54 protein-coding genes and 1 tRNA gene (2 of these 55 only partly in view) are annotated in these 57,671 nt (G+C 43.7%); 27 read left to right on the top strand and 28 right to left on the bottom strand.

Features of this window, described 5'->3' with window-relative positions; genetic code table 11:
* Positions 1-2,202 carry the 3' portion of a S41 family peptidase gene (locus tag GVN16_RS01535; RefSeq protein ID WP_229243997.1) on the top strand. Its footprint begins 906 nt before the window's first position, so the window shows 2,202 of its 3,108 coding nt (coding positions 907-3,108); the start codon falls outside the window, past its left edge; the stop codon is at positions 2,200-2,202.
* A 56-nt stretch (positions 2,203-2,258) separates the two neighbouring features.
* Here the strand turns inward: GVN16_RS01535 and GVN16_RS01530 are convergent, their stop codons facing one another.
* Both GVN16_RS01530 and GVN16_RS01525 read right to left on the bottom strand, forming a co-directional pair.
* Entirely contained in the window at positions 2,259-3,188 is a 930-nt protein-coding gene (locus GVN16_RS01530) for an AraC family transcriptional regulator (RefSeq protein WP_166562535.1), read from the bottom strand.
* A gap of 56 nt (positions 3,189-3,244) precedes the next feature.
* A complete protein-coding gene (locus tag GVN16_RS01525) occupies positions 3,245-4,255 on the bottom strand; it encodes an aldo/keto reductase (RefSeq protein WP_166562066.1) in 1,011 nt (336 codons plus the stop codon).
* Positions 4,256-4,514: 259 nt separating this feature from the next.
* On the opposite strand from GVN16_RS01525, the gene GVN16_RS01520 reads away from it, so the two are divergent.
* From GVN16_RS01520 to GVN16_RS01485, 8 genes are all read left to right on the top strand, one after another.
* Entirely contained in the window at positions 4,515-5,054 is a 540-nt protein-coding gene (locus tag GVN16_RS01520; protein ID WP_166562065.1) for an RNA polymerase sigma-70 factor, read from the top strand.
* A 68-nt stretch (positions 5,055-5,122) separates the two neighbouring features.
* Positions 5,123-5,800: a hypothetical protein gene (locus GVN16_RS01515; protein ID WP_166562064.1), complete on the top strand. Its 678-nt coding sequence runs from the start codon at positions 5,123-5,125 to the stop codon at positions 5,798-5,800.
* 13 nt (positions 5,801-5,813) lie between these two features.
* Positions 5,814-7,007, top strand: coding sequence for a hypothetical protein (locus GVN16_RS01510; protein WP_166562063.1), 1,194 nt, complete (start codon positions 5,814-5,816; stop codon positions 7,005-7,007).
* A gap of 120 nt (positions 7,008-7,127) precedes the next feature.
* Positions 7,128-9,515 (top strand): TonB-dependent receptor, encoded by a 2,388-nt coding sequence (locus GVN16_RS01505; RefSeq protein WP_229243995.1) that lies wholly within the window; start codon positions 7,128-7,130, stop codon positions 9,513-9,515.
* Between the two features lie 46 nt (positions 9,516-9,561).
* A complete protein-coding gene (locus GVN16_RS01500) occupies positions 9,562-10,758 on the top strand; it encodes a DUF4374 domain-containing protein (protein WP_166562062.1) in 1,197 nt (398 codons plus the stop codon).
* 54 nt (positions 10,759-10,812) lie between these two features.
* On the top strand, positions 10,813-11,958 hold the full coding sequence (locus tag GVN16_RS01495) for a PepSY domain-containing protein (protein WP_166562061.1): 1,146 nt from the start codon (positions 10,813-10,815) through the stop codon (positions 11,956-11,958).
* A 175-nt stretch (positions 11,959-12,133) separates the two neighbouring features.
* Positions 12,134-12,424, top strand: coding sequence for a hypothetical protein (locus GVN16_RS01490; protein ID WP_166562060.1), 291 nt, complete (start codon positions 12,134-12,136; stop codon positions 12,422-12,424).
* A gap of 69 nt (positions 12,425-12,493) precedes the next feature.
* The gene (locus GVN16_RS01485; RefSeq protein WP_166562059.1) at positions 12,494-13,357 is read left to right on the top strand and encodes a sugar phosphate isomerase/epimerase; all 864 of its coding nucleotides are present in this window, start codon (positions 12,494-12,496) and stop codon (positions 13,355-13,357) included.
* A 12-nt stretch (positions 13,358-13,369) separates the two neighbouring features.
* Here GVN16_RS01485 and GVN16_RS01480 read toward each other — a convergent pair whose 3' ends face one another.
* Entirely contained in the window at positions 13,370-14,329 is a 960-nt protein-coding gene (locus tag GVN16_RS01480) for an AraC family transcriptional regulator (protein ID WP_166562058.1), read from the bottom strand.
* A gap of 82 nt (positions 14,330-14,411) precedes the next feature.
* Here GVN16_RS01480 and GVN16_RS01475 point away from each other — a divergent pair, with 82 nt between their 5' ends.
* Positions 14,412-14,798 carry a hypothetical protein gene (locus GVN16_RS01475; protein ID WP_166562057.1) on the top strand — a complete coding sequence of 129 codons (387 nt, stop codon included), beginning with the start codon at positions 14,412-14,414 and terminating at the stop codon, positions 14,796-14,798.
* Positions 14,799-14,837: 39 nt separating this feature from the next.
* On the opposite strand, the gene GVN16_RS01470 is transcribed toward GVN16_RS01475, so the two are convergent.
* The 10 genes from GVN16_RS01470 to GVN16_RS01425 all read right to left on the bottom strand — a co-directional run bounded on the left by GVN16_RS01470 (position 14,838) and on the right by GVN16_RS01425 (position 29,055).
* Positions 14,838-15,893, bottom strand: coding sequence for a hypothetical protein (locus tag GVN16_RS01470; protein WP_166562056.1), 1,056 nt, complete (start codon positions 15,891-15,893; stop codon positions 14,838-14,840).
* An 84-nt stretch (positions 15,894-15,977) separates the two neighbouring features.
* Positions 15,978-17,123, bottom strand: a complete 1,146-nt coding sequence (locus GVN16_RS01465; RefSeq protein WP_166562055.1) for a helix-turn-helix domain-containing protein — start codon at positions 17,121-17,123, stop codon at positions 15,978-15,980.
* A gap of 50 nt (positions 17,124-17,173) precedes the next feature.
* Entirely contained in the window at positions 17,174-18,160 is a 987-nt protein-coding gene (locus GVN16_RS01460) for a hypothetical protein (RefSeq protein ID WP_166562054.1), read from the bottom strand.
* A gap of 140 nt (positions 18,161-18,300) precedes the next feature.
* Complete coding sequence (locus GVN16_RS01455) at positions 18,301-19,491, bottom strand: DUF4932 domain-containing protein (protein WP_166562053.1); 1,191 nt, start codon at positions 19,489-19,491, stop codon at positions 18,301-18,303.
* A 46-nt stretch (positions 19,492-19,537) separates the two neighbouring features.
* Positions 19,538-20,308 carry an AraC family transcriptional regulator gene (locus GVN16_RS01450; RefSeq protein WP_166562052.1) on the bottom strand — a complete coding sequence of 257 codons (771 nt, stop codon included), beginning with the start codon at positions 20,306-20,308 and terminating at the stop codon, positions 19,538-19,540.
* A gap of 602 nt (positions 20,309-20,910) precedes the next feature.
* Entirely contained in the window at positions 20,911-21,975 is a 1,065-nt protein-coding gene (locus GVN16_RS01445; RefSeq protein ID WP_166562051.1) for a hypothetical protein, read from the bottom strand.
* 90 nt (positions 21,976-22,065) lie between these two features.
* Positions 22,066-23,544: a PQQ-binding-like beta-propeller repeat protein gene (locus tag GVN16_RS01440; RefSeq protein ID WP_166562050.1), complete on the bottom strand. Its 1,479-nt coding sequence runs from the start codon at positions 23,542-23,544 to the stop codon at positions 22,066-22,068.
* 12 nt (positions 23,545-23,556) lie between these two features.
* A complete protein-coding gene (locus GVN16_RS01435) occupies positions 23,557-25,587 on the bottom strand; it encodes a hypothetical protein (RefSeq protein WP_166562049.1) in 2,031 nt (676 codons plus the stop codon).
* Between the two features lie 27 nt (positions 25,588-25,614).
* On the bottom strand, positions 25,615-26,907 hold the full coding sequence (locus GVN16_RS01430; RefSeq protein ID WP_166562048.1) for a hypothetical protein: 1,293 nt from the start codon (positions 26,905-26,907) through the stop codon (positions 25,615-25,617).
* Positions 26,908-26,943: 36 nt separating this feature from the next.
* Entirely contained in the window at positions 26,944-29,055 is a 2,112-nt protein-coding gene (locus GVN16_RS01425) for a hypothetical protein (protein ID WP_166562047.1), read from the bottom strand.
* Between the two features lie 189 nt (positions 29,056-29,244).
* Between GVN16_RS01425 and GVN16_RS01420 the strand changes: the two genes are divergently transcribed.
* The 14 genes from GVN16_RS01420 to GVN16_RS01355 all read left to right on the top strand — a co-directional run bounded on the left by GVN16_RS01420 (position 29,245) and on the right by GVN16_RS01355 (position 40,585).
* On the top strand, positions 29,245-31,278 hold the full coding sequence (locus GVN16_RS01420; protein ID WP_166562046.1) for a sensor histidine kinase: 2,034 nt from the start codon (positions 29,245-29,247) through the stop codon (positions 31,276-31,278).
* The gene (locus tag GVN16_RS01415; RefSeq protein WP_166562045.1) at positions 31,278-31,898 is read left to right on the top strand and encodes a response regulator transcription factor; all 621 of its coding nucleotides are present in this window, start codon (positions 31,278-31,280) and stop codon (positions 31,896-31,898) included. The genes GVN16_RS01420 and GVN16_RS01415 overlap by 1 nt, the downstream gene beginning before the upstream one ends.
* Positions 31,899-32,036: 138 nt before the next feature.
* Complete coding sequence (locus GVN16_RS01410) at positions 32,037-32,624, top strand: hypothetical protein (protein WP_166562044.1); 588 nt, start codon at positions 32,037-32,039, stop codon at positions 32,622-32,624.
* Between the two features lie 221 nt (positions 32,625-32,845).
* Positions 32,846-33,844: a hypothetical protein gene (locus GVN16_RS01405; protein WP_166562043.1), complete on the top strand. Its 999-nt coding sequence runs from the start codon at positions 32,846-32,848 to the stop codon at positions 33,842-33,844.
* Between the two features lie 464 nt (positions 33,845-34,308).
* Complete coding sequence (locus GVN16_RS01400; protein WP_166562042.1) at positions 34,309-34,932, top strand: Crp/Fnr family transcriptional regulator; 624 nt, start codon at positions 34,309-34,311, stop codon at positions 34,930-34,932.
* Between the two features lie 62 nt (positions 34,933-34,994).
* A complete protein-coding gene (locus GVN16_RS01395) occupies positions 34,995-35,792 on the top strand; it encodes a sulfite exporter TauE/SafE family protein (RefSeq protein ID WP_166562041.1) in 798 nt (265 codons plus the stop codon).
* 14 nt (positions 35,793-35,806) lie between these two features.
* Complete coding sequence (locus tag GVN16_RS01390) at positions 35,807-36,241, top strand: OsmC family protein (protein WP_166562040.1); 435 nt, start codon at positions 35,807-35,809, stop codon at positions 36,239-36,241.
* 84 nt (positions 36,242-36,325) lie between these two features.
* Positions 36,326-37,744, top strand: coding sequence for a rhodanese-like domain-containing protein (locus tag GVN16_RS01385; protein ID WP_166562039.1), 1,419 nt, complete (start codon positions 36,326-36,328; stop codon positions 37,742-37,744).
* Between the two features lie 13 nt (positions 37,745-37,757).
* Positions 37,758-38,084 carry a rhodanese-like domain-containing protein gene (locus GVN16_RS01380; RefSeq protein ID WP_166562038.1) on the top strand — a complete coding sequence of 109 codons (327 nt, stop codon included), beginning with the start codon at positions 37,758-37,760 and terminating at the stop codon, positions 38,082-38,084.
* A 69-nt stretch (positions 38,085-38,153) separates the two neighbouring features.
* Positions 38,154-38,363, top strand: a complete 210-nt coding sequence (locus GVN16_RS01375; protein ID WP_166562037.1) for a DUF2892 domain-containing protein — start codon at positions 38,154-38,156, stop codon at positions 38,361-38,363.
* Complete coding sequence (locus tag GVN16_RS01370) at positions 38,360-38,593, top strand: hypothetical protein (RefSeq protein WP_166562036.1); 234 nt, start codon at positions 38,360-38,362, stop codon at positions 38,591-38,593. Before GVN16_RS01375 ends, GVN16_RS01370 begins: the two co-directional genes overlap by 4 nt.
* 196 nt (positions 38,594-38,789) lie before the next feature.
* Positions 38,790-39,353: a YeeE/YedE family protein gene (locus GVN16_RS01365; RefSeq protein WP_166562035.1), complete on the top strand. Its 564-nt coding sequence runs from the start codon at positions 38,790-38,792 to the stop codon at positions 39,351-39,353.
* 58 nt (positions 39,354-39,411) lie between these two features.
* Complete coding sequence (locus GVN16_RS01360) at positions 39,412-39,858, top strand: DUF6691 family protein (RefSeq protein ID WP_229244028.1); 447 nt, start codon at positions 39,412-39,414, stop codon at positions 39,856-39,858.
* A 1-nt stretch (position 39,859) separates the two neighbouring features.
* The gene (locus GVN16_RS01355; RefSeq protein ID WP_166562033.1) at positions 39,860-40,585 is read left to right on the top strand and encodes a DUF2490 domain-containing protein; all 726 of its coding nucleotides are present in this window, start codon (positions 39,860-39,862) and stop codon (positions 40,583-40,585) included.
* A gap of 317 nt (positions 40,586-40,902) precedes the next feature.
* On the opposite strand, the gene GVN16_RS26055 is transcribed toward GVN16_RS01355, so the two are convergent.
* The 3 genes from GVN16_RS26055 to GVN16_RS01340 all read right to left on the bottom strand — a co-directional run bounded on the left by GVN16_RS26055 (position 40,903) and on the right by GVN16_RS01340 (position 43,300).
* Positions 40,903-41,142, bottom strand: coding sequence for a hypothetical protein (locus GVN16_RS26055; protein ID WP_310587402.1), 240 nt, complete (start codon positions 41,140-41,142; stop codon positions 40,903-40,905).
* Positions 41,143-41,882: 740 nt separating this feature from the next.
* Positions 41,883-41,966: transfer RNA gene (locus GVN16_RS01345), tRNA-Leu, on the bottom strand.
* Positions 41,967-42,061: 95 nt separating this feature from the next.
* Positions 42,062-43,300 (bottom strand): ABC transporter permease, encoded by a 1,239-nt coding sequence (locus GVN16_RS01340; protein WP_166562032.1) that lies wholly within the window; start codon positions 43,298-43,300, stop codon positions 42,062-42,064.
* A gap of 134 nt (positions 43,301-43,434) precedes the next feature.
* Here GVN16_RS01340 and GVN16_RS01335 point away from each other — a divergent pair, with 134 nt between their 5' ends.
* The gene (locus tag GVN16_RS01335) at positions 43,435-44,697 is read left to right on the top strand and encodes an asparagine synthetase B (RefSeq protein ID WP_166562031.1); all 1,263 of its coding nucleotides are present in this window, start codon (positions 43,435-43,437) and stop codon (positions 44,695-44,697) included.
* Here GVN16_RS01335 and GVN16_RS01330 read toward each other — a convergent pair whose 3' ends face one another.
* The 6 genes from GVN16_RS01330 to GVN16_RS01305 form a co-directional block, all read right to left on the bottom strand.
* Positions 44,698-46,119, bottom strand: coding sequence for a chloride channel protein (locus GVN16_RS01330; protein ID WP_166562030.1), 1,422 nt, complete (start codon positions 46,117-46,119; stop codon positions 44,698-44,700).
* A gap of 2 nt (positions 46,120-46,121) precedes the next feature.
* Positions 46,122-46,403 carry a SelT/SelW/SelH family protein gene (locus GVN16_RS01325; RefSeq protein WP_166562029.1) on the bottom strand — a complete coding sequence of 94 codons (282 nt, stop codon included), beginning with the start codon at positions 46,401-46,403 and terminating at the stop codon, positions 46,122-46,124.
* Between the two features lie 4 nt (positions 46,404-46,407).
* Entirely contained in the window at positions 46,408-47,079 is a 672-nt protein-coding gene (locus GVN16_RS01320) for a hypothetical protein (RefSeq protein WP_166562028.1), read from the bottom strand.
* 80 nt (positions 47,080-47,159) lie between these two features.
* A complete protein-coding gene (locus tag GVN16_RS01315; RefSeq protein ID WP_166562027.1) occupies positions 47,160-50,153 on the bottom strand; it encodes a PVC-type heme-binding CxxCH protein in 2,994 nt (997 codons plus the stop codon).
* A 231-nt stretch (positions 50,154-50,384) separates the two neighbouring features.
* A complete protein-coding gene (gene thiL / locus GVN16_RS01310) occupies positions 50,385-51,410 on the bottom strand; it encodes a thiamine-phosphate kinase (RefSeq protein ID WP_166562026.1) in 1,026 nt (341 codons plus the stop codon).
* A gap of 91 nt (positions 51,411-51,501) precedes the next feature.
* Positions 51,502-51,948 carry a hypothetical protein gene (locus tag GVN16_RS01305; RefSeq protein ID WP_166562025.1) on the bottom strand — a complete coding sequence of 149 codons (447 nt, stop codon included), beginning with the start codon at positions 51,946-51,948 and terminating at the stop codon, positions 51,502-51,504.
* A 157-nt stretch (positions 51,949-52,105) separates the two neighbouring features.
* Between GVN16_RS01305 and GVN16_RS01300 the strand changes: the two genes are divergently transcribed.
* Entirely contained in the window at positions 52,106-52,333 is a 228-nt protein-coding gene (locus tag GVN16_RS01300; RefSeq protein ID WP_166562024.1) for a cytochrome b5 domain-containing protein, read from the top strand.
* Positions 52,334-52,358: 25 nt separating this feature from the next.
* A complete protein-coding gene (locus GVN16_RS01295; RefSeq protein ID WP_166562023.1) occupies positions 52,359-52,580 on the top strand; it encodes a hypothetical protein in 222 nt (73 codons plus the stop codon).
* Here the strand turns inward: GVN16_RS01295 and GVN16_RS01290 are convergent.
* From GVN16_RS01290 to dacB, 6 genes are all read right to left on the bottom strand, one after another.
* Positions 52,560-53,405 (bottom strand): hypothetical protein, encoded by an 846-nt coding sequence (locus GVN16_RS01290; protein WP_166562022.1) that lies wholly within the window; start codon positions 53,403-53,405, stop codon positions 52,560-52,562. The two genes, GVN16_RS01295 and GVN16_RS01290, sit on opposite strands and share 21 nt — an antisense overlap.
* Positions 53,406-53,413: 8 nt before the next feature.
* Positions 53,414-53,926, bottom strand: coding sequence for a DUF4136 domain-containing protein (locus GVN16_RS01285; protein ID WP_166562021.1), 513 nt, complete (start codon positions 53,924-53,926; stop codon positions 53,414-53,416).
* A 132-nt stretch (positions 53,927-54,058) separates the two neighbouring features.
* Positions 54,059-54,853, bottom strand: coding sequence for an alpha/beta hydrolase (locus GVN16_RS01280; RefSeq protein ID WP_310587401.1), 795 nt, complete (start codon positions 54,851-54,853; stop codon positions 54,059-54,061).
* 185 nt (positions 54,854-55,038) lie between these two features.
* Entirely contained in the window at positions 55,039-55,833 is a 795-nt protein-coding gene (locus GVN16_RS01275; protein ID WP_166562020.1) for an alpha/beta fold hydrolase, read from the bottom strand.
* Positions 55,834-55,847: 14 nt separating this feature from the next.
* On the bottom strand, positions 55,848-57,122 hold the full coding sequence (locus GVN16_RS01270) for an aminotransferase class I/II-fold pyridoxal phosphate-dependent enzyme (RefSeq protein WP_166562019.1): 1,275 nt from the start codon (positions 57,120-57,122) through the stop codon (positions 55,848-55,850).
* A gap of 122 nt (positions 57,123-57,244) precedes the next feature.
* Positions 57,245-57,671 carry the end of a D-alanyl-D-alanine carboxypeptidase/D-alanyl-D-alanine-endopeptidase gene (dacB, locus tag GVN16_RS01265; RefSeq protein WP_166562018.1) on the bottom strand. The gene runs 995 nt beyond the window's last position, so 427 of the gene's 1,422 nt are visible here — the last part of the coding sequence; its start codon lies beyond the right edge, outside the window — the gene reads right to left on this strand; it ends in the stop codon at positions 57,245-57,247.

Genomic DNA, 57,671 nt, shown 5'->3' with positions numbered 1-57,671 from the left:
CTTAATGCTGAGAAAAAGTTTAATATTAAAGGTAATATTACAAAATTTGATGTTTCGCCGGACGGAAAAAAAATGGCATTTACTTCAAGAGGAGAGCTGTTTGTCAGTAATGCAGACGGAACTTCCATAACCCGGATAAACAAGGGGAAATTCGAAAGAGCTTCAGAGGTCAGATGGCTGAACGACAACCATACCCTGCTCTTTAATCAGACTGCCGGAGGGTTTCTTAACTGGTACACAATAGGTGCCGACGGCAAATCTCCCCTGAAAAGTGTGACGGATGATCAGAGAAACAACCGTTCCCTGTCTTTCAATAAGTCTATGACCATGGGAGTTTATCTGAGCGGAAGAGATGAGGTCAGGCTGATGGATTTGAAAACCATGCAAAGCAAGGTGCTGGTAAAAGATGAGATCTGGGCCATCTGGGCAGATAAAACGGATCCCTTTTTCTCTCCTGATGACCGCTACGTGTGTTATACCGCTCACCGGAATTTTGAGGAAGATATTTTTGTGTGCGAAATTTCGGGTGGGAAAACGATGAACCTGACCAAAACGGGGGTTACGGAAACCGGGCCTGTATGGAGCCCTGACGGGAAATATATTTATTTTACCGCTTCAAGACTGAACCCCGCTTTTCCGTATGGTATGCAGAATCCGGGTATTTACCGCCTGCCTTTACAAAATTTCAGCAGACCTTTCAGGTCAGAAAAAAACATCGCAAAAAAGGATAATCCTGGTATTGCGGTCAGCATTGATACGGTCAATATCATGGAGAGAGTGGAGCAGGTGGGTAACTTGTTCAGCTCAAAATACCTGTCAAATGTATTTCAGAAAGGAGATAAAACCAGCCTCTATTTTATCAGTGACCAGGATCAGGGTAAATGGGCAGTCTGGAGAACGACACTCCGGCCGTTTGAAGAAGAAAAAACAGAAAAAGTAAGCGGGTTTAAAGAGAGCAGGGGAGTGAGTTTGAGCATGGCCGGAAACGACAAAGGAATGTTTGCTTTGGTAAACGGCCAGATATATCGTCTGAATGAGGATGAAAACAAAGCGGAGCTGATAGAGCTGAACTTCGATTTCCCGGGAACACTGCAGGACGACTTTAACCAGGTGTTTTACAATGCCTGGGCTAAAATCGATGAGAATTTTTATGATGAACAATTCAACGGGGTAGATTGGAAAAAAATGAGGGATAAGTACGCCAGCTTCCTCCCTTTCCTAAACAAACGGTCTGATTTCAGGACACTGATGCATGATATGCTGGGTGAACTGAATTCTTCACACCAGCGGTTTAACTCTTTCGGTGAAGAAGATTTTTTGCCGGAGGCTGTCCGCACGATGGAAACGGGCATCGTATTCCATAAAGAAAAACCGTATGTAGTGAGTCATGTGCTGAAAGGCTCGGCTGCAGATAAAACAGGCGTCTCTGTGATGGAAGGCGACGAACTGGTAAAGGTGGACAGCTTCCGGGTTGAAGGAAACATGAGTCGTGACTTTTACTTTACCCGGACTTCTCTTGCGGATGAAACTGAGCTTACATTTAGGCGGAACGATAATCTTTTTTCGGTAAAGATTCATCCTCAGAATGGCATTTCTCCCAGCCTTTATGCTCAATGGATAGCCGGAAACCAGAAACGGGTAACTGAAAAAAGCAAAGGGAAGATAGCTTATGTGTTTATGGAAAACGTGGAACGGGCTGCTTTCAACCAATTTATCATAGAAATAAGCCGCGAACTGGAAGGAAAAGAAGGCCTTATCCTGGACCTGAGGTATAATGATGGCGGACAGATGCATGATGAACTGTTGAAATTTCTAAGTCAGAAATCCTACGCTTCCTGGAAATACCGCGGGGGCAAAATGACAAAACAGGGGAATTTTACCCCATCTGACAAGCCGATAATTTTGCTGATTAATGAGCAGACGCTGAGCGACGGTGAGATGACTGCCACTGGTTTTAAGGGATTGAAACTGGGAAAGGTAATCGGCAATGAAAGTTATCACTGGGAAATATACACCCGTCCTTTTACGCTGGTCGACGGTTCTTCGGTCAGAGTACCCTCGTTCGGCTGTTATTCACTGGAAGGGGAAGACCTGGACCGTCATGGTGTTAAACCGGATATCAAAGTGATCAATACATTTGTAGATAACATCAACGGAAATGACAGACAGCTTGACAGGGCCCTGAAAGAGCTATTGAAATAAAATCCGGGAAGTTATTACGGCCCCTCAAATGATTTATAAGGTAATACCGGGGGTTTTCACACAGGTCTGATTTTCAGGAAAGAATGCCTGAACTCCAGCGGGGAGCTCCTGGTCTTGTTTTTAAATAATTTGCTGAATGACTGCGGGTATTCAAATCCCAGCCGGTAGGCAATCTCACTGACACTCAAAGAGGTAGTAGTCAGCACTTCTTTGGCTTTCTCAATGAGCTTATCGTGTATATGCTGCTGGGTGCTTTGTCCGGTGAGGGCACGAAGCATGTCACTGAGGTAGTTGGGCGACACATTCAGTTTTTCTGCGATGTACTGAACACTCGGCAAGCCAGATTCCTGCACCTTTTCGCTGTTGAAGTAATCGGATAATAATTCTTCAAGATGAATCAGGAGATCACTGCCGGCATTTTTACGGGTAATAAACTGGCGGTTATAAAACCTGTTGCAATAGGTGAGGATGAGCTCAATGTGTGAAATGATAACATCCTGGCTGAAAGCATCGATCGACGACTCGTATTCCTGCTGAATGTTCTTCATAAGTCCTGCTACCTGGAGTTCTTCCTTTTCTGAAAGGTGCAGGGCTTCATTGGCGGCGTAAGAGAAAAAACCATATTCCTTTATCGTTTTACTTACCGTGTAGTTCCGTAGGAAGTCCGGATGAACGATCAGCCACCAGCCGGAAAGCTTCAGGTCGGGACTGGTTTCCGCCGAGAATACCTGCCCCGGTGACAAAAAAGTCATGATGCCTTCATCAAAATCGTAGAAATTCTGCCCGTATTTCAGCTTACCTTCAAAGCCTTTTTTGATGCTTACCGAATAGAAATTGTACATCATACTTTTGATACTTTCATCTGTGAAACAGGTGATCTGTTCAAAATCAATGACACTGACCATCGGGTGCAACGGTTTAGGTAACTGCAGGATACGGTGTAATTCTGAAATGGAATTGATCAGGTACGGAGCTTCTTTTTTCATCATGATAACATTAAGTGAACAACAGATAAAATGTACCTGCTGTTCACTTACGGGGTTTAATTGTCTACGGCCTGCATGCCGCTGGTATCGTAGCGGTCGCCGGTGATGGTGCCTAATGGAATAATGGCTTCTAGTTTGGCCAGCTCTTCTGCCGTCAGGCTGACAGAGGCTGCCGCAATATTCTGCTCAATGTATTTCACCCTCTTTGTGCCTGGAATCGGAACGGCACCTTTGGCGATGGTCCAGGCAATGGCCAGCTGAGAAGCGGTTATTTGTTTTTCCTGTGCTATTTTCCTGATTTCATTCACCAGCTCCAGGTTTTTATAAAACATTTCTCCCTGGAAACGCGGGATCCCCCTTCTGAAGTCATTGGCCGCAAAATCATCAGGACTTTTGATCTCTTCCGAAAGAAACCCCCTGCCTAAAGGAGAATAGGCGATAAAGCCGATCTCGAGTTCTTTAAGCGTTTTAGTGATTCCGGCTTCTTCCACACTTCTTTCAAAGAGCGAGTATTCGGTCTGAACGGCAGTTAACGGATGGATGGCATGAGCCTTCCGGATAGTAGCTGACGAAACTTCAGAAAGCCCGATGTAGCCTACTTTTCCTTCTTTGACCAGTTCTGACATGGCACCCACCGTTTCTTCTACAGGAGTGTCCGGGTCCAGGCGATGCAGATAGTATAAATCAATATAATCCGTACCCAGGTTTTTTAGGGAGCGTTCGACAGCCTTTTTTACATAGGCTTTTTTACCGTTAAATTTCCAGGTAAGCTGCTCATTCTCATCTATTTCAAAGCCGAATTTAGTGGCAATAACGTATTTTTCGCGATTGCCTTTGATGGCTTTGGCTATCAGTCTTTCATTGGCCAGCGGGCCGTATAAATCTGCTGTGTCCAGGAAATTGCCGCCCAGTTCGAGGGAACGGTGGATGGTCGCGATGGATTCGGCCTCATCTGCTTTCCCGTAAATATCTGCTCCGGCGATTTGCGACATGCCCATACAACCCAGCCCGATGGGAGGTATAATAAGCCCCTGGTTTCCTAATCTGATTTGTTTGATGGTTTCCATTGATTATTAAAGTGAATTGTTAATTGATGATACAAAAGTACAAGAGTGGTTTTAGGGAAAAGTGTTCAAATCTCTTGTTGTTGTAGCCAAAACCCGGTAAACAGGCTAAGTCTTTCTTCGGAGCTCTTAAGGGCCTGGGCCGGTGACCAGGGAAGGGCGGCATTCCCAAAATCGTGGAATTGATTTGAATATTATTTGGAATTAGTTTAAATAAGATGCTATCTTTGTGAAACTATCAGTGCAGATAGAAACTCAGTAAATGCCGGAAAACGCTCCAAATAATATCATTTTCAGGATCGACCAGAATTCTTTTAAACAGATTTATCTGCTTTACTGGGAAAAGGTATTTTCTATCTGCTATCATCATATCGGCGAAACCGAACCCGCCAAAGGTATGGTACAGGACATCTTCAAATCATTATGGGAGCGTAAAGATGAGCTTGAAATCAGGGTGTCGATAGAACATTACCTCGTCAGGTCCGCCAAATTCAAGGTGTTTGAGTACATCAGGAACACCCGTTCCAGGGAAAAACACTGCGAGATCATGTCTGCAGGCTACTGCAGCTCCGAAAACTGTACGGAAAACGAAATCATGTTTAACAGCCTGAAGGACCAGGTGGAACTGCTGGTGGATACTTTACCCTGCCAGTGCAAAAGGGTCTTTAAAATGAGCCGCGAACAGGGGCTGTCGAATAAAGAAATCGCTTCAAGCCTGCTCATTTCTGAAAGGGCCGTTGAATACCATATCACCCGTGCACTCAGCACATTACGGACGAGCCTCTCAGCGTATATTTCGTAGTTTTTATGACAGACTTGCGGTAAATGCTTATTTATGCTACTTTTACTAAAAAGGAACTCCCCGCTTAAATGAGAATAAGCAAAGAACTGATTGAAAAGTACCACGACGGCCTGTGTTCGCCCAGTGAAAAGGAAGCGGTAGAAAACTGGCTGAACAGCGATGCTGTGGACGAAGCATTTGAATTGCCTTCTGAGATCAGTAAAGAACAATTCAGTGATGATATCTGGAATGAAATAGCCGTCATTCTCCCTGAAGAAAAGCAGGAGCAGGTTTCTGTTTTCAGTCCGGCCCGCAGATCGGTGTGGCGGCAGGCAGCCGCTGTTTTGCTGGTAGGTGCCGCCGGAATGACCTTCTTTTTTCTTAAAAACAAAGGTGTTAATTCAAGCAATATCATTGTCGTGAAAAATACTTCTGAAACCGTCAACAAAGACCTCGAGGCTTCTGAATATACCATTTCTGTAGGACCCAACAGTAATGTGGAGATCAATAATAAAAATGGCGTCATTGATTTTTGCGGGGCGGTGATGATCAACCCGAAAAAAGACCTGACACTGACCATCCAGGGCACCTGCGAAGTCAATAAACTGAGCAATGAAAAACATTATCTCAAAAAAGGATTGACCTATATTGCTTTGAATTATAAAAGCAGCTCCAATCCCGGTGAAGTGCTCATACTGGACGACGGCTCCCTGATGGGCCTGCCGCCGCTTATGAAACGCCAGCTCATGCACCAGTTTAATATTTGACCCTTAATGCTTAATGACTGAGTTTAAAAAGTTTGTTCTCCTGGCGTTGCCTTTTTTTCTGGCTGTTGCCGGTTGTTCCTCCCCGAATGAAAATTCCCCGAAAAAATATAGCATTTATGCCATGATGAAAGATGGCAGTGAGTACATCATACAGACAGATTCGCTGGACGCCAAAGCCATTGAGCCTGCAGACGGTGCGAAAATAGCCATCAAAGACGTCTGGTCTGACCTGATCGTGAAAGACGGGTTCTATTACCGGCTGGATTGGAAGACAGAAACTTTTTTTAAGTACAGGCTTGAAGGGGATCACCTGATAGAACTGGATACGGTTAAGCTGCCCGGGTTTTCTTTTCTCGAAACCTATCATTGGGTGGCAAAAGACAGCCTGCTGCTGATTACCTACAATAAGCACGTCAAAAAGACATTGTATGCCAAATTAAGCGTTCCTGATTTTGTCCTTAAAACTGGAGAGATGAATATTCCTACTCCGGCAGGTATATTCAACTGGATGTCTATCGGATTTGCACAGCTGAGAAAAGACAAACTTTTTGTGGGATACACCTATCATACGACCAGCACAAACGGCTTTACGACCAGCGATACAGCCCACGTGTCTGTGTTGAAATATCCGGAAATGATCTGCCTGCAGGTATTTAAAGATACGAAATCTACTTATCCGGGTGGGATCAATACCGAAGAGCCGTTTACATTTACTGATGAAAAAGGAGATTTTTACTACATAGCCTGTCCGGGTATCGCCCTGGGAAACCACCCGGATAAACCTACGGGTATCTACAGGATCAAAAGCAATGAAGAGCACCCTGATTCTTCCTTTTTTATCAATATCTCTGCTTCTGCCATTCAGAATCATGCTTACGGAATCTGGTATATAGGTAATGGCAAAGCCATCGTCAGAAGTGAAAGAAAAGGGCTGTTTACGGGCATGAAAGACCATTATAAAGTAGCCCACTTTGATTTTTATGTGGTAGAACTCGCCACCGGAAAGGCAGAAAGACTGGCCCTGCCGCTCGACAAGGGTACTGCAAGACAGTGTATAATCTACAAAGACGGTATCGCTTATATCACCATTAATTCGGACACAGCAGGCAGTTATGTCTGGACCTACAATCCCGAAACCAAAACCCTTAAAAGAGGCATGAAATTCGAAGGTGAAATCGACTACATCCTGAGGATTGACGAGCTTTGAATAAAGTAATTCAGAAATTTAAAAATATTTCCTTTCCCACCTTCGGTAATCTCCGCTTTAAGCTACTATAACATTGATATGCCCGTTTCAGGACAGACCTGACAACCGGCAAAACCATTAATGTTACTTAAAAATATGCGATTGGAGAGATACCTGATGACAGGTTTGCTGGCAGTGTTTCACTTATGGTCAGCTGAATTATACGCTCAGAATACAGCCACCATTTCCGGATACGCAAAAAGCGGGAATAACTCAGGATTACCAGGTGTTTCTGTTGCGATAAAGGGCACTACCACCGGGACATTCACTGATGAATCGGGATTTTTTGCCTTGAAAAACCTAAAGCCGGGGAATTATACCATTGAAGCCAGTTTTATCGGTTATGAGAAAGCGAGTTCAGCCGTCACTGTAAAGGCAGGTCAGAACCTTACCCTGAATTTCAACCTGAAAGAATCACAAACCGATCTCAGCGAAGTAAGGGTTTACGGTAAAACCGAAAGCCAGAAAGCAAGAGAACAGGCTTTTACCGTTAACGCCATCGAAACCAAACAATATGCCAACACAACCGCCGACCTTAACCTGGTGCTGAACAAAACAGCCGGGGTGAGGGTGCGTGAAGAAGGGGGCATGGGTTCTGATTTTAATTTCTCCATCAACGGACTTTCAGGCAAGGCGGTCAAGTTTTTTATTGACGGTGTGCCGATGGAAATCATGGGCAGCACGATGTCGCTCAACAATATTCCTGTTAACCTGGCCGAGAGGATGGAGGTTTATAAAGGTGTCGTTCCGGTAGACCTGGGATCGGATGCTCTGGGCGGTGCGGTCAATATCATTACGAACCAGGGTGTCAGCAATTACCTGGATGCCAGCTACAGCTACGGTTCATTCAATACCCACAGGACTGCCCTGACCGGGCAGATAACGTCTAAGAAGGGCCTGATCGTTAAAGGAAGTCTGTTCTACAATTATTCCGACAACAACTACCTCATGAAAGGTATGGAAATCTGGGATGAAACAGAATACAAATACGTGAACCGTGATTTCAGAAGGTTTCATGACCGGTATATGTCGGTGATGGGGCAGCTGGAAGCTGGGGTGGTCAATAAAAAATGGGCGGACGTTCTGTTCGCCGGGGTTTCTTATTCGGCCAATGACCAGCATATACAGACCGGAACAAGACAAGACGTGGTCTATGGCGGCGTTACCAAAAACGGAAACGCCTTCAACACCACGCTGAGATATAAAAAAGACGATCTGTTTACCAAAGGGCTGAATGTCAATCTTTTTGCTTCACGATCGGTAGACAGTTACATCGTCACCGATACCACGGGTTATAAGTATTACTGGGACGGGTCGAGGGTCAGAACCAGCCTCGGTGAAATCAATGCGGCGAAGTCCGTTACCAACATCAACCGGCCGAGGACATTCTCCAGGATGAACCTCAGTTACGGGCTTTCCAAAAATCATTCTATCAACCTTAACTATACATTTGATCACCTCAGAAACGAAAACTACGACGAGCTGATCACCGACCATGCGGACATTCCGGGGATATTATCCAAACATATTGTGGGTCTGGCTTACCAGCATAACCTCCTGGAAGACCGTCTGACTTATACTTTATTCGGTAAATATTACGGCATCGGCGTGCAGCAGTCAAGGTACGTGTCTGCTACAGGGGAATATTCACAGGCCAATGATTTCCAGAGTAACTACGGCTACGGAGTGGCTTCGAGATACAAACTGAAAGGCGACCTGGGCGTGAAAGTCTCTTATGAAAAAGCCTATCGTCTGCAGGAAGTAGGCGAGATGTTCGGTAACGGTTACACCGTGGTGGCTAACCTCGAACTGAAGCCTGAATCAAGTCAGAATTTTAACCTGGGAGCTTATTATGGGTTCAGGGTAAACAAGCATAAAGTATTTTTAGAAGTGTCGTGGTTCTACAGGCAGGCGAACGACTTCATTTACTCTGTGGTGTACCGTTCCAACTCGAGCGTCAGCAGGTTCGAAAACACTTCCAAAGTGAAAATTGACGGATTGGAAGGGGATATCAAATATACCTACGGCGACCTGGTCAACTTCAATTTAAACGTCAGCTACCAGAATGCCATCAACAATACCAAATATTCGGTGGGCTCATCAGGAAACAATATAGAAGCTACTTACCTGAACAAAATTCCCAACCAGCCCTGGCTGTTCGGAAACGCCGACCTGATGATCGGGAAGAACGACCTCATCGGCAAGAACTCAAGGCTGCAGTTTAACCTGGGCTCACAATACGTTCACTGGTTTTACCTGACCTGGGAAGCCTTCGGCAATAAAGCCGGAAAGAGCATTATCCCGGACCAGTTTGTACACAACGCCTCCGTTTCCAATTCCTGGAAAAACGGCATGTACAACATTTCTGTGGAATGCAAAAACTTCACAGACAACCTGGCCTATGACAATTTCAGATTACAGAAACCCGGCAGGTCGTACGCGGTCAAGCTCAGGTATTTTATCAGGTAAACCTCATTCAGCATTTTAATTCAAATTTTATTATAACCAATACGTCATGTTTAAGCAATTTAAATTCTCTCTGCTGATCACGTTTTCAGCACTTCTTGTCGGGTTCACTTCCTGCGAAAAAGGAAGCGATTCTCCTGATCCCGTAGATGAAACACAGGAAAAATACCTGGTCTGGCTGCAGATCGGCAGCTGGCCGAATACGACCCAGTATATCCTGGGTACCAACTCTCTGACGGAAGGCTCTGTCAACCTGACAGGTCATGGTGCTGAAGTGACCGGAAGATCGGATTATGGTATCATTACCAAAGGTGGCTTTTACTACTATCATAACGCCACCACAGGAAGGTTCTCTAAATTCAAATATGAAAAAGAGCTTTACACAGCAGTAGCCGAAGTTCCTTTTACCCACCTGGCGTCTGTTGACGGTTTTACCTGGATCAACGACAAAACTTTGTTCCTGGTAGGTACAGACGGTGATCAGAAGAAAGTGCATTACTCGGTAGTGGATACCGAAACCCTGAAAATCACTAACGGTGTGTTTGAAATGCCGGCCATTCCGACAGGTTATAATTATGTAAGCCTTGGGAACATCGAGTACACTAACGGTAAAGTGTTCATGCAATTCGGTTACACCGGCGACTGGCCTGCACCATGGCAGAATAAAACCAACATCGGTGTGATTGACTATGCTACCCTGAAATATGAAAAAACACTGACCGACAGCCGTTCTGCGGGTCCCGGAACCAACAAAATCTGGTTGTCAAGTTCATTTGTGGATGAGAAAGGAGATGCTTATTTCGCTACCAACGTGGAGTGGAGTAACCTGACCAGCACCCCGGCGGCTATTTACCGCATCAAGGCCGGAACAACCGTTCTTGATCCAACTTATTACGCAGACAAAGCTTCTATCGGACATGATGCCGTAGGACTGTGGCACATCGGAAACGGCCAGGCCATCCTGAAATACATCGACCGCTCAGTGACTTCAACGCACATCTACGGGTTTGCGGTCTTCAATCTTGAAACAGGTAAAATCACGAAAAAACTGACGGAGATTCCTTTTGACAACGACGCTTACATGCAAAATGTCATCGTGGAAAACGGCAAAGTATATTTTATTACCAATGCAGAAACCGGCAAAGACTATGTATATGAATACAACATGTCGACCGGAGCTGTTAAAACAGGTCTTGAGCTGATCGGGGGATATGACTATATCCTCAGACTGGACAAAATGAGATAATATTTTTAATTAACCCGTCCCGGCTCCCGGGACGGGTTAACACTACCCGGAATAATGCTAAAAAAGATACTTGCCTGGCTACACCTCTGGCTTGGCCTCGCTTCAGGAATTGTAATCGTTATCGTCAGTTTTACAGGGTGCATCCTTGTCTTTGAGAGTGAGATCAAAGACCTGACTTTACCTTACCTGTTTGCAGAAAATCCTGAAAACAAACCTGAACTGCCGCCGTCGGTACTGTACAAAGAGGTTGAGAAGGCGATGCCTGGCAAGGAAATACACAGCGTCTGGTATCATGGCAAAGGCCGCACTGCTCATTTCAGCCTTAATTCGGATTCGGCGGTTTACGTTAATCCGTATACCGGCAAGATAGTGGCCATGATAGACCACGAAGACTTTTTCCATTTTATCCTGGAGGGACACACCAGTCTCTGGCTCGAAAACGAAATCGGATCCGGTATTGTCGAATATTCAACCTTAATCTTTTTAATTCTGCTCATCAGTGGCATCGTCCTCTGGTGGCCGAAGAAATGGAACAAATCCAATACCGATAAAAGCTTTAAAATCAAGTGGAAGGCCAAATTCAAGCGGGTCAATTATGACCTGCACAATGTGCTGGGATTCTATTCGCTGTTCATTGCCCTGATCATCACCTTTACGGGGCTGATCATGGGTTTCAGCTGGTTTTCCAAAGGCGTTTTCTGGCTCACCTCGGGAGGCGGGACCATGCCTGAGTACGTCAGACCTTACTCTGATACCACCCATGTAACAAAGCTGGCCAGCATCGAAAACGTAGACAAAGCCTGGAAGACAGGCGTGGAGAAAATCGGGGTCTATAATAAAGAAGCCATCATCGTATCTTTCCCTGACCATTATTCAGAACCTATTTCTTTGTGTACCGACATGGCCAACGGCTCATGGAGGTATGTTTACCTTGATCAGCATACTTTAAAGCAATTGCCCTCTTCCGAAATTCAGATTGATGAACTGGGCGTAGGCAAATGGCTCAGAAGGACCAATTATGCCCTGCACGTCGGGGCCATTGGTAATATACCGACCAAGATATTGTATTTTTTGGCCAGTCTGATTGCTACCAGTCTTCCCATAACCGGTTTTTATATCTGGTGGGGAAAAAGCAAAAAGAAGAAAAAAGAAGCAAAATCAAAGCGGAAGGCTCAGGGACTCAGGGTTTCAGCAGGGTAAACTTCAACATACATATAGCCATAAAAACAGAAAGTCAGGGCTTTGCCCTGATTTTTTTGTTTGATGGGGTTTTTCATCTAAACTGTGTTGAAATTTGGAATTTTGCTTTAATTTCACCGGATCATTTATTGGTAGGATAAAACACCTGGGTGATTGATCTTAAAACTGTTTTATTATGAAAATAGAAGATTCAAAACGGATTTATCTCCTGATTTTTATAGCCGTCGCTGCCAATGGCTTAACACTATTATCGAAGCAGTTTGTAAGTCATAACGGACAACAGTTGGCTGACTGGGTTATTCCAATATTTGTCTGGCCCGGCCTCTGGATATTGTCTATGATAGTCTCAATGGTTAATTTTATGAAGATCAATAATTTTAAAAGTTGGAGTCAGAGAATTATGGTTTGCGTTATCGTATTTTTTTGTACTCCTTTTCCTTTGATTTTTATAGCTGAATATTTTTAAGTATAGATTAGGGGGAATAGAGTTGGAGCTTGAATACCGGATTAGGAAACAAAAAGTGCAGATAATAATATGACTAAACATGCAGGTTCCCGGAAGTGCGTCATTTGGGTAATGTCTTTTTTTATTACTTCAATTTCTGTTTTTGGTCAATCGGATAACAGACAGAAAATAACTTCTTCCTGGAAACCAGGCGTATCCTTATACACTTTCCATACCTTTTCTTTTCCCGATCAGTTGGCCAAAGCTGACAGTGCAGGGCTGAAATACATCGAAGGATACACTTTTGCCAAAGCAGGGCCGGAGTTGAAAGACTCCCTGATCATGAACCTGTCACCTTCCGGAATCGACAAGCTTGCCCGGCTCATCAGAGAAAGAGGTTTGATCATGGAATCTGTTTATCTTGTAGGTGGCCATTCGGTCGAAAAATGGGAAAAAGAATTCCGGATCGCCAAAAGGTTTAATGTTAAGTACGTAACCGCCGAGCCACAAATGCATTTATTAAACAGCATAGACAGCCTGGCAGGGGTTTACGGCATCAAAGTGGCTCTGCACAATCACTGGAAAGACAACAGCCAGTACTGGCACCCTGATGCTGTGTTGTCTGCATTAAAGGGCCATCCGAATTTCAGGGCTTGTCCTGACCTGGGGCACTGGCCCAAAAGCGGCATCAATCCCGTGGATGGCATCAAGGCATTAAAAGGCCATATCATAGCCATACACCTCAAAGACATTGCTGCTTACAATGACCCTCAACTGAAGGACGTACCTGTGGGCAAAGGTGTAGTCAATTTTCCCGAAGTTTTTAAAGAACTGAAAAAACAGCAATTCAAAGGCCACATCATCATCGAACGTGACGCGGAGGACAAACCCAGCAACCTTATTTCTGTGATAGAGACTGTTAGGTATTGTAAAGAACAAGCTGGTCTAAGGTGATTTAAGGCCGCATTAACCTGCCTTCAGAATCCTGCTCCTCACTATAGCAGGTGGGTCACCATACCACTTGTTGAAACTGTGAAAGAACGCCGCAGGCTCTGAATAACCCAGTAAATAGCTGATGTCTGTAACCGAATACTGCTTGTTTCTCAGCAGAAGCGAAGAGATGTCTTTTTTCAGATCATCCGCCACCTGCCTGAAGGTCGTTTGTTCTTTGGCCAGGGTTCTCTGGAACGTTCTGGGGGTCAGGTTAAAGTTATCAGCAATGTCCTCCAGACGGGGCAGGGCAGGAGTGGCCATGTTTAAAGCGGCTATTTTCACCTTGTTTACAAAATCCTCAGTCCTCTTTAATTCTTCTATCATTTTAAGATATTGCGGAATCAGGTAGTCGAGATGCTTGTCGCTTTGATTTTTGACAGCTCCTTTTAACGCAACATCAGGAAAACTGATGCTGTATGTTTCATCCAGGTAAAACATTTCGGGATAACCTGCATGGTGACAGGGGGAAGATATCCGGATCTCCATACTTTTCTGGCTCATCATCATCAATTCTTTTGAGATGATCGTCAGTACGCTCTCCAGGATCATGCGGTTGAGTTCTTTTTGATCATTATCAATTTTCAGGCTGATGATATGTTTGTCTCCGACAGTCTCATCTGACATGTGAATAATCGGAATGGTAGCATCAATAAAACTCTTCAGATAATGGATGCCTTCCTCCATCGTGCTTGCCTGCATCGATATCTGGTAAATAAGTCCCAAAGCACTCAGATTCAGAAACCGGCCGACTCTTATGCCCAGTAAGTCGTCTTTAAGCGTATTATGAATACTGTCCAGTATTTCATAGAAAAGCTCCCGGCCTATCATCGGAGTGGCTGATGATTCAAATTCTCTGATTAAGCCATTGTCTCTGATATTCCTCAGTCGGCCATAGTCTATGAAGGATTGCAGATGTAAAGCCAGTATATCCATTTTGACAAGGTGCTTTAAATTGTCGCAATTTATCAATACTGAGGAGATAAACCCAGGTAATTTTGATAAAAAAATAACAAAAATGAAAACACTTAAAAACGTCCTTTTAGTCAATGCTCTAAGCTCAGGAGCCACCGGGATTTTGTTGATCGCCATTCCAGGCATGATCACCCATATTTTTAATGTCAACCAGAGATGGCCTTTTATAGCCACAGGTATTTTCCTTTTCGCCTTTGCTTTGCTGGTGTTTTATGCTTCTTATCAACAAGTACAGGCTGCCTCATTGGTAAAAACCATTATCTTTCTTGATATTTCATGGGTAGTTATGAGTATGGTCATTGTCGTGTCACAGTCTTTCGGGCTGTCTATGACCGGTTACCTGCTCATTACAGCCGTGGCCGGGTGGGTAGCTCTGATGGCCTATCTGCAGCATACGAATCTTAAAAAAAGCTTTATTGAAGCTGTATAATGGGAGGGACTGTCTTAAAAAATGGACAGTCCCTTACTTTTATTTTTGTCTGACCAGCTTCATTTCCAATTCCTGGCCTCTCATTTTTCCCCGCAAAATCAACCCGGTTTTCTCTTCGGACAATCTGCCTGAAAATGAATCTGTCGTATTTTCCGGATGCCTCCATTTAACCGTCAGCGAATCGTTTTGATATATATAAGTGCCGATATACCTGTAGCGGTAATCGTTGAACTCAAAGACAAAATCATTCTCCAGGTCCATATACACGGTCGTCAGAACACTGTCCTTTGGTGAGACCGCTTTCCGGTGCTGACCATTGACCTGCAAATCCTCCACCTGGTATTTTCCGGTCAGCTGCGGGTGTTTGTCCGGATAATCATAAGTAGACAGGAAAAGTGCAGGCAAAACAAAAACAGAAAGCTTAACGCCGGTTTTCAGACGCCAGGAGGCATGGAAAGAACTGAGGCCCTGCATGGGGGCCAGGAATATTGTTTTTAATCCTGTATACTCCTGTAAAAGCAGGTAAACCAGCCCCGTAAACAGTACCAAGGCGTGGATAAGTACGCCCCGGGGCATTTCATAAAAATAATCCATGCAAATGATATTGACCATGATCGGTACGGTCATAATAATAGCCAGGAGGCGGGTTTTCCGGACCAGCAGTAGCGTGCCGCATACAATTTGTAGAGTGGCAATAGTCACCGTAAATGGATACGACCACTTAAAGAATGCCCACAATAAGGTTTCTCCACCCAGGCTGTTCAGAGGATTGTCCATCATGCCCAGCGGCACGATCATCTGCAGATGCAGGATTTTCTGCCACCCGAACATAGATAAATCCAGGGCCAGGGCGTAAATGAGGATCCTCTGAAGAAGGCCTTTGGTGTTGTCGCCCAGGTTTTTCTTTTCTTTCCGGTGCATAGCCAATGCCAGGATCAACCCGGCCAGAACGAAAGCCCAGGCCAGGGCCCAGATGGCAGGCATGGGTATCCATTCGCTCAGATGTTTCCGGCCGATTCTCAGAAAAGCCATGCCTGACACAAGGCCGCTGACCAGTCCGGCTGCGATTTTGCTGCTTAATGATGTTTTCTCCATAATGATGTTTATCAGTGTTTTTTTACACACAATATTCGGAGAATGGACCAGTACAATCGTCCGGATGGATACAAGCGGACCTGTTTATGGTTTTTTAGTGCTTTTTATAAACTCTGAGGGCGTCTGCCCGGTGTGTTTTTTAAAGGCATCATTGAAAGTGGTTTTCGAAGAGAAACCCGCTTCATAGGCTATACCCAATACACTCAGGTGCTGATGAGCAGGCGAAAGCATTAGTCTTTTGGCTTCTTCAACCCTGTGGCTGTTGATAAGACTGAAGAAGTTCATTCCATAGCCTTCGTTGATCACATAGGAAAGGTCGTTGACCGGGATGTTCATATATCTGGCCAGCTGAGGTAAGTCAATGCCTTCTTCGGTATAGACTTTCTCTCCGGTTAAAAGCCGGTCGAGGGCCGCTTTTAGTGGCGTCACTTCTTCCTTACCCAGCCGTGGTTTATTCGGGATAGCCGGTTGCGGAGTTTCCAGGACTTCCCGGATGGCCTCTTTGTCCGTTTCGGCCAGTGAAAAGACTTCCTTTTGTGTCAGCAGAAAATAAGTCAGCAGGAAGATAATGGACAGGTATCCGTAAACGGCATAATGACTGAGTAAATTCGACTTGAAGAATATCTGGTTAAACCACAACAGCATCATTGCCGTGATGATCCAAAGCAGGCCGTTGAGCCATTTCAGGTTGATTTTCCGGGTGTCGGAAGTGAACAGCAGGATTTGCCCGCGGTGGTTTTTCAGAAGCAGGAAAGAGGCAATCCAGTACATGAAAAACTGCAGGGGGATAATATAAGTCATGACATGCCCGAGGGGCCGGGAAAGTGTTTCCGGAATAAACCGTCTGCCGGCCAGGGAATCAAAAGACTCAAAACCGGTAAAAAACGATGGCAACGAAAAAATAAAAAACAGGATGGCTGGTAAAATATGCCATACTACAAGACCCCGCTTCATTTTCTGAGGATGCGTGAAATGCCAGACGCTCAGGTACAAAGCAGGAGCTAAAGTAAAACGTGTGATTTCAGACAAGGGAAGGAGCATGGTGTTTTTCGGTATTTCTTCTTCATGCCAGATAAAATACCCCGTCAATGCAAATCCGGTTGAGACCAGGAAGAGACTGAACCACCTGTTGGCCCTGCGGTTGGCATGGTCAGCATTTATAAATATGACAAAGGCCAATAGAAAAGCACTGCCCGCAGCAAATAAATAAATGAAAAGATAGGGGATCATAGGGCATACTTTTGTGTCTCAAAGATAGTCAGTACTTTGAAATAAGCCCTTCATTTTCCCAGCATGTTTTTTAATGCGGTAAAGTTCACTGCTTTTTGTATACCGGAGATATTTTCCTCAAATACCGGGTCTCCATGGGTGAATTTGTATACTACCGTGAAAAACTGCGGTGAAGATTTAGGGAGTTTTGTATTATAGTAAGCAAGGTTAGGTTTAATCGCAATGAAAGATCCTTTCGTGTTTTCTTCAACAAAGCCCGTAAACCGTTCTTCATCATTCCACATACAAATGGCGGGCTGATTCAACTCTGTTTCTGATCTGGTCAGGTAATCGTTGATATTTTTAAAGTATTTGTCATTGTACAGTTTATTGCCTGAATCGTCTTTCACCGCCTTTTCCAGCCGTTTCTTTTGCAGCAGTAAATATTCCTTACGGCTTACATAGTAAAAGGGAAGGGCATCATCATAGGTGATCAGCCAGCTGTATGCCCTCGTTTCCCGGGCTGAGCCCCCGTCGCTGATCAGCTCTTCGCCCATATACCAGGCACCCTCTTTCTTTTGCGGTCTTTGTTTCAATTTCAGATATCCTCTGAAATCATCTTCGGGAATGGTCGCCGCATAGATATTACCGGATGAAAAAATCACATTCGCTGCGATATTGACATTGGTAGAGGACGAAACCTCAACATAATGTTTTGATTTATCAGCACTGTTTTTGTCGCATAAGTACCGGAGTATGTACATAGCAAAATGATAGGGATCTGCCATCCAGGTTTGACCGGCTTCGGGATATTTGCCGTAGACTTCGCTGGTTGAAACCTGGCAGCCTGCAGGTTGATAGTTTGTACTGACCATCTTCCGGATGGAGCTTATGACCAGCTTTTCCTTTGCCAGGTCGGGGGCACTTACATTCCTGACAGAACCCTGCGGGCCGGCTTTCCAGGTGCCAGGCTGCTTCTTCAGCACTTCCTGGATGCAGTCCTGTGAAAAAGCGTTTAATGAAATGAATAAGGCTGCCGGCAGCATCAGATTTTTCATTTGACAATTTGTTTAGTACCCGTTAAATATTTCTTTAACCGCTATCCTCAGAGATTGAGGATTAAGTTAAGGAGAATTTTCAATTTCACCAGCACTGGCCTGAAAACTAATGAATATAAGGATCCTTCAGATAAAAAACATCACAAGCCCCCGCCGTATTTTACTGCCTGCTCATCAATGATCTGTGGTGATAGTGAATGTAAGAACTTCATCAGCTCCGGAACATAACTTTCAAAATCGGGGTGTTTTTTCCTGTTGAGCTCATACTCCCTGATTTTTGTTTCCAGCAAAGGAATCAGCACACATTTGTATTCCTTAATATGCAGTTTTCTCAGACGTTCTGCTTCCTTGTGATCTTTCATGGATACCGCAATGCGGATTTCTCCTAACCTGACGAGGTGCTCCACCACTGATACATACCAGTCATTAATATAGTGCGGTTGCAGTAATTTCGCCAGCTCAGGGGTATATAAAATAGAATCGCCGTTGATCTGGTCTGCGTATTTATCCACGAGCGGATTAACAAACGAATGTCTGATTTCATGGAAAGACAGGAAGCTTGTCACGGCAGGATTATCAAATCCGAACTGCGGGTAGTCAGCAAGGCTGTTTTGAAGGGGCAGCATTTTACTGGAGCTGATGACCATAGAAGGGATTTTGCCTTTTGAAGAAGCTATCCGGGGGCCGAATCCCCGGTAGTTGTCGTCTCCCGGCGTAATGGGCATGGCAGGGGAGATAAACAGCCGGTACTGAGGAAATGACTTGCCGTACCACTTTTCCATATAAGGGAATGCCCGGGCATGGATATCTTTAGACACCTCTTTCAGGGCCCCATCGTAGAAGGCCTTATGTTTTTTCATAAACCCCGCCACATCGGCCCGGATATAAAAACTCCTTAAACTATCGGTGAGCTCTGCAAGTAATCTACCTGATTTCGGATCAGGGGGCGTCGTTTTTTTAAGAACATAACGGGCACCCACCGCAGGAAAATCTTTCTGATTTAACAAATGGTCCATAATCGGGCCGTTATCATGGAAAGTATCCCTCAGTTGCCTGAGTATCTCAGCAATCCTGACGATGAGCGGATCATCCTGATACCGGCTGAAATGCTTAAACCCGAAATGGACCATGGGCTGGTGAGAATAATCTGTCCCTTTGATGTCGAAAACATAGTGCCCGATTCTCTCTACAGCGAGTTTTTCTGCAAAAAAGTAAGTCTCAACATTGACGCTGGTCCCCGCCGTCACTTTTGAAGAGAGTCTGACTTCATACTGGGCTTTGACGTAACAGGTAATAAAAATCAGGATAACCGTAATAGCTGTTCTTTTCATCTTTTGAGTATTTTTTTTCTCAAAGGTATGCTCAGCGATAATGACATTATTGTATAATATTGCTATTTTTGATCATCATCAGGTTTATTCCAAAGAATCTTTTAAATGCCGTATTGAGATGAGTTACGTCATAGAACCCGGTCAATAATGCTACTTCTTTACTTTCTTCACCCCTTAATAGCAGCCTTTTGGCTTGCTCCAGCCGTTTAATCAGAACGTATGCCTGAGGCGTAATACCTTTCGCTTTTTTGAATACCCTGATGAAATGGAATTTACTCATGCAAAATTCCCTGCATAACCAATCCAGACTGAAAGGTGTGAATGGTATCCTGGAAGCAAGTTCATCCAGAAGTTCGAATGAGGGTACTTTATCGTCTTCTTTTTTTAATGCATATTGAGTCAGTTTACGGAAAACCAATTCAAAATCTGTTTTGTCCGTTTGCTTTCCATTAAATAGCTCACTTATCGCAAAAAAGAGATTTGTATCGTTAATGTTCCCGGGCAAACCTTCAATTTTTTTGTTCTGATTAAAATAAGTCAACACGTCGGGGCTTACATAGCAAGTTTGATAACTGTAACCACTGTTGTCCAGAGAGCTGTTTTTGTGGACTTCATTAGCCTGTGTGATGCTTATTGATCCGGCGACGGCGTAAGAGGATTTCTCTGGGGTTAAAAATAACTCTGTGCCATTGGTTATCAGTGAGATACAATACGAGTCGTGAAAATGAAAGGGAAAATAGGAGGTTTCATTTTCTGATGAAAATAGTTCTGTGTTATCGAGGAAGTCATATTTTTTATATTGAAAAGAAGGCTTCATAGATTTATTTGCTATCGTTTAGAGGTGACTCGGATCTATCTTTCGCATTTAACTTTATTCTCTTTTTAAGTTTGAATGCAGTCAGGTTAAAAAGAAGCAATGTTTTTCTATTTAACTGGAAAATGAATTTAAAACTATTCTCAGATGCCTGATACCTCTTTGAGGTTGTCTTGAAAGAATAAAATAACGAAAAACTTGTAGAGAAATGGCTTTAATGCAGTATCGTTTGACTGAAACAGAGAGTGTTAGCAGAAATGAACCTGGAATGTCTGTGCGAAGGGGCTGCAAGACTTTTTATTTTGATGTTTGTAAAGCATTTGAGCCGGGCCTCCTTCCCATCAGCCGGAAACCAAGGTAATTTAATCCGGTCCATCCTGAAATCCTCTCAAAAAAACCAGGATAGAATCTTCGGAAGTGATTACACCATTCATCCATTTGACCCCGGTTGTTCAGGAATGTTGGTCGCTCGCTCAATTATTCCGGTCTCTCACTCAACTATGTTGGTCGCTGCTTCAATCTTACCGGTCGCTCGCTCCACATACTTACTATCGACAGCCCCCAACCCATCCTGTCAATCCTGAAATCCTGTCAAATACTTGTGTTCAAAACCCGGGTGCGTTATCGATAACTGATTCTCCCGTTGATCTCCATATGTATGAAAAACCATTTTGATTACTATAAGTACCGTCTCTTTCGGTATTTTTTTTCGGGTTAAGAATCAGAGCATAATCATTACTTCCGGAGTAATATTTTATTTCAAAAGTATAACCCGTTTTTTCTAACTTATAATCGGATGCTTTTAACCTGTTGCCCCAAAGTTTGGTGTTATTATCTTTTTTGCTCCACCATTCGCCTCTGCCTTGTTTGGGAATAATGGTAAGTTGATTACCCTGAACTACATAAGTGCCGCTTTCATAAGCAAACAGTATTTCTTTCAGATATACCGACCAGTTTTTTAAGCGGAAAACGTAGGTCCCGTCGTCTTTAAACAAATATTCACGTCTGAAATAGCCGGCAGTATATTGCGGAAACCCGTTGGAATAGCCACTTGTTTCCAGATGATTATCGCTCCACAAACCCACTACTGTGCCTTTGCCAGGACTGCCTTTAGGCTTTGTTGTATTAACTGCCTCATTTTCCGAAGCCTTTACCAATTCCAGTGAATTAAGAAATGCCATCAACTCGTTTTGATATTGCTTTGTATTGGTCATCACCAGTACACTCACTGTTTGTCCGCCGCCGGTGGCGGTAAGGAGGGTCGTGACACCTTGACTGCCCCCTTCCGTATAGTTGGCAGTGCCGGAGACCACATCCCAGTTGTTTTCTTTTACGGGTGGTTCTATCACCGGTTCACCATTTACCTGTACGTTGACTTTTACCAGTCTATTCCAGTCATTATGGAAGTTTTCATTGACAGATGCTGCAGAAGCCATAGCTTTTGTGATAACAGCAATGGCATACCCGCCGCTTTTTTTATCGTTAACCGATAACTGAACACCACCGTCGTTTTGCTGTTGTTGCCAGCCTTTGGGTGCTGTAAATGAAACAACCCCGAAGGTCTGTTTTTGCAGGGTTGCGGACTGGTTAACTGCTTTTTTTACAGTATGTGCATTGGAGAAGCCTATCAAAGCACCCATAAGAATGATTGATAAAAATACTTTTTTCATGGTGTTTTCATTTTGTCGGATAAACTTAGTGGATGGAAATCTCCTGACATATCAATAGAAAGTACGATTTTCAGGTTGCGGCTAAATGACTTATTTCAATTTGTAGGCACCTTTTAAAGTGACCCCATAAATGGAACCATCACGGTCAATGGTCCATACAGGCAGGCCTCCGGCCGGAGATTCAATGTTCCAGGGCGTATTGGCAGCATATTGAAAAAGTCTTTCCGGAAGACCCGTTGTCCACAACAGCGTTCCTGTTTCGCCGTCAAAGCCTTGTAACTTTGTGTCTTTCCATTGGTTGTTTTCATCCACAATCCTTTCGCCAACATAAAACGCACCCCCTGAGGAACATAATAAACCTGCATTGACCGGAATTTTTCTTCTCCATACAAGCTTCCCGTCTTTTGTACTATACCCGTGGATTTCTTTTTCTTTTCCGGCCTGGACCTCAGCTACGACAACGGTTCCGGCACCTGCCCTGTTGATAAAATATTGTTTTGATGGCAGCTTTGCAGTCCACAATATTTTGCCTGTATTTTTATCGAATGCCCTTAAACCTTCTCCGTAAGGACGACTGCCCGGGCCTGTGGGGCCATCGAGCCCCTGCACTTTGATGATCACTTTGTGGTCTGTGATCATAGGAATACCGTCATCCGATTTGTACTCTTTTGTTCCGCTCCTTTCTGTTGCCGGCTGATCAGTATGCCGCCAGAGTGTTTTACCGCTTGCTAAATCAATGGCATGCAGGTGCCGGGTAGGAGGGTCGGTTTGTTCTTTACTTCTGGCAGATAAAAACAAAATTCCGTCTTCGCTGGCCCCCGCACTGAAAGTTGGCTTGTAATGAGGATCTAACTTGTCCGGCATAGCCAGTCTGAAAGCCGTATTTTCCCAGAGCACTTGATTAAGATCGCTGTTTAAACCACTTAAAACACTGTAACCGTTTTTAGCTGACTGTGTAACTGCAGTAAAAACATTGCCATAGCTTCTGATGGGTGCAAGAGGCTTTATCATTTTTAATGACCTGGTTATTCTGCCCGTTTTCAAACTGATGACGTAATAATCAATTGGCCCGCCATCTTCCCGCGGATAAACCATGAGAACCTCTTCAGCAGGCAATTCAAAAAACTGTATGGTTCCCATAGAACCACGCCTGTTTCCTGTCTGGCAGATGTTGCTGATATTCCAGACGATTTTGCCTGTTTTTTTATCGATGATGGAGAGTCCTGCATTCGTGTCATTATTGCAACTTCCGGTAAGTACATATTTTTCTGTCACGAAAGGCGTCCAGACACTCCACCAGCCGGGATTAATTTCCCATTGAATTTTTGGTGCGGATAAAACAGGCGGTGCTGCAAATTCACGGCTGTTACAGGTAGTACCAAATGGCCTCGTCATGACGGATGCATCATTACATGGTGCATAGATCGTAACTTTTTTCAACCTTGTCATCGCCGCTTCCCTCGCCTGCGGTGAATCGTCGGGCACCTGTGCACAGACTGTCATCACGCAAAACAAAAACAGGATGGCAAGGCTATGAATGGTGTGCTTTTTAATAGGGGTGTTTTTCATGGCTATATTGTTTTATTTTCCAAATCCGCTGATACCGCCGCTCATGCTGCCGCTGATGAGGCTCATCTTCCCTGAAGCAGCTACATTCATGGCAGATGCTTCGGCATTAACATAAACATCTTCAATACCGCTGCTGGTAAACTCCACGCCCATGCCGGCTTTGGCACCTGCCTGCACGGGCCCCGCACCCACGCTTCTTTCCATCACTGCTTCCAGGTTTCCGTTTACCAACCGGTCTCTGCCTGAGTTATCAGATCTATAATTAAGGTTTCCGCTCAACGGTCCCCCGTTAAATTTCACGGTCATTTTACTGCAATGTGTTTCAATGCTGTTGCCGCCACCAAAATTTAAAGAAGTATGGTATTTGCAATTCATGTCTTCAAAATCGGCGAGCTTTGTTTTCTTTCCTTTATCCGGAGCCGGTGCCCTGCAAATATTGTTGGGGGTAATATAGGCACTTTCAAGAAACCTGCTGTTGCTCAATGCCGCCAGCCATTCTTTTTTTGCGTTGATCTGTGTTGCTGCAAATTCATTGTCATCCTGACTCAGTTGTTTCCAGTACAACTCTTCTTCTAATTTCAAACGTAACAGATGCAGATAATCTGTATAGGCCTGCTGCAGAGCTTCGTTATAATTTTTATACAACCACAAGGCATAGGCCCTGTTCACGTTGCAAATGTCCGCTCCCAGGTCTTCTCCTTTTTTTCCTAATTCAGATTCTTCACCAGCTCTGATGCTTAATTGTTTTTCAATGTTCTTACGTGCATTTTCTTTTTCTGCCTGGTACTTTTTAATCAGGTCATCTGTTTTTTTCTTTGCAATTTTCAGCAGGTAAGCCTGGCCTCCGTCCTTTTTCATATCGTCAAGGTAGCGTTGGGCTGTTTTCTCATACAACTTTCCCTGAGCAGCATTATTTGCGGAGAGCCCTGCCACCCCGTTTTTTGAAATGGTATTATAGGTTTGCTGTGCCTGTTGCATTTTACCATTCATGAGAGGCTGCAGTTGCCGGTTTAATTGCTCCGTTTTGGTCAAAATCTCTTTCTGAAAATTATCCCAGACGTATTTCAGCTGAACCTCTTCTTCATAATTTTTCGGATAATCAGGGCGAATAAATTCACGCAGACCCAATGGATTGGGGTCGGGATGAAAAGGTTTTCTCATATCTTTTCCGGTAACTGAATACCCCAGCTTTCGCAGCGTATTTATTTTGTTTAAGGAAAAACTATACGCCAGTGAATTTTTCATGTGTTCTATTGCTTTGGGCGTATTGCCCTTGCTTTGCTGTATCAGGCATTGGGTTTGGTTGGCCTGCGGGTGCCAGGCAAATGCTTTGATGGTTTGCTGGAGGTAGGTATCGGCTTTGCCGGTTTCTCCCAGGTAAAACCACGCCTGGCCAAGATTGTTGAGAATGGTGGTGTTGCCCGGAAATTTTTTACTGAGGAAGTCAAGCAGGGGAATGGCCATATGGGGTGCACCGGCCATGCTCAGCATGGCCGCAAGGTTGCTGAGGTTATCTGTATTCTTTGCATCGTCGGCTGCGGCCCTGCCTGATATGTAGACAGCAGGTTCCGGTTCGCCGTTTATCCAAAGCCCGGTAGCATTGTTGGCTATAGAAAGATGATCAAAGCCTGCAGATTTTAATCCTTTATAAAGATACTCACCGGCGGTTTTTCCTTCATTACTTAAGTGCCCTGCAATGTATTTGTTTACGTCCGTTAAGTAAGCGGCAAGATTGGCATCGGTAATGGTTATTTTTGGAATAGCCGCAATCAAGCCTGCATTTTTTGAGGGGACACCCAGGCCACCGCTCACAGCCGATTTCACATCTGCATCTGTTGTTCCTGCTGACATTGACGGAACTTTAGGCGTCATGCCCATTTGCTCCATCATCTTTTTTTGTTCAGGGGTCAGTTTATCTAACTCCTGCTGCAATTGTTTTTGTCTTGCTTCTACTTCTGCTTTTGTTTTTGGATTACCTGTTTGTGCGGATACACTGTTATGGATCTGCAAACTGATAAAAACGATTGATAAGATATATTTCATAAACCATCAGTTATTTGTTTCAAAAAATTACTGGATCATTTTCTTCAGCCCATCCATGTCAAAATTTTTCAGGAAATTGTTGAAGAGCCTTTCAGAAAACCCATTGTCCTTACCTGTTTCATAGCGGAATTGTATCTCCATAAAGACGGGTTTGGTGGTCTGGCCGGTTGGTGCAGTAAAATAAGCAGGGTTTAGAACATACAAGGCAGACAGGTATTCGTCTTCAGCCTCATAAAATTTCCCCAGGCTTTCCAGTCGTTTATTGGCATCGTAGGTCCGGTTATTATTATCCACCACTGCCGGCTTCTGCAGCCATTCCGGCTTTTGGGTAGCCAGTATATCTTTCAGTTTTGCTTTTTTGGCTTCATAGATTTTTGGATAAGCATCCTTATCCTGCTCCAGCAAAGCCATTTTCTTTTTAGCAGAGTCAGTAGTCCCGTTCGCATAGTCCTTCACCATTTTGGCATGGCTATACAGGAAATTGGCTTTTTCTATTTCAAGATATTCCAGCATGTCTTCCAGGTATTGTTTCCTGCTGACGGGAACCAATAATGGCACACCCGGTTTGGTGATGAGGTAACGCCTGTCAACCCATGTATAGGAACCGGGGCCACGCTTGTCATATTTACTTCCGTTCATCCAGTTTTCCACATAGCCGTCCCCATTGATGATCTTTAAGAAATCTGCATGTTTGTTTTTATAGTCATTGGAACGGTTGGCGAGCATATCCGATTCTGAGATGTATTGCGATACTTTACTGGGACTGTTTTTCCTGTCATTTTCAAAACCGGGCCCTTCTTTGGCTTCTAACGGTATTTCATAACGGATCTGTCCGTTAATGCTGAATTCGCCTGTGCCGCCCGCTTTTGTTCCCCTGAAAATGTAGGGGTTGACATCTACCCGAACCACCGTTCTGTATTCATCCACGATTTTAGGCACATGCTCGGTCACATGGCAGACGTAAGCGTACACCCCCAGTTGGTAATCGTAATTGGCGTAAACATATTTACCATAGTTACTATTTCCTCGTCTTGAAAAACTTACCCTGGCAGCACACCCGGTGAGTTTAAAATCTTTACGGCTTGCTTCCTCCAGTTTTTCAATGGCAATGAGCCTTTTCATCATGGCACCTTGTTCTTCGGCAGTACCTTTTAAATTGTTTACTCCGTATTTCGGATTGGTATGGTCGGTATAAATTCCGTCCACTGCGTCAGCCGTTCCGTTACAGGGCACCTGTGGTGCCGTTATTTTTCCTTTGGTTTGTGCCGTTAAGTTTTGAAAGCACAACAGCATAGCTAAACCTGCAATACATGTCTTCATTTTATTAATGGTTACTTCAAAAAATGGATGATGATTTTATTTTCTAAATATACCGGTGCCCTGTACCGAACCTGCACCGCTGTTAAGGCTGATGCTTCCTTCCACGCCGGCACTTCCGCTGGCCGGGCCTATACCTGCACCGGCTTCCACACCACCTTTTATCACGACATCGGATATCCCGTTCCTGTCTATTTCAATATCTGCTCCCACGCCGGCACTCACATTGGCTTCCAACGGGCCGACTTTACCGCCGACGCTTGCTTTCGGGCCGATGCTCACCGTACAATTTCTGAATGAATCGCCAAAGCCTGCATGATCCAGGTCCTGGTTTAAGGTTAAGCTCAACGCCGCGGCGTTGACAGTTGTTTTCAATCCGCTGCAATCTAAATGTATATTGAAGCCTGCATTTACAATGCCCAATTGTGCACCGAAATCACTGTTGATGTTACAGTTAGGGTCTTTAAATGCCGTCAGTCTCCCTGTTTTTATTTTTCCGTTGCCCGTGCACCCATAATTTACTCCCAGTACTTCGGCTTTAAAAGACAGGTCGCTCAGCCATTGTTTTTTCAAACCGGCTACGATCCCCGGGAGCAATTCAGGATAGGTGGTGTAAAGCGAGGAATACGCCATTTCATTCAGATACTGCTTTTGTGCCGTTAAATATTCGTGATATAAATCCTCGTATTTTGCGTTATAGGCAGCCAGGTAGGTATCTACCGCCTTTACCGACTCACTGCAAAGCACATCGTTGTTTTCTGTTCCGCCCTGCCCCACATTTTTCCATCGTTCGTTGATCTTCTTCATGGCAGCGTCATATTCTTTTCTGTAGGCAGCACCATCACCTTTCATAAAAGCAGTCATTTTTTGCAGTACCTCATTTTTTTTCCGTTGGAGGTTTTGCATTATCATATTTTCCCTGGCATTCATTTTCTCCGAAAACATGGGTGCACCTGTTATTTGCAAAGCACTGCCCGGACTCACAGAGCCGGGGTTGGCCAATGCTTTGTCCCTGGCACTCATAAACTGTTTTTGCTGATCTTCCAGCCGCTTCATCATTTCCTTATTCGATTCCTCCGTTAGTTTTTGCAATGGTTTCATGGCCTGGTTTACTTCAGCTAAGAATTGTTTTCGCTGCTCTTCATAAACTTTCATGGCGGCATACGATTTTGGGAATTCCATCGGCGAAAAATTACCGAGATTAAGCAGATCATCGCTTTTATTGGCCGGAGGGAAATCGTTGTAGTCGCCGGAACCGATTTTATAGCCCAATTGTCCCAGTTTATCTCTTCTTGCAGCCGTTGCACCTTGTTTGAATGCCGTTTTGGCATGGCTTGTTGCAGCAGCTTTATTTCCTTTATTTTCTTCAATGAGGCACAGGGTTTCGTTGGCTTGTGCATGACCGGCAGCTACCATCAAAGTACTGTCCAGATATTTTTTTGATTTATCCATATCTCCCAGTGCAAACCATGCCTGCCCGAGGTTGTTGAGGATGGTACTGTTCTTTTTAAACCGGGTGCTCAGGTTCTTTAAAATTGGAATGGCCAGCTCCGGAGCACCCATCATGGTGAGCATCGCTGCATAGTTGTTCAGGTTATCGGTATTATTGACGTCATCTTTACACACCTGTGCCATCAGACCCAGGGCAATTTGTACACGTCCCTGCATCCATAGCACGGTAGCCGCCTTACCCATTTCATCTGCATCATTTCCTTTCTGTTTTAAAGCTTTGTAGATTTCATTGGCTTTGTTTTTTGCCGCGGGTAACACGGCCGAGAAAGTGCTGCTGCTGGTTGTGCCGATAAATGTACCCATGTTAGCTGTGGAAGGTGTGGATGCAATAGCGGAAATGGCTTTGGTATTTTTGGCCGGGACAATTCCGTTGGATACAAGCCCGGGTTTTGCAGTAGCACCGTTGCTGTTGAGCTGGCTGTTGGCATTGTTTATTTTTTGATTTGCCCCCATACTGTTCATCAGACTGTCATATTGTCTTCTGGCTTCCGGGCTCATTTTAGATAGCCGTTCGTTCAGCCCTTTCATGGCTTCGGCGTACTTCTTTTTATCCGCTTCCATTTGTTCTTTGGAAGGTCTTTGAGCATGCACGGCAACTGTCAGAGAGAAGAATAAGACCAGCGATACTACTTTTTTCATGTGAATAAAATTTTAATTGTTAAAAAATGCCGGGCGACGCTTCGCCGGGCGACGTTTCGCCGGGCGGCCGCTTCCAACGGCAATAGTTGATAGCTAACTGCTAATTACTGAAAGCGAATGGCTAACGCTATTTCATTCTATGTTGTAAATGTAGCAGGGGGGACCTATGCAAGTCAATCATGTAAAAAGATGATTTTTGAAAAACCGGGCAAGAAATCATTAAAAAAGACGATAGGAAATATCCTTCCGGCAGCCGTAATTTGCGATAACAGAAAAGAAATAATTTACAGTATGCGAAAAGTGATATTGATTTTATTTTCAGTCTTTACTTCCTTCTTTTGCCAGGCACAGGTAGAAAAGAAAAGGGACAGCCTTTTGACCCTGGCAGCAGGGGCGAAGGATGATTCCACCCGCATTGCACTATTATTGAAAGTGAGTGGCATTTATTCTACGGGAAACTTCGACAGCTCTTTTCTCTACATGAATAAGGCTAAAAAACTGGCGGAAGAAAAAGGCATAACCGGTTGTGATCAGTATATCAATACAGCCTTTATGCAATACTATTATTATAACAACGATTACAAAAGTTCGATAGACTATGCATTAAAGAACCTGGCTATTGCCGAAAAATCCGGTGATGAGAAGTTACTCGCCAAAACCTATAACAATCTGGCAGCTGTTTACAATCATTTCGGAAACAATAAATCCGCGATAGACTATTCTTTAAAATGCCTGGCACTGTCGGAAAAAACAAAAGACAGTACGAGTTTTCCTGTCCGCAATCTTACGGCGTCTAACACTTACTACAACCTGAAACAGTACGATAAAGCCATATATTACTCCAAAAGAGCCATTGAATTCGGGAAGCAGTTCGACAATTCATTTGCTGTCATGATGGGGCTCAATAATATGGCCGCTTCCTATTCAGATCAGCACAAAACGGATACGGCCATTAGCATATATCTGCAACAACTGGCCCTTGCCCAAAAAGAAGAAGACCTTGTCCTCACCTGTTATGCACTGATTAACCTCTGTCAGAATTATTTTTCTGTCAATGACCCGGCCGCCGTTGAAAAATATGCAGTGATGCTGAATAAAGCAGCGGTGGATTTACCTGACAAAGCAACCCTCGCCGAAATTCGGAATGTAAACGCATTACGCTATATACTGAGAAACGAATATACGCTCGCGAAAGCGGAATTAGACGGTGGTATTGCCCTGGCAAAAGTAGAAAATACCGATGCATTGGGAAATCTGTACCAGACGTATTCAAAATTATATTTTATACAAAACAAGATAAAGCAAGCGGAGGACTATGCCTACAAATATGACTCGCTGCAAAGTGTTGCCAATATAAAAGAGCTGAATTTTTATATAGAAGATTTAGAAGCCAAATATGAAACCGAGAAAAAAGAAAGCCAGATAAAGCTGCAGCAGACAGAATTGAAGCAGAAAAGTAACTTTATTTATTTCCTGGGGGCAGGTGTATTTTCTCTGGTTGTGATTTCTTTACTTACCTACAGGAACTACCGTCATCGCCAGAAGCTGCAGCAGGCCAAGATTGATGAACTGGAAACTGAAAAAAAACTCACCGCCACCGAAGCCGTTCTGAAAGGTGAGGAAAAGGAACGTACAAGGCTTGCCAAAGATCTCCACGATGGTCTCGGTGGTATGCTCAGCGGCATAAAATTTTCCCTGAACAATATGAAAGAGAACTTAATCATGACGCCTGATAACGCTCAGGCCTTTGAACGCAGCATTGATATGCTGGACAGTTCCATCAGAGAAATGCGTCGTGTGGCTCATAACATGATGCCGGAAATGTTGGTGAAATACGGACTGGATACTGCTTTGAAGGAATTTTGCCATGAAATTGATCGCAGTGGTGCCATACATGCAAGCTATCAGTCTGTAGGCATGAAAGACATGCCTGTTGACCAGACCATCAGCGTCACTGTTTATCGCATTGTCCAGGAGCTGGTAAATAATGCCGTGAAACATGCACAGGCTAAAAATGTACTGGTACAACTGCATCAGTCTGAATCAATACTGGCCGTTACAGTGGAAGACGATGGAACAGGTTTTGATGAAAACACGTTAAAAAACTCCGGCGGTATGGGCTGGCACAACATCCGGAACCGGGTAGAGTTTCTGAAAGGTAAGCTGGATCTGCAATCCGGCCCAGGCAAGGGCTCTTCAGTCATGATAGAAATGAATATTTAATGAAAACAGGCATTTTCATAGTGGACGATCATTATATGATCATTGAAGGTATCCGTTCATTATTACAAAATGAAACAGATATCGAATGGCTTGGTCATGCCACCAACGCCTCATCCTGCCTGGGTTTTCTGAAACTTCAGCAGCCGGATGTCATACTGATGGACGTTAACCTGCCGGATAAAAGCGGCACAGAGTTGTGCAAAGAAGTAAAGCGGTTGTATCCGGAGGTTTTGGTATTGGGACTCAGCACATTTAACCAGCAGGCCATTATCCAGAATATGGTAAACAACGGGGCCTCCGGATACCTGTTGAAAAATGCCACCAAAAAGGAATTAATGGAAGCTATAACCCTGGTACAGAAAGGCAAGACCTACTTCAGTGCAGAAGCTGCTCAGTCATTAAAAGAACCTCAGGAACAGCAGCCACTTATTACCCGCAGAGAGAAAGAAGTGCTGCAATTGATCGCCGAAGGCTTAACCAATGCTGAAGTATCGGAAAAACTCTTTATCAGCATCCCCACGGTAAACACGCACCGCAAAAGCCTGCTGGAAAAATTTGAGGTGAAGAACACAGCCACGCTTATCGGTAAGGCAATAAAGCTCGGCCTCGTACAAACGTAGGTAAAGGTATAATAATGCAAAGCTTTCCAACGTCTCCGACGTACCGGAAGGCGTCACGCGGTCTCCCGACCGCCATCAACTTATCCTGTTCATCCTGAAATCCTGTCTGAAACATTCCTGATTTGCCTCGCTGCAACTATGATTTACCTCGTTGCAAGTATGATTTGTGTGGTTGCAAGTATGATTTGTGTCGCTGCAACTATGATTTGCCTCGTTGCAAGTATGATTTGTCTCGTTGCAAGTATGATTTGCCTCGTTGCAAGTATGATTTGCCTCGTTGCAAGTATGATTTGTCTGGCTGCAAGTATGATTTGTGTCGTTGCAAGTATGATTTGTGTGTTGGCAAGTATGATTTGCTTGTTGGCAAGTATGATTTGTCCGTTGGCAAGTATGATTCGTGTCGTTGCAAGTATGATTCGTCTGTTGGCAAGTATGATTTGTGTGTTGGCAAGTATGATTTGCCTGTTGGCAAGTACGATTTGTCTGTTGGCAAGTATGATTTGTGCGTTGGCAAGTATGATTTGCGTGTTGGCAAGTATGATTCGTCTGTTGGCAAGTATGATTCGTCTGTTGGCAAGTATGATTTGTGTGTTGGCGAGTATGATTCCCCGAAATTGGGTTTGGAGACTATCTCAGGCCCATCCTGTTCATCCTGAAATCCTGTCAAAAGAAAAACAGGGCATAAAAAAACGGCACCCTTTGCAGAGAATAGTATTTCGTGTATAAATAGCTGTTCAGGTTGGTTCTCAAACCCAGAACGTCAGGAGTTTATGATCAAAAAAGCCCTTCATATGATCTCCATTCGATACATCAGTACGATGCGATCTGCTTTTTTTATTCATTTTGGGTAACTCCCGATTGGAAAAGTTTTGGTATTATTGCCCCTGAAATTAAAGCAAAGCCATCAAAATTCAAGTCATTGTCTGACTATAAACAGTACTTCATAGATGAAAAAAATCATAAGTGTCTTATTACTACTCAACTTAGTGTTCGCCTGCCAATCAAAATCTGAAGACGTTGCTCCTGTGGATGAAAACGGATGCAGGCAACTGTCATTCAAAGAAACTCTTTATAATGGTACTGTTGCAGCCAATGAGGTGTATACTTACAATGCTGCCAAAAAACTGATAGAATTCAAGAGTCTGGAAAGACTGGAGAAGTACGAATACAACACGAAAGGGCTCCGGACAAAGAAAACTGCGACCAGGTTATTAGATATGGTTAAAGAATTGGAAGAAGAGTACTCTTACGATGATAAAGGTCAGTTGATAAAGCAGTTAATAAGATGGCCGGATACCCGTACAGGAAATTCCACAGAAGACTACCGTTTGTATGAGTATCATAACAATGGTAAGTTGAAGAAGGTGGAGTATTATGTACATGTAGCGGGAGGATTGTATACCAGAATCCAATATAATGAGCAAGGACTTGTAATTCAGGATGAGGGCCCCAATGGGCGTGTTGCTAAATTTGAGTACAATGCCAGTGGTAAAGTCACCAGAGCAATTGAGAATTTACCCGCTCCCAATAATACAACCTCAGAACAAATTGTTGAGTATAATTCAAAAAATCTGCCTGCAAAAATTACTCTTAAGGTTAATAACGTAATAACAGGATACGTTAATTACGAGTATAACGATAAAGGCCAGGAAACCGGGCTGTTTTCGACTTCGATTAATGGTGATCTGATCAGCAAAAGGACTACCGGATACAATGGTGAAAATTATTCCGTTTCGAATTTTAATAATAGAAACGAATTAGCAGACCGAACCGAGTACGAAGTCCTGAATAGCCGGATTATGAAAAAAACCTATTACAGAAAGGATGTTTTCCAATATTCCGATACCTACGCTTATGACGCTTCCGGTAATATGATAAGAGATGAAATGAAGCTCAGCTACCAGGCTAACCCCGTAATAAGGGAGTGGGCTTATGCCTGCGACTAAGCCAGCCGGCAGGCGAGGAGACCGTCACTTAAATGATGCCGTGGATGATAATCTGTTGTTAATCCACGCGAGGTAAAAGCAGCATGTTTACCGGTAACGAAGTGCGGTTTTATCCTGTTCATCCTGAAATCCTGCAAAAGAAAAACAGGGCATTAAAAAAACGGAACTTCATTGCTGGAGTTCCGTTTCGTACCCTTATCAGAGTTGATTTCGAAAAAATGTTTCGTCTGAAAACACTTCTACCCCGATGTGCGGACTCTTTGTAGCTATTTGCTTAACTTAAGAACATCTCAGGAAAATAAAACCCTCAGGATCGTGAAAATTGACTAGAAACTCCTTATAAAATTGTATGGTCAGAAGCCCTCATCATTTGGTGAGGGTTTTCTTTTATTGATGAAAACTTAAACTTAATCTTTATTTAAGAAAGTAATGCTTGTAATCATGCAATATCATAATTTTACAAAATGGATAATCTTGATGAAATCGAAGAATTTAAGTCCTCACCTGAATTGGTAGAGAAACTGTACAAATACAGTGTGCAGAAAAAGTATGAGGCTGGAAGTGTTATTCTGAATGAGAATGCTTATATCCGCTCTATTCCTATTGTAACGAAAGGAGTTATGAAAGTAATCCGTACTGAAGAGGACGGGAGAGAAATTCTGCTCTATTACATTAAAGCAGGCGAAAGTTGCATCATGTCTTTTTTGGGAGGTTTACACAATGAAACCAGCAAGGTCAAAGCTGAAATAGAAGAAGATGCTGAAATCCTCTTTTTGCCGGTAGACAAGGTTTCACTCTTCATTAAAGAATATCCTCAATGGCTGGACTATATTTTCCGTTTATACCATAAGCGTTTTGAAGAGCTGCTCGATATTGTAAATGCCATTGCCTTTAAAAAGGTGGATGAAAGGTTATTAAACTTAATGAAAAAGAAGTCCGAACTCATACAATCCAAAACCATTCAGGTCACCCATGAACAGCTGGCTAACGAATTGGGAACTGCCCGGGTAGTTGTATCGAGGTTATTAAAACAACTGGAAGAAAGCGGTCTTGTTTTACTCGGCAGGAATAAAATTACCCTTGTGTAACCAAAGTAGCTGTACGGTTTTTTGAGTTGATGCACTTTTGCAGTATCAACATCAGAAAACAAATGGACATTGCAGGTTATCTGGCTTCAATTTTTATAGGAATCGCTTTAGGGCTGATCGGCGGTGGGGGCAGTATCCTGACCGTTCCCGTTTTAGTTTATTTATTCAGCATAGATGCCGTGCTGGCCACTGCATATTCTCTTTTTATTGTCGGGATAACAAGTGTTTTCGGTTCTGTCTCCTATTTCAGAAAAGGACTGGTCAATATCAGAACCGCAATTGTTTTCGGCATTCCCTCCATTGCGGCAGTCTTTCTGACGAGAGCCTATGTCGTTCCAGCCATACCTAACGAAATATTCCGTACCGGCGGGTTTATCGTTACCAAAAGTAATTTGCTGATGCTTCTTTTTGCGGTACTGATGATTACTGCTTCTTACAGTATGATTAAGAAGGACAAAGCCACTACTGACGAAAAACCTGTGAAGCAGCGGTTTAACTACCCGCTTATTCTTGTGGAAGGGGCTTTTGTAGGGGTGCTGACAGGCCTGGTAGGGGCTGGAGGAGGTTTTTTGATTATTCCGGCATTGGTGCTCTTGAGCAAGTTACCGATGAAAGAAGCCGTAGGAACGTCTCTGGTCATCATTGCTGCCAAATCATTAATCGGCTTTTTTGGAGAAAACGGCGAAACCGCCATTGACTGGTTATTTCTCTCAAGAGTATCCGGATTCGCTGTTACAGGCATTCTTCTGGGTATCGTACTTTCCAGAAAAATAAACGGTGATAAGCTCCGGCCCGCCTTCGGCTGGTTTGTGCTCGTAATGGGTATATATATCATCGTTAAGGAAACGCTTATTCAATAAATATAAAAACAGATATGTCACAGACACATTTTTACGAAGTTAACATTCAGTGGAAAGAAGGAAGGATCGGGGAATTATCATCTCCTGTTTTGGAAAAGACCATAACCTGTGCCACGCCCCCCGAGTTTCCTCAGGGAGTTCCTAATATCTGGTCGCCTGAACATTTATTTGTTGCTGCTATCAACAGCTGTTATATGGCCACATTTCTGGCGATAGCTTACAATTTTAAAGTTGAAATAGAAAGTCTGAGCTGCAGGACCGTTGCAAAACTGGAGATGGTGGAGGGGAAATACCTTTTTACCCAGGCGGAAATGTTCCCTGTTGTAAAGTTAATCAACGCGGAAAAAGATAGCGACAAAGCTCAACGCATTGTTGAAAAAGCAAAAGCCGGATGCCTGGTGACCAATTCTATGAAAACTGAGATATTATTGAGCCCGGATATCAGCTAATGTAACTAAAGTAGCTGTACAGGAAAAAATCTTAAAGGAGATTTGCAGTATTAAAAGAGTATTAACGATTAAAAATAGATACCTATGTTTTTTCAACACGTTTATGATAAAAGTCTGGCACAAGGCAGTTATGTAGTGGGCTGTCAGGCCACGGGCGAGGCAATAGTAATAGATGCCCAAAGGGATATTGATGTGTATCTTGATATAGCCAGGCAAAACAACCTTCTCATTACGCATATTACCGAAACGCATATTCATGCAGACTTTCTTTGCGGATCAAGAGAACTGGCTGCGGTAACCGGTGCATCAGTTTATCTATCCGACGAAGGGGGGAGTGACTGGCAGTACCAGTTTGATCACATCGGGCTGAAAGATGGGGATGTTATCAAAGTAGGCAACCTGTCCCTGGCAGTAATGCACACTCCGGGACATACGCCGGAAAGCATCAGTTTTCTGCTGACAGATCACCCGGCAACAGAAAAACCGGTAATGGTTTTCACGGGCGACTTTGTATTTGTCGGCGACATTGGACGTCCTGACTTGCTTGAAAAAGCTGCAGGACTGATCGGAACAAAAGAAATTGGTGCCAGGCAAATGTTCAGGTCTTTGAAAAAATTTGCGGCATTACCTGAATATGTCCAGGTATGGTCAGCCCATGGAGCTGGTTCTGCCTGTGGGAAAGCCCTCGGAGCGGTCCACAGTTCTACAGTAGGCTATGAAAAAATACGTAACTGGGCTTTCCGTTATGGTGAAGACGAACAATCGTTTACCGATTACTTGCTGGCAGATCAGCCCGAGCCGCCGAAGTACTTTGCCATGATGAAACTCCTCAATAAGGTGAATCGTCCGCTTTTGACAGAAGTGCCTGTGCATCCTGAGCTTAATAAAGAACAGTTTATTTCTGCTTACGAAAAAGGCATTAAAGTAATTGATACCCGCAAAAAAACAGATTTTGCCAAAGGGTTTATTCCCGGAAGTCTCAACATCCAGGGCAACAATTCTTTTGCTACCTGGTGCGGCTGGTTGCTGAATTACCAGGAGCAGTTTATCCTTGTAGCCGACGGAAGCCAAATGGAAGACCTGACCCGCAAACTGATGCGTATCGGACTTGACAATATGTACGGCTATATCCCTGATGTTTATGAATCAGGCATTGAGCTTCAGACCGCAGACGTCATTTCGCTTGAAGAGTTTAAAACATATATAAATAACGATGATGCCCAGGTAGTAGATGTGCGTGGGATCACAGAATACGAAGCAGGGCACATAGACGGAGCCATCAACCTTTTTGTGGGGACCCTCGGCGACAACCTGGATAAAATCAGCAAAGATAAACAGGTCGTCGTCCATTGCCAGGCAGGTGACCGGTCGGCAGTTGCCTGCTCACTTCTGGCAAAAAACGGTTTTAAGAATGTTAAGAATTTTTCAGGGGGCATGAAAGAGTGGCTGGCCGGGAAAGGAGAAACTATTGCCTGTAAGGAGGCTACTTGTATCAATGCATAAACAAAACACTATTATGGGAATATTTTCAGCATTATTCGGTAAAACAGACAACAGTCAATTGTCTGAAGCCATCAGAAACGGGGCTTTTTTGGTGGATGTCAGAACCCCGCAGGAATTTTCGGCAGGGAGTGTAAAGGGAGCGGTAAACATTCCGCTGGATAAGCTTCAAAGCCAGCTGTCCAGATTCAGGGACAGGAAAAATATCGTTGTTTTTTGCATGAGTGGCGGCCGGAGCAGCCAGGCCAGGAGCATTCTGGAGAAGAACGGTTTTCAAAATGTAATCAACGGTGGTACCTGGCACAATGTCAGCCAGATAGCAGGGGAACAAAACGAAGAATAATCAAAACTTTGTAAGCCCGCGAAAACCGTTCAGGAAGTATTTAATAACCTTATTAACAAAACAGGAAGTATGAAAAAGAACATGGGAACAACAGACAAGGCCATCCGCATATTAGTGGCGGTTGTTATAGGCGTTTTGTATTATGCCAACATCATTTCAGGCACAACGGCAACCGTTTTGGGTATTTTAGCAGGGGTCTTTATCTTTACCTCGTTTATGAGTTTCTGCCCTTTGTATTTGCCATTCGGCATCAGCACCCTTAAAAAAAAGAAGCCATGAAGAACTATCTCAGAAGCTGGACTTTTGTGCGTGCTCTGCGTTTAGCAATGGGTATCTTCATTGTGGTTCAGGGTATTCATTCCCGGGAATGGCTCTTTGTGACATCAGGTGGGTTATTTTCTTTATTGCCGCTCCTGAATATAGGTTGTTGTGGTGCTTCAGGCTGCGGAGTACCTGTTTTAAAAAGCAATAAGAAAGCAGAAGATACTACCTATGAAGAAATCCGATAGGAAGCACCTGTCCAAAGTGGCTGACAAAGACCTGATGAATATATAAAATAATCTTCATTTCAGGCATGGCTGCAAAATGTGTAGCTGTGCCTGAGGACAAACCGAACAGTGAGAATCGGGGGCTTTCTGTTACTGAACTTTTACAGAATATTAATACCACCACGAACGCTGTTAAAAAACACGGAAAACAATAAAAATGATTGAGTTGATAAGACAATCCTGGCCCTGGTACATAGCGGGCCCAATGATCGGACTGACGGTTCCGGCACTACTGATTTTAGGAAATAAGTCATTTGGTATCAGTTCATCCCTGAGGCATATTTGTGCTTCTTGTCTACCTGCCAACATCCCTTTTTTTAAATACGATTGGAAAAAAGAAGTCTGGAACCTGGTCTTCGTATCCGGCATTTTCCTGGGAGGAGCAATCGCTGCGAATCTTTTAGGCAACCCAAATCCGGTTGAAATCCATCCTGTGTTAGCTTCTGAACTTGCCGGTTATGGAATTACCCATTACAGCAACCTGATCCCGGACGATATCATCAACTGGCAGTCTTTAATGACCATGAAAGGATTTTTAATGATCATAGCCGGAGGTTTTTTAGTGGGTTTCGGAGCACGTTATGCAGGAGGCTGTACCAGTGGTCATGCCATCATGGGGCTCTCCAACCTGCAATGGCCCTCCCTGGTTGCGACGGCCTGCTTTATGGCAGGTGGTTTTATCATGGCAAACCTTATTTTACCTTTTATTTTTTCTCTCTAAGCGAATGCAGCAATATACAGGTACAAAAACAGATTTTGAAGTAAGGTCGCTGGATGCCATGTGTGTAAATGAAAGCCGTTTGGAACACAAATGGCATCATAATTTAAAATACCTGGCAGTCGGAATTTTATTCGGCATCGTATTCGTAAAGGCGGAGATTGTGAGTTGGTTTCGAATCCAGGAAATGTTTCGTTTGCAGTCTTTTCATATGTACGGAATTATCGGAAGTGCTGTGTTGACCGGAATGATTTCAGTCTGGCTGATTAAACGATTCAAGATTAAAACCATTTACGGTGAAAGAATAGAATTACACCCCAAGCAATTTAACAAAGGACAAATATATGGCGGTTTGTTATTCGGTTTTGGCTGGGCCCTTACAGGAGCATGCCCGGGCCCTCTGTTTGCACAAATCGGGACAGGTTCAACCATCACCATTGTTACGCTTCTGAGTGCCATAGCCGGAACCTGGACTTACGGATTTCTGAGAGAAAAGCTTCCTCATTAATATGGGACTTACAGTAAACTTAAAGTCGCTGTATATTCTGACAGCGTGGCTTTTTATTACACAGACATTGAGGGCACAACATCACAATGCCTGGTTGCGTGGTACATTAAGTATTTCCTTAAATAAAAAAATAAAAACCGATTCAGAGTTGCAATACCGTCGGCAAAACGGCTTTGGCAATAATGATATGCTTAATAAGAACCTGATGTTTACCTTCAGAAACTGGACACATTACCAGTACAATAAGGAAATAAGGTTTTCAGTTTCACCATTTGCCTTGTTTTCCCATTACAGGATCATTCAAAGGCCCGAAGACGAAACCGCAAGACCTGTAACAGAGATCCGGTTTTCGGCAGCTGCAGATATCCAGCAGCGGTTTTTTGAAAAGTTTTATTTAACAGGGAGAAGTGCCGTGGAATATCGTATTTTTAACAACAGCCAGGCTGATATTACCAGGTTTAGAAACCGCCTCGGTATTCGTTTCGAGTTTCAGGAGCGTTTTAAACTTAGTCTCTATGATGAAATACTGGTGAACGCGACGGGAGTATCTCTCCTTCATTTTTATGATCATAACAGGGTAGGTCTGAGTTTGGAGTATCAGATTTCAGACCGGCTCAAGTCAGACTTTGGATACGTGTACATTTCCAGACTACCCACTACAGCCACTGACAGATTAAATGAAAACAACATTTTTGTCAACCTGAGCTATCTGTTAAAAAAACTGTAATGAAAAAATTAATTGTTGGTATTAAACAGGATTACAGAATGATATGACAAAAATAGGAAAAAGGACTCATCTGAAATACCTGTGTGCGGAAGGCAGGCAATTACTTAGAAACGCCGATGCCGTCATTGATGTGATAATCATAGAAGATGGATCAAGCACATAATTGGGGATCGACTTAGATTATGCATATAATTGAGCTAGTCTGTATTGGAAGAGTTCTACATTTTTTACGCCTCTGAACTGTAACCTGAACGCCTTTACCTTGGCCGGTCCGTCGCACGGTTGAAAGACTCCGCGGAAGCATTGGCAGATCTGTATCAAATAATTGATAATGGTCTTATAATGATTTTTAACGGCTTCCCAGCGTTTGGACATGGAACCGCTCGGGGACGCCCAATCGGTGAACCTGACGATATTGGCAAACATCGCTTCACAATCAGTTCCGTATTACCTGCCATGTCTAAGGTAACTTCCATCACCTTTTCACGTTTTCTTTCAGGGAGTTGCCTCAGAATTCGAACAACTGCTTCGGCTTTTGTTCCTGCAGTAATAGCCACAATACTACCTTTCTTGCAGCCTTGTCGGTCAGAATTGTATAAATCTCCCCATGAGAAAAACTCGTTTCGTCAATAGATAAATGAGTACCTGAGTTTTCAGGGTATAAAAGCCAGTCTTTACATGTGATCGCTAGGGCCAGCTTTTTAAATCGCTTAAATGATTACGGTACTGACGTCGCAGCCGATGGCCATCAACGTTGTAAAGCCTGAACAAACTACTGGTACTTTGGGGGTATAAATCCTTCAATTTCTTTTAAAAAAGCCGCGAAGTCTGTCGTCATTCACGTACCCTGTGATATCTCTTTCCAATCTCGCAGTTCTACTTTGTCTGTCTGTGTATTCAGCCAACCGCGGCGACGGACATGAAGAAAAACACGATGCTCACGGATAGGGAAATCTTGTATGCTAATCTCAGGAAGAAAACCATTAGACAATTGACCTTTCTCTGAAATCTGTTCTGGAGAATAATTCTTCTCCAGCAAATAAAGGTGAAGTACTTCCGAATGACACCCGACTGGGCTTAATTCAAAATATGATAAAAGGTAGTCTGGCAACAGATAGGCCACTAAGGGTAAGAAACTCTCCAAATGTAGTTTTTCTTGCAAACTTAAAAAATACAACTCACTACACAAGTTTTGGTTTTGATCCACCGTTACCCCTCATCCTGCTCATCCTGAAATCCTGTCTGACAAAAAACAGGGCATAAAAAAACGGAACTTCATTGCTGGAGTTCCGTTTCGTACCCGGAGCCGGAGTCGAACCGGCACGAGTATAACCTCATTGGTGTTTGAGACCAACGCGTCTACCAATTCCGCCATCCGGGCATATCGTCTTCGTTGGGAGTGCAAAAGTAGAAGATGAAATGTATTGTTCCAAATAATTATTCAATAATATTCGGTTTTTTTCAGGCCTTTATCGCTTATTCGTACCGCAATGCTTCGATAGGGTCAAGCTTGGAAGCTTTATACGCCGGGTAAAAGCCTGACAGTAAGCCCACAGTAACACAAACCACCAGCCCGAGGGTAATCCAGGCCCATGGAACGATAAACGAACTGTTATCACTCATAAATACAGCCACCATATTTCCTACACTGATACCGATAATGATACCTGCCAGCCCGCCCAGGATACAGATCACGATGGCTTCTATCAGAAACTGGAAACGGATTTTACTCGGGGAGGCCCCCAAAGCTTTCCTGATGCCTATTTCACGGGTTCTTTCGGTTACCGACACCATCATGATGTTCATGAGGGCAATCGAAGCTCCTAATAAAGTAATGAATGAAATGCCGAATCCGCCCACCCTGAGATATCCTGTTACCTCTTCAAAATCTTTCAAAAGAGCATCAGATCTTTCTATTTTAAATGTATCGTCAACTCCCGCTCTGTCACCTCTCACCTGACGCATCACGGCCGTGGCTTCCCCGATGATATAATCCATGTCTGAGGCATTCGGAACCGATGTGGTGATTTCATAAGAGAATGTACCTTTGGTGTCATATTTTCTTGACGCATGCAGGGGAATCAGGGCTACGCGGTCATCACCGCCGCCGGTTATGCTTCCTTTCTTTTCAAGGACACCGATCACCTGGTATTTATCACCCATCACTGAAATGGATTTTCCGATCGGACTTTGTTTCGGAAACAGGGTCTGGGCAATCTCATTTCCAAGAATAACCACGCTGCTGGCATATTCTTCGTCGGTGGTGGAGATAGAACGGCCGCTTTGTATTTTGTAACCTTTCATGGCGGTGTAGTTTTCATCCACACCCATCACCAGTACATTCGGGTTGGTTTTCAGAGACTCATACTTGATCACCACGGCTCCCGACACGTTGGTATAGGTACTTACGACTGCGTTTGTTTTGCCGGAAAAGAGTTCGTTGTATTTGCGTGCCTGACGGTAAGTAATAGGTTCTACCCGTTTCTGGGACATCCCGTTTCGGCGTCCGAATGATTGTTCTATCCTGATATCGAATGAGTTGGCTCCCAGGCCTTCAAAGCTTTTGTTGACAGAACCCTGCATACCGTCAATGGTCGTCAGGATACCTACCAGGGCCGTAATACCGAAAGTAATGATCATGGCCGTCAGCACCGTTCTCAACATGTTGCCTTTGATCGATCTCAGGCCTTCCAGAACATTTTCTCTTATATTCATTGTATTGCTATATTTCTAACTGATTGGAATAGTTTTTGTCTTATTTTTGTTAAATTGTCATAACTCAATAATAAAAAACACACTGTTGAGTTTAAAATACAAATTTCGATATTGCAATCAAAACAAGCAAACCTATGAAACGAGTGATTTTGCCGCTTATCATTTTTTTAGTTACCACACTCCACTCATTTGGGAATCAGTTGCTGATACCAATGGACGGCGGGCAGAAAAATCACCTTAAATCCTATGGTCTTGCTTTTTGGGTATTGCAGAAATACGACACTGAGATTGACTGGCTGCTGAACTACCGCGGAGGCAGTTTTATGTTTCCGGCCTCACAGAATTTTATCAATGAATGTGTGATCAGGGGCATCAGCTATGAGATGATCTCAGATGCTGAAGCCGGGGCTATCCTGGCACAGGTTAAAGACCCCGATGCCAATATGGATGCCGTAAAATTACAGAAAGCTCCTAAAATTGCGGTCTATACCCCAAAAAGTGCTTCGCCATGGGACGACGCGGTTACCCTGGCCCTTACTTATGCAGAAATTCCTTATGATAAGATATATGATGGCGAAATCATGGAAGGCAAACTGCCCGAATACGACTGGCTGCACCTGCACCATGAGGATTTTACCGGGCAGTTCGGTAAGTTCATCAGGATGAGGAGCTCATCGTGGTTCCAGGAACAGAAACGTGACGCGGAAATGATTGCCAGCAAATACGGATTCACGAAGATACCACAGCTGAAAAGTGCCGTGGTCATGAAAATCAACGAGTTCGTGCTGGGTGGAGGTTATATGTTCGCGATGTGTAATGCCACCGATACTTTTGACATTGCACTGGCAGCCCAGGGACTTGATATTGTAGAAAGTCCTTATGACGGCGACGGAGCTGATCCTGATGCCGATTCAAAACTGAATTATTCCAAAACGTTTGCATTTAAAGACTTTTCGCTGATCTACGATCCTTATGAGGTAGAGTTTTCCAATATAGATAATGTACCGGGCGAGAGAGGGGTGTCAGAGTCCAATGATTATTTTAACCTGTTTGAGTTTTCGGCCAAATATGACCCGATCCCAAGCATGCTGACCCAGAATCACCAGAACCTGATCAAAGGATTCCTGGGACAGACCACCGCCTTCAAAAAGAAATTCGTTAAACCGGATGTGATCATCATGGCAGAAAGCAGGATATCAAATGAAGCCAGGTACATCCACGGCACAATGGGCAAGGGCTTCTGGACGTTTTACGGGGGCCATGATCCGGAAGATTATCAGCACCTGGTCAACGAAGAACCTACTGATCTGAATCTCCATCCTAATTCTGCCGGATACAGGTTGATTCTGAACAATGTACTTTTTCCGGCTGCCAAGAAGAAAAAGCTTAAAACCTAGTTATTCCTTAGTGTTAACTTTTTTATGATCCCCGGTTTCGAAGCCGAGGATTATTTTTTGCTTCTGTATTTCATAGAATGATTTTCTGAGCACCAATCCTGCCGAAAGATTGGAAAGAAGTCCGGCCATCAAAAAATAAAAGATGGCTGAGTGTCTGTCTGTCATTTCCAGAACCAGGATGGCCGAAGTGAAAGGAGACCGGGTAACCCCGGTCAGAAAACCAATCATTGAAAGAAGAATCAGTAAGTTTTCATGTTGATGCGGAATGTCGGCAATTTTGGCTACCAATGCTCCGAAGGCTGCCCCGGATGATAAAGAAGTGGCAAAAATACCCCCGGCACCCCCTGCTCCGAATGAAATCAGGCTTCCTAAAAATCTTCCGGGGAAGGTAAACCAGGGTAGTGTTTCCGGGTTTGTAAAAAGTATTTTATTGATCAGGGGCTTGCCTGTACCCATGCTTTGATGCCCCGTGAAATAGACCAGGAAAGCAAAAAGTAAGCCCAGACTAAGTACAAAGACGATTTTAGAGACAGGAGAATTGAAACGCTTTCTGAATTCCGCCAATGCAAGCACAAGCCTCGTAAACCAGCTGCCGAGAAAGCCCGAAAACAGGGGGATGAGTATCGCCCAGAAAATCAGGTTAAAGGGCAGGGTGGCAATTTTCGGAAATCCCAGGTAAAGATAGGAACCCAGAAACTGCTGGGCAGTCATTCCCGCAATAATCACAGCCGTGAAAATGGCGGTCCTGAATTTACCGATATGCGTTTTGGTAAGCTCTTCTACCACATAAACAATCCCTCCCAACGGAGTATTGAAAGCCGCGGCCAGTCCCGAGGCCCCTCCGGTAATGATCATGACCCTTTGTGAAACCCTGTTGAAAGAAATGCCTGAAGCAAAACGGTGGATCAGCTGAAAAACAGAGCCTGAAATCTGTAGGGTAGGGCCTTCCCGGCCAATGGCCCCGCCGCCCGTCAGCATAAGCAGACTGCTTAGTATTTTGACAATGATTATCCTCAGGCTGAGCAGCTTGTCTACCCATTTACTTTTGGGAGTTTCTGCAAGTTCAGCGGCAGCCATCAATTGCGGAATTCCGCTTCCTCCCGCGGTGGGGGCGAGCCTGGTGACCATTAGCCATGAACCCAGAAAACAAAGAGGACTGACTATAAAAAGAGCATAGGGTGAAAAATCAACAATTTTCAGAGAGATAGATTCAAATATTTCAAAGAGCCTTTCATAGGCAACCGCCATCAGGCCTACCAATACCGAGGCAACGAGAAGGGGAAGCGTGTCGAGAGATATTTTTGTAAGGTGGTTTTTGTGAAATTTCTTTTCCAGAAACGCGAAAAGAGAAGAGGTTTTTACCTGTTTCCAGAATTGTAAAAACCTCTTTTCCCATATATCCGGTTGAAATTTCTTCGCCATATTTATTTAGCTTCAGAATGTCCCAGTGATTTATCGGGAGCGATTTTATCCCTGATCAGTTGTTTCAGTTCTTTGGGTTGCGGAAAGCCTCCGGCGGTTTTACGGTCATAGATGACGTCCCCGTCTACCGAAATCTGGAACAGCCCCCCGGTTTCTGAAGGCTTTAGACTCACCGAGTCAATCTCCAGTTCAAAGGTGGTCAGTAGTTCCTGGGCCATCCAGGCTGATCTGAGCAGCCAGCCACATTTGGGGCAATACTCTATCGTAATGTTTGCTTTCTTCATGGTATTAATTTTGGAATCCCATTTTAAGTGCTTCTTCCAGCGAAATAACCTGGTAACCGTCAGGGACGGCAAAAAGGTCGTCAGGAAGTGTTTTTTCAATCAGTTTCTTGGCTATCAGCTTTATTTTCATACCGTTTTGGGTCTGGTTGAATTCCAGCGGTACGCCTTTTAACCCTTTAAAATACATGGTGTACTGGTTGGCAGGCAATGAAAGTTGTTCTGTAACCCACATTTCAGACTGTTCATTGGTAGATTTGTTGTTCATCATCACTTTCTGGGATTTGTAACCGATGATGTCTTTGTACTCTTTCAGGTATTCGAACTCTACCTTTAAAGTATCATATATCTTTTTGAAGTCTTCTGTGCTGGTGCGTATTCCGAATTTTTGTCCCATCATGTCCATTAACAGGGTGGATTGTAAAGGGTCGTTGTCCATAAATACCCTGACAACCGTTTCCTGGCCCATGACCTCAATCGCGATTTTGGAGTATGTCTTTGTGCCTTTGTAAAATGAGCTGATTTCTTTAGGTAAGCTTTCATTTAAACCTTCAGGAGCACCGGGCGGGAGTTGCCATTCTGCCCCGAAAATAATTTCTCCTTCTTTAAGGACCGTCTGAGCGTAGGTGGGAAATACAAAAAGTGTGGCTAACGTTAAAGCGGCTATGATTCTTTTCATCTGTGAATAAATTTAAAGTATGTTTTAATTCCGGCTTCAAAATAAACGAAACAGAAATTAAAACATACTAAAAAAGTATTTTATTTCAGAGCACTCAGGTATTCCACAAGGTCTACAAGTTCTTTGTTCTGAAGCGGAAACTTAGGCATCAGCGACTCCTTGATCTCTTCTGTTGATTTGATCGCAGACCTTTTGTAAGGGGTCGGAGTGCCTGATCCCGGGAATTTCAGCATCAGTTCGTTCTCAGTTTTGCTGGTGATGATGGCCTGCATTTCAGAACCATCTTTCATGGATATTTTGTGTCCTTCATAACCGAAACTGATCCCTTCACTAGGATAAAGAATAGCGTTGTAAAGTCCTTCTTTAGGGAATTTCTTGCCGATCAGGCTCAGGCCCGGACCAAAGTCATTGCCTGCACCGTTGACCACGTGGCAGGTCTGACAATACATGTCAAACACTTCTTTACCTTTAGCTACGTCACCTTTTTGTTTTACAAGAGCTGCCACATCTACCTTTTCGGTTTTAACCATGTCTTTTTCGAATATTTTGTTGGCAGCGGCCTTGATATCCGAATGCCAGGTCCTGGTCAGGATATTTCTGGCTTCAGGCATCACATCTTCCGGGATTTTATTGTCCTGGAACAACTTCCAGAGCGTTTCTTCACTGTTCCATCCGGCCATTGCCTTCATAGCTTCCTGGCGGTAGTTCAGCGGATATTTTTTGGAAGTGAATATCGGTACCAACTGTGCAGTAATAGCCTCTACATCCACGCTGCCGAATCTTTGAATCGCTTTAACAGCCACTTTAGGATCAAGCAGCATCTTTTTGAACGGTTCTGCTCCGTAAAGCTGCACCATGGTTCTTGAAGCTTCGCCGTTCAGTCTTCTGTCGGTCGATTCAAACATTAGTTTTCTCAATCGCTCATACTGCGTCTTGACCTCGTATTTGTTGAGGATTTCAAGAAAATCATAAGGGTTTTCGATCGCATTTACTACTAATGGCAGCTCCTTTACAAAATCAGGATTGGTCCTGATCGTTTTCTGATCGAAGTGCTTGAATATGATTACTTTTTCGTCGGTCGACTTGCTGGCTTTCAACAAAGTCAGAAGGACGTTGTTTTTGTTCGCATCATTCTGGAAATCAAAAGCCCTGTAGTACCTCAGCTTGTTTTTGCCTTCCGATTTTTTGATCAGGTCGGCCAGCAAGCCCGTGGTCTGATTGGAACGGCTTCTCCAGACAATGTCTTTAGAGGCGTCGGCTTCCAGCCAGTTTTGCGGTTTACCTTTGCTGTACTCCGGCAAATAACTGTCCCAGGCACCATCGGCAGAGACTCCCAGAGCCTCCAGGTACCATCTGTCTCCTGACTTGTAATCATTGGCCAGCTGGGTCCAGATGTCGCCGTAGTTTTTATGCCTGATGGCCAGCAAGACTTCTCTTTTGACTTGAACAGAGTTGTCGGCAGCCATTTTGCTGTAGAAAGTTTTCGGCGTTTTGCTGTTCTCTGCAGCTATTCTGACGGCTGTTACCCTGATGTCCTCATCTTTGTCTGTCGAAGCGGCGTCAAGATAAGAACCATTAATATCTGCAAGCAACCACAAAGCCCTGGCTCTCATAGCTGATTCTCCGCTTTTATAGAGATTAGCCAGTTCTGCTTCTGCCTTGGCTCCCATGTTGTGCAAAGCATTCCAGGCCATATACCTGATCGCCAGATTCGGGTTCTGAAGAGCTTCAACAACACTTTTCGGGTCGCCATAGTTATATTTCGGAACATTGTACCTGGAGCCTTTCGGAGCAATTCTGTAGACCCTTCCACGCAGTGAATCTCCCATGGCGTGTCCGCCGACACCCGGATCATACCAGTCGGAAACAAAGATGGAACCGTCAGGGGCCACTGTGATGTCTGAGGGTCTGAACCACTGGTCTCTTTTTGAACCGTCCAGTATATTCAGGATTCCGGCAGTAAAACCCGCCCCTTTTTTCTGGGTAGGGTAGGCCCTTACAATATTCGGTCCGGCATCGCAGTGGATAACCTTGTTCTGATATTTCTGAGGGAGTAATTTACCTTCATAAACAATAATACCGGTAGGCGATCCCGCATAGGTCTGCAGCAGATTCGGCACTACGCCGGGGTCGTTCAGGTGCCAGTGCTGATGAAAAACAGAGTCTTCCATGTTGGTTCTCCTGATTCTCCAGTCGGCTCCGGTGATTTCGTCTTTGAAACCATAATTACCATAATCCATGACGTAGTTGATACGGGTAGAGCGGTTACCATCATCATCGTTATCCGACTGCCACATTCTGCCATAGGAATCCACGGCCACTTCAAAATTATTTCTGAAATTCCAGGCCCTGATTTCCACGTTGTTGCCATCAGCATCCGACCTGTAAATCATGCCCTCGCGATAAGGTTTTCCGTCGTTGTTGATCACCCTTCCCAGATCATCTTTGATGGGCTGACCGTTTTTGTCAAGCAAGCCTTTTCCTTCGTTGCCGTGGTTAAAATATAGTTTTCCGTCAGGTCCGAAAACAAACGCGTGCATACCGTGGTCATGCTGCTGACCCTGGATGCCTTTGAAAAGTATCTCTTTTTTGTCAGGAATGTCGTCACCATTGGTGTCTGTGAATACGAACACATTAGGGCTGCAGGAAACAAACACTTTGTTGCCCATGACACTGATGCCCAGGGCAGCGTTAATGTCTTCTCCCTGGTAAAATACCTTAGAAGTATCGGCTTTGCCATCTCCGTTGGTGTCTTCCATGATCAGGATGCGGTCACCGGACTTGTTGTAAGGATTTCTCGGATTCAGGGCATTCCTGTAGTTGTAGGCTTCGCATATCCATACCCTTCCTTTCTGATCGATGTCCATGTTGGTCGGATTCATCATCATAGGCTCAGAGGCAAATAACGTAATGTCAAGGTCTTCGTCAAGCAGGTCTATGCCGTCAAGGGCATGTGCTACACTTCTTTTTTCTTCATTGGAAAGTTTTTGGTAATCTTCGAGGCTGAGTTTTTTGTCCTGGTAGAAGGCCAGAGAGATGCCCCCAAGCAAAATCATTACTAGGTATTTCTTCATTTTGTATTATGGTTGAATAATTAATAGTGTTAAAAAATGCATCACTTTTCAATTTAAGCATGAAATTAGTAAATCTTTTGCCAAACTGAAATCTGAAAGAATTTTATTCCGGTTTTTATCTTCGAAACTAGGGTTTTTCCCGGAGGAATGCCGGAGAAGTATTATCCGTGAAGCATAAAAATAATAAAGCCCGGTTGTGCCGGGCTTTCAAATACTTTCTGTCGGATAATCTTATGGTTTGATATGATTCCAGCCCTGGGCGGTAATCTGGGCCCTTTCGCCGGAATTCAGCACCAGTACATTATTCTTGTCTTCCGTCACAAACCCGATCGGGGTAATTTCCGGAATACCTTTTATTTTTTCAAAATCAGCCTGGCTGATCGTCATCAGCAATTCGTAATCCTCTCCGCCGTTCATGACCATCGTAATCGGGCTCAGGTTTAGCTCAGACGACGTCTCGAGGGTCTGGTTTTCGATCGGGATATTATCCACAAAAACAGTAAATCCAAGACCGGAGGCAGTGCTCAGGTGTAAAATTTCTGAAGCTAACCCGTCAGAGATGTCGATCATCGAAGTAGGTACAATTCCCTTGGCGTAAAGTTCATGAACAATATCTGTCCTGCCTTCAGGTTTAAGCTGACGGCCTACGACATAACTTTTGTTATCCAGTTCCGGCTGCATTTCCGGATTGGCTAAAAATACCTGTTTTTCACGCTCCAGGATCTGAAGGCCGGCATAGGCCGCCCCAAGGTCACCTGTTACACAAACGATATCGTTCAAACCGGCTCCGTGCCTGTAAGCAATCTTGTCTTTTTCCACTTCACCGACCGCCGTCACTGAGATGATCAGGCCTGACCTCGAGGAAGAGGTGTCGCCACCCACCAGGTCTACCTTGTAGTTTTCACAGGCAGCATTAATGCCTTCATAAAGTTCATCGATGGCTTCCAGTCCGAAACGGCTGCTGATAGCAATTGAAACCGTAATTTGCTTTGGAATGCCATTCATGGCCGCAATATCAGAGACATTGACGGCGACGGCTTTGTAACCCAGGTGAGCCAACGGAACATAAGCGAGGTCAAAATGTACGCCTTCAACCAGCAAATCTGTGCTGACGAGGGTATATTTCTGCCCGTTGTCGATGACGGCGGCGTCGTCACCGATGCCTTTTATGCTTTCAGAATGATATAGACTTACTTTTTCTTTGATGCGGTTAATGAGCCCGAATTCACCGAGATCTGATAGTTTTTGTTCTTCCATGGTGCAAAAATACGATTTATTTACCGGCTATAAAACAAAAAAAGGCAGAACCCGGGTTCTGCCTTTTCGATATAAAAAATTGACTTGTGTCTTATTGAGCCGAAATCAGGGTATAAGTGTTGGTCGTATTGCCTGTTTTCGGATAGGCCTGATCGGCCGTCAGGATTAATTCAGCATCTCCGATAGATGTGATGGTGAAGTTAAGATTTCCACCAGTCCCCGTTGGCTGAGGATTAAGTCCGGTGATCAGTAATTTGGTTTCTCCCTGTAAACTGTACGTTCCTGAGTAAGTTCCGCCGTCCACATCCTTGATAATGGCAGTCGGGGCAGAAGATAAATCAAGACGGTAAGATGAGTAACCTGGTTTGATATTGGAAGTAGCTCCGTTTTGATATACAATCTCATTGTTTTCTTTCACCAGACGTGCTGTCCATACCTTGGCTATTTTCTCTGAAAGCGGCGTAACTTTTGTTTTGCATGAAGAGATCACAAATACAGAACACGCAAGAATTGCCGACAGCAATATTTTTTTGTTCATGGAAAAGAATATTTAATTGTTTAATTCAATTTGCGAATATATTTCTTTCGGCTCTCAATGACAATAATTTTACCATTTTTTTTATAAACCGGATAATCAAGTGTTAAAACCTGATAAATTTGCATTTGATATTAATACGATAAAAAATGACAAAACGTTGAAAGTTTTTACAAAAAATCAGCTTGCCCTGAGAAATGGCCGGGATAAAGAAGAAATCTGGGTGGCTTTCAACGGAAATATCTACGATGTAGGCTCTTCCAGGTTATGGAGAAACGGCACGCATTATGAGCACTGGGCAGGGCAGGACCTGACCGAAGAGCTGAAAGATGCTCCGCACACCGAAAAAGTTTTTGAAAAATTTGAGATCATAGGAAAACTTTCCTGATCATTTACCCAAACATTACAGACCAATGAAATTAATCGATACCCTGATACTATTTGCCAGTCTTGCCTTACTGATCATGTGGGTTGACCAGGTGGTTTATAAAGGTGTGCCTTTAAAAGACAGCTACTTCTTTCTCATGTTCTCGCTGGCAGGATTCCTGTACTATGTTTACAGAAGAGGCCAGAGGAAAATAGAAGAAAACAAAGAAGACGATAAGAAACCCAAGTCAGGCAAAAAGAATAAGTAAGGGATATAAAAAGACGAGGTCTCCCAGCCAGCGGTATCTTTCGTTGCCGGCGAAAAAAGCCGGTAATGCCGGCATAAATGACAGTGTAAGCGTCATTAAAACCTCAATCAAAGCTACTTTATTGGTGTAGCCGGCTCCGCCTGAAAACAGGAAAATGGCCGTAAAAATGACTACCAGAGCAATAAAATTGATCACTCTTTTGGCCGCTTTCTTTCCTGTAAACCTGACAATGTTGTGGTTTTCAGGATTGTCAAGATGCTCAAACAACGAGAACGTAATCAGGTTTTGAAAAACGATCAGCAGAAAACAAGCCGCCAGTATCCAGTCGCTCAGATTTAAACTCGAACGGTTGTACAAAGGAATGCCCACAACAGCGGCAGTATAGATGATGGTTACGGCAATCTCCTTGGTATGGGTGAAAAACGTCGTGATCTGCCCTGTTTTGTTGATCAGAAAGAAATAGCCCCCCATACATAATGCGATGGCAATCCCCGGAAAAAGCACATGTAACGGCATGAAAAAACACAGAAATAAACCTGCCAGGCCCAGGGCGATGGTCAGCACCTGGATATTGTACTGATGCTTGGCAATGAAACTGTGACGATGGGTGAGTTCTTCTTTTTCTGTATGGATGATGTCGAGAAGCCTGTCTGTCAGGTAAATAAACCAGGTGCAGATACCCAGGGTAATGAGCGTAACCCTGTCAGGAGAACCGGTACCCAAGGGGAGTTTCCAGAACATCCATGAGGATATGACCGCACCGGCAGCGACGTCCAAACTGAGAAAATGCAGGCTTTTGAATACAGAAGGAAAAGTTTTTTTCAAATCAGCAATTATTTTGTCTGTGTAAAGACAAACGTGCGATCGTCATATTTTAGTTTCCCGATCAGGTGGTTTACGACAGATTTATATTGCCGCTCATTCAGATTTTTCGGAAGGTCCGTAGCATAAGCTCCCCACACGACGCTGTTGTTGTTGGTATCTGAAATCTGCATGAGCAATGACCTCGGCATCGTCTTTTTGATGGAGAGGTCGGGTATTTTATCTTCAGGCAGGTAAAGGTAGTTCTGCTTGATAACTTTCGTTTTCTTCTCGAAATATTTATAAACTACGATTAAATCCGAACCGGCAGGGCTGTACATCATGCCTTTTCTTTGCAGGGCATGCTTGATTTCTTCTCTTATCGTTTCATTCTCTTTTGCCGACAGATCAGTGTCTTCGTCAGCATTGATGATGTTAAAAGTGAGATGATTTCCGGACACCCTTTCATCTAATGTGGTTCCGATCAGAAAGTGTTTGGACGAACAACCTGTAAGTAAAAGTAACAGTATAACAGCTGATTTCATATTTCCTAAACGATAAGTGCATTAATATAATAATATTTATAAAAAATATTACTTTTATCGGAAACAAAAAAGGAGCAGCAAAAGTTTTTATTTGCTGCTCCTTTTTTTGATTATTTTTTAATGACCTGATTATCAGGATATAAAATCTTCTATGGCCTTGTTATATTTGTCAGGTTCTTCCAGGGTACCGGAGTGTCCTGCCCCTTCAATTTCCACGTGCACCGAACCTTTGATGTTTTCATGGATCATCAGCGACCGTTCGAGCGTCACCTGTTTGTCTTCGCTACCCCTGACGATCAGTGTAGGGCATACGATATTTTTGAGTTCGAACTGAATGCCTTTTCTTTCGACAACCCCCAGAACGGCTTTGACTACGGCAGATTTATTATTTTGCTTGAATCTTGACAAGTAAAGATCGTACAGCGGTTTACGGCTTTTGTCTTTCAGGAACGAATCCCCGAACATGATCTCCATGATATTTTTCTCCACAGGCCAGTATCCCACCGTCCTCACTATATTATTCATCATTTTATACTTGGGAATATTCTCGAAGGGTTCTTCCTTGCAGGTCGTATCGAGCAGGATGAGTTTCTCTACCAGCTCGGGATTTCTCGCCGCCAGACGCATTCCCACGAATCCACCCATCGACAGACCTACATAAATGACCGGTTTAGGGCATAAGGCCCTGATTAATTCTACCGTATCCTCATAAAGAGAATCGATATCATACCCGTCATCAGTGATCTGGGTTTTTCCCTGGCCTCTGAAGTCATAAGTGATGACCCTGTATTTGTTTTTGAAATATTCTACCTGATGTTCAAACATCCATCCTGCGAACAGCATTCCGTGAGAAAAAACCAGCGTTTCTTCTCCTGAACCGTATTCATCGTAGTTATAATTGACTCCCCTGACTGATATTGTTGGCACTTTTTATAATTTTTATAGTAAAACACATATTCAGATTTATCTTAAAGTCGTGTTTTCTTTGAGCAAGGATATTTCGTGTATCGAAAATCCGTATATCAGATGTTTAAATATTAACAGAACAATTTAAATGCCAAAACTTTAAAAAAGTGTATCTGAAGAGGATTTTTTTCAGATAATAGGGGTTATCAGGCCAGAAAAGACAAAATAGCTTCGTTATATTGCTGAGGCTCTTCAATACTTCCCGTATGACCACCGCCTTTGATGATCACTAATTTTGAATTTTTGATCCTGGCATGTATATCTTCCGATTTTTCAACGGGAACCGGCATGTCCATATCACCGACAATCACAAGCGTAGGACAGTTGATGTTCTGAAGTTCTTCTTCAATTCCGTTTCTGTCTGCCACACCCCAGAGGGCTTTGATGACCGAGGTCCTGTTGTTCAGTCTTAATTTATCCAGGTATTTTTTGTAATCTGCTTTCCGGTCCGGGTTGGTCAGGAATTTCTCCCCGAACATCCTTTTCATTACTGTTGACTCTACCGGCCAGTATCCTACATATTTAACCAGGAATGATAGTATTTTATATAACCGAAAATTTTCTTCAGGTTCTTTATCACAGGCAGTTTCCATTAAAATGAGCTTTTTGATCATCTCCGGATTTCTGGCTGCCAGTCTCATTCCGACATAACCACCCATAGATAAACCCGCAAAAATAACGGGTTTATCGGTGAGTGTTTTAATAAGTTTTACGGTATCATCGTATAACGTTTCCATGTCATAACCATCTTCGGTGGCTTCGGTTTTACCCTGTCCGCGATGGTCGTAAGTAATAATTTTGTAACGATCTTTCAGTACCTCAACCTGAGGGTGAAACATCCATCCACTCCATAGCAATCCGTGTGAAAACACTATTGTTTCGTCGCCGGATCCAAATTCTTCATAGTAATACTCAACATTGTTAACTTTAAGCTTCGGCACTTTCGCTTATGTTTTTAAGTAAATAATTCACTTTTTATAGGAATCTCAAAATTGTACTCACCGTTAGCCAGTTTTTCACGGATTTTTTCGAAACACGTGATCGTGTAATCTATGTCCTCGTCTGAGTGCGTTGAGGTCGGTATTAATCTCAGGATGATGACGTTTTTAGGAACAAAAGGATAGACCACGATAGAACAGAAGATGCCCATGTTTTCTCTCAGGTCTATGGTGAGGTTACCCACTTCGTTCAGGTTAAAGTCCTGATTAAGGTGCACCGGAGTTACATGCGAATTGGAAGTGCCGAGGTTAAATCCTTTGTCTTTAAGTCCTTGCTGAAGGCGGTTGGCCACATGCCATAGTTTTTCTCTGAACTGAGGATTTTCACGGATCATCTGCAATCTTTTGATACCTCCCAGAACATAGCCCATAGGCAGTGATTTGGCGTAGATCTGTGATCTTACAGCATATTTAAGGTAGCTGACCATGTATTTCTCAGTGGCTACAAAACAACCCATAGCGGCCATTGATTTGGTGAATGTCGCAAAATACACATCGATTTTGTCCTGACATCCCAGGTATTCGCCTACGCCGCGGCCTGTTTCGCCGATAACACCAAATCCGTGGGCATCGTCAACCAGGAGTTTAAACTCGTATTTTTCCTTAAATTTAGCGATCTCATCGATTTTACCCACCTGTCCGGTCATTCCGAAAACCCCTTCAGTGATCACCAGCACACCGCCACCGGTCTGGTTGGCATATTTGCTTGCTCTGATCAGGTTTTTTTCAAAACTTTCCATGTTATTATGGGCATACTGATAATATACACCACCTTTGGCCTTGTGAAGACGTACACCGTCAATCAGGCAGGCATGACAGTCACTATCGTACACAATTACATCACGGTGATCCACAAGTGCTTCGATAGTAGACATGATGCCCTGGTAACCGAAGTTCATCAGAAAAGCACCTTCGAAGCCTGAAAAATCAGCTAATTGTCTCTCAAATTCCTCGTGATGTACTGAGTCGCCACTCATGATTCTAGAACCCATAGGGTAACAAAGACCATATTTATCAATGGCATCGGAATCAGCTTTCCTCACTTCAGGGTGATTGGCAAGGCCCAGGTAGTTGTTTAAAGACCAGTTCAGAATCTTCTGTCCGTTAAACTCCATGTAGGGGCCTATCTCTCCTTCAAGCATTGGATAACTGAAATAGTGATGGCTGAAATGGGAGACCGCTCCTAAAGGACCGAGATTCTCCTTGAATTTTGCGAATAATGAATTCCCCATTGGATTATCAATTTTTTATTAGGTATAATGAAAAAACGGGGAGTGTACAAGGCATAAACCTTTGCATAAGAAGAACGGTTAATTGTTTTTGGGGCACGTAATCAACCGCTAATTAAAGAATATTATTGATTTAAATCAATTAAGTTGACTAAAATATTTTCAAGAAATGCTTTTACTTCGCCCTCTTTGTTTGATGGATATCTCGAAATGTTAAACATAAAACAGAATAAATTGCCCTCTTTATTGTTGAAATATCCGGCGTAAGTTCTTGTTTTTGAGATACTTCCGCTTTTTGCATGTACGAGGCCCCCTGTTTTTTTCTTCTTGTCGAGCATGGCTACAGTCCCATGTTTGCCGACTACCGGTACAGCCCGGAAAAATACAGGAAAATTGGGCTGTGAGCCTATATACTGGAGGATAGCCGTCATTTTATCTGACGAAATGAAGTTATTGGGAGATAAACCACTGCCGTCCTCGAGTTCAAAATTGCTGAGATCGACCCCTTTCATCAGCCAGAAATCTTTGAGGAGTTTTTCGTAATTTTCAAAG

Source organism: Emticicia sp. CRIBPO (assembly GCF_009905725.1).
GTDB lineage: Bacteria > Bacteroidota > Bacteroidia > Cytophagales > Spirosomataceae > Leadbetterella.
The sequence above is the reverse complement of the archived record's forward strand: the minus strand, read 5'-3'. Positions and strand labels throughout refer to the sequence as shown.

Coding starts and splice junctions, on each gene's coding strand:
- GVN16_RS01530 (WP_166562535.1), bottom strand. CDS start 3,188: ATGAAAAAAGAAGCTCCGTACCTGATCAATTCCATTTCAGAATTACAC.
- GVN16_RS01525 (WP_166562066.1), bottom strand. CDS start 4,255: ATGGAAACCATCAAACAAATCAGATTAGGAAACCAGGGGCTTATTATA.
- GVN16_RS01520 (WP_166562065.1), top strand. CDS start 4,515: ATGCCGGAAAACGCTCCAAATAATATCATTTTCAGGATCGACCAGAAT.
- GVN16_RS01515 (WP_166562064.1), top strand. CDS start 5,123: ATGAGAATAAGCAAAGAACTGATTGAAAAGTACCACGACGGCCTGTGT.
- GVN16_RS01510 (WP_166562063.1), top strand. CDS start 5,814: ATGACTGAGTTTAAAAAGTTTGTTCTCCTGGCGTTGCCTTTTTTTCTG.
- GVN16_RS01505 (WP_229243995.1), top strand. CDS start 7,128: ATGTTACTTAAAAATATGCGATTGGAGAGATACCTGATGACAGGTTTG.
- GVN16_RS01500 (WP_166562062.1), top strand. CDS start 9,562: ATGTTTAAGCAATTTAAATTCTCTCTGCTGATCACGTTTTCAGCACTT.
- GVN16_RS01495 (WP_166562061.1), top strand. CDS start 10,813: ATGCTAAAAAAGATACTTGCCTGGCTACACCTCTGGCTTGGCCTCGCT.
- GVN16_RS01490 (WP_166562060.1), top strand. CDS start 12,134: ATGAAAATAGAAGATTCAAAACGGATTTATCTCCTGATTTTTATAGCC.
- GVN16_RS01485 (WP_166562059.1), top strand. CDS start 12,494: ATGACTAAACATGCAGGTTCCCGGAAGTGCGTCATTTGGGTAATGTCT.
- GVN16_RS01480 (WP_166562058.1), bottom strand. CDS start 14,329: ATGGATATACTGGCTTTACATCTGCAATCCTTCATAGACTATGGCCGA.
- GVN16_RS01475 (WP_166562057.1), top strand. CDS start 14,412: ATGAAAACACTTAAAAACGTCCTTTTAGTCAATGCTCTAAGCTCAGGA.
- GVN16_RS01470 (WP_166562056.1), bottom strand. CDS start 15,893: ATGGAGAAAACATCATTAAGCAGCAAAATCGCAGCCGGACTGGTCAGC.
- GVN16_RS01465 (WP_166562055.1), bottom strand. CDS start 17,123: ATGATCCCCTATCTTTTCATTTATTTATTTGCTGCGGGCAGTGCTTTT.
- GVN16_RS01460 (WP_166562054.1), bottom strand. CDS start 18,160: ATGAAAAATCTGATGCTGCCGGCAGCCTTATTCATTTCATTAAACGCT.
- GVN16_RS01455 (WP_166562053.1), bottom strand. CDS start 19,491: ATGAAAAGAACAGCTATTACGGTTATCCTGATTTTTATTACCTGTTAC.
- GVN16_RS01450 (WP_166562052.1), bottom strand. CDS start 20,308: ATGAAGCCTTCTTTTCAATATAAAAAATATGACTTCCTCGATAACACA.
- GVN16_RS01445 (WP_166562051.1), bottom strand. CDS start 21,975: ATGAAAAAAGTATTTTTATCAATCATTCTTATGGGTGCTTTGATAGGC.
- GVN16_RS01440 (WP_166562050.1), bottom strand. CDS start 23,544: ATGAAAAACACCCCTATTAAAAAGCACACCATTCATAGCCTTGCCATC.
- GVN16_RS01435 (WP_166562049.1), bottom strand. CDS start 25,587: ATGAAATATATCTTATCAATCGTTTTTATCAGTTTGCAGATCCATAAC.
- GVN16_RS01430 (WP_166562048.1), bottom strand. CDS start 26,907: ATGAAGACATGTATTGCAGGTTTAGCTATGCTGTTGTGCTTTCAAAAC.
- GVN16_RS01425 (WP_166562047.1), bottom strand. CDS start 29,055: ATGAAAAAAGTAGTATCGCTGGTCTTATTCTTCTCTCTGACAGTTGCC.
- GVN16_RS01420 (WP_166562046.1), top strand. CDS start 29,245: ATGATTTTTGAAAAACCGGGCAAGAAATCATTAAAAAAGACGATAGGA.
- GVN16_RS01415 (WP_166562045.1), top strand. CDS start 31,278: ATGAAAACAGGCATTTTCATAGTGGACGATCATTATATGATCATTGAA.
- GVN16_RS01410 (WP_166562044.1), top strand. CDS start 32,037: ATGATTTACCTCGTTGCAAGTATGATTTGTGTGGTTGCAAGTATGATT.
- GVN16_RS01405 (WP_166562043.1), top strand. CDS start 32,846: ATGAAAAAAATCATAAGTGTCTTATTACTACTCAACTTAGTGTTCGCC.
- GVN16_RS01400 (WP_166562042.1), top strand. CDS start 34,309: ATGGATAATCTTGATGAAATCGAAGAATTTAAGTCCTCACCTGAATTG.
- GVN16_RS01395 (WP_166562041.1), top strand. CDS start 34,995: ATGGACATTGCAGGTTATCTGGCTTCAATTTTTATAGGAATCGCTTTA.
- GVN16_RS01390 (WP_166562040.1), top strand. CDS start 35,807: ATGTCACAGACACATTTTTACGAAGTTAACATTCAGTGGAAAGAAGGA.
- GVN16_RS01385 (WP_166562039.1), top strand. CDS start 36,326: ATGTTTTTTCAACACGTTTATGATAAAAGTCTGGCACAAGGCAGTTAT.
- GVN16_RS01380 (WP_166562038.1), top strand. CDS start 37,758: ATGGGAATATTTTCAGCATTATTCGGTAAAACAGACAACAGTCAATTG.
- GVN16_RS01375 (WP_166562037.1), top strand. CDS start 38,154: ATGAAAAAGAACATGGGAACAACAGACAAGGCCATCCGCATATTAGTG.
- GVN16_RS01370 (WP_166562036.1), top strand. CDS start 38,360: ATGAAGAACTATCTCAGAAGCTGGACTTTTGTGCGTGCTCTGCGTTTA.
- GVN16_RS01365 (WP_166562035.1), top strand. CDS start 38,790: ATGATTGAGTTGATAAGACAATCCTGGCCCTGGTACATAGCGGGCCCA.
- GVN16_RS01360 (WP_229244028.1), top strand. CDS start 39,412: ATGTGTGTAAATGAAAGCCGTTTGGAACACAAATGGCATCATAATTTA.
- GVN16_RS01355 (WP_166562033.1), top strand. CDS start 39,860: ATGGGACTTACAGTAAACTTAAAGTCGCTGTATATTCTGACAGCGTGG.
- GVN16_RS01340 (WP_166562032.1), bottom strand. CDS start 43,300: ATGAATATAAGAGAAAATGTTCTGGAAGGCCTGAGATCGATCAAAGGC.
- GVN16_RS01335 (WP_166562031.1), top strand. CDS start 43,435: ATGAAACGAGTGATTTTGCCGCTTATCATTTTTTTAGTTACCACACTC.
- GVN16_RS01330 (WP_166562030.1), bottom strand. CDS start 46,119: ATGGCGAAGAAATTTCAACCGGATATATGGGAAAAGAGGTTTTTACAA.
- GVN16_RS01325 (WP_166562029.1), bottom strand. CDS start 46,403: ATGAAGAAAGCAAACATTACGATAGAGTATTGCCCCAAATGTGGCTGG.
- GVN16_RS01320 (WP_166562028.1), bottom strand. CDS start 47,079: ATGAAAAGAATCATAGCCGCTTTAACGTTAGCCACACTTTTTGTATTT.
- GVN16_RS01315 (WP_166562027.1), bottom strand. CDS start 50,153: ATGAAGAAATACCTAGTAATGATTTTGCTTGGGGGCATCTCTCTGGCC.
- thiL (WP_166562026.1), bottom strand. CDS start 51,410: ATGGAAGAACAAAAACTATCAGATCTCGGTGAATTCGGGCTCATTAAC.
- GVN16_RS01305 (WP_166562025.1), bottom strand. CDS start 51,948: ATGAACAAAAAAATATTGCTGTCGGCAATTCTTGCGTGTTCTGTATTT.
- GVN16_RS01295 (WP_166562023.1), top strand. CDS start 52,359: ATGAAATTAATCGATACCCTGATACTATTTGCCAGTCTTGCCTTACTG.
- GVN16_RS01285 (WP_166562021.1), bottom strand. CDS start 53,926: ATGAAATCAGCTGTTATACTGTTACTTTTACTTACAGGTTGTTCGTCC.
- GVN16_RS01270 (WP_166562019.1), bottom strand. CDS start 57,122: ATGGGGAATTCATTATTCGCAAAATTCAAGGAGAATCTCGGTCCTTTA.